This is a genomic window from Pandoraea sp. PE-S2R-1 (assembly GCF_002179865.1).
GTDB lineage: Bacteria > Pseudomonadota > Gammaproteobacteria > Burkholderiales > Burkholderiaceae > Pandoraea.
In genome coordinates this window covers 229,336-278,716 of record NZ_NGUR01000005.1, presented here as the reverse complement: position 1 = coordinate 278,716, position 49,381 = coordinate 229,336, and the positions used below count along the sequence as shown (strand labels likewise).

The window sequence follows — 49,381 nt, the reverse complement described above, 5'->3', positions numbered from 1 at the left end:
CCGCTGGGCGTGCTCGCCGAGCTGATCAATATCGGCACGCTGTCGGCGTTCGCGCTGGTGTCGGTCGCCGTGCTCGTGCTGCGCCGCACCCGTCCTGACCTGCCGCGCGCGTTCCGGGTGCCCGGTGCGCCGGTGGTGCCGCTGATCTCGGCGGGCCTTTGCCTGTTCCTGATGGCCCACCTGCAAGCCGCGACCTGGATCGCGTTTGTCGTGTGGCTCGCCATCGGCATGGTGATCTACTTCACCTACGCGCGCCGCAATGCGCTGCTGCACAAGCACGGCGACGTGCCTGCGCAACCGCCGCAATAATCGGACGTCATCGGCAGTATCAAGCGGTGGTTCCTGTCATCGGGGCCGCCGCTGCCCCCTGCGCATCTACCGACAATTCCGCATCCCGCCCTCTCGCGGGAGCGCGTATAGTCCGGCACAGGCCCTTGCTGCACGCTTGATCGTGCTGCGGGGGCCGCCCGCCTTCATGGCGGTTCTGCAAGTCGCTCGCTCGTGAATTCCGTTGCTTGCCGCTCACAAAGCACCCACAAAAGGAACAAGAACATGCGTCGCTACGTCCTGCTTGCTGCCGTACCTGCCGCCTTCGCCGCCGGTTTTCTTTCGTCCCACCTGATGCCCAGCGCCGTGGCACAGGCCACCGCCCTCACCCCGCAAATCATCGACGTCGGCGCCATGACCGACGAGCAGATCGGCAAGCTCGTGCCCAACGTCGGCACGCTACGCTCGCGCACGCTCGTGGCCACAACCAACGGCACCGTCGCCGTGCAAAGCGGCAACGTGCCGCGCCACACGCATCAGGACGCCGATGAGATTCAGTACGTAATCGCCGGCAGCGGCACGTTCTGGCTGGGCGACCAGCAGCGCGACGTGCACCCGGGTGATCTCATCATCATTCCGCGTGGCACCGTGCACGCCGGGTCGCAAAACACCAGCGGCGAATTCAAGGTGCTGGCGATCAAGCTGCCGCCGCAGGCACCGAACGACATCCAGTTCGTGAAATAACCGTCAGGCCTGCGCCGCCCGACGGCGGCGCAACCCGATGAACGTCAGTTCGGCAAACACCAGCACGGTCACGATCTGCACGGCGATGAACGCCACACCCAGCGCGTTTGGCGCAATCCAGTCCGACGCCAGCAACACGGCACAGTCGAGCGCCCAGATCGCATTGATGGCGATCACCGTCCATACGGCGCTGGCCGGCAGGGTCGTGCGGCGCACCAGCCAGACCAGCGCCGCCCCATAGACAAGCAGTACCAGCCCGGTCACGCGCAGCCCTTCGGCAGGCAGATCCAGCAGTGCGGCCAGCGGTGCAGCCACCAGCACCTGCAACAGCCCCACGGCGCCACTCACGAGTGCGTCGGCGAGCAGCACGCGGACAAGAAATACCGATTGAACCGACGTTTGAACCGAAGACAGAAACGACGTTTGACGGGATGACATCATGGCGACCTCCATCGAAGTTGGACCGATCCGCACCGTGCACCGACGACAACGTCGCGACGGGTGATCAGGACGACGAGACATCGGGTCTCGCTGACTGACATCTTCGTGAGCCCACGACACGCCGTCGATTACCTGCGAGGTAATGGCGGTGCATTACCCAGCCGCTATCATCCGTTTCATGACGACACCTGCTATCGGAACCCTGTTGCGCGACTGGCGTCAGCGCCGGCGCATGAGCCAACTCGATCTCGCGCTGGAAGCAGAGATCTCGACGCGCCATCTGAGCTTTGTCGAGACGGGCCGCGCGCAACCGAGCCGCGAGATGCTGCTGCATCTTGCGCAGGCGCTCGACATCCCGTTGCGCGAGCGCAATGCGATGCTGGTCGCCGCCGGCTTTGCGCCACGCTTCGAAGCCCGCGCGTTCGATGCGCCCGACATGGCCGTCGCCCGCGAAGCCGTGCAGCGCGTGCTCGATGGCCACGAGCCTTACCCGGCACTGGCCGTCGATCGCCACTGGACATTGCTGGCGGCAAACCGCGCCGTCATGCCGCTGCTCGCTGGCGTGGACCCGTCGCTATTGAGCGGCGCGGTCAACGTGCTGCGCCTGTCGCTGCATCCGGACGGGCTGGCACCGCGCATCGCGAATCTGCCCGAATGGCGCGCGCATCTGCTGCATCGTCTGCGTCAGCAGATTCATGCGAGCGGTGACGCCACGCTGGGCGAGTTGTATGAGGAATTGAAGGCGTATCCGGTCGCATCGCGCGAGCCGCCGCCTGCGGTACCGGCATCGGCGAGCATTTTCGTGCCGATGCAGTTGCGCACCGACGATGGCCTGCTGTCGTTCTTCAGCACGACGACGGTGTTCGGCACGCCGGTGGATGTCACGCTCGCCGAACTGGCGCTCGAAGCGTTCTATCCGGCCGATGAGGCAACCGGCCGGGCCATGCGCGCCATGGTGTTGTGACGCCGCAGCGCCGTCAGCCGAAGTTACGGTTGAACCACACCACGCCATAGCCGATGGCGAACATCGTGAGCAGTAGCGGCACGGAGATACGCAGCACCTGAATGACGAGCGGGCGCGGCGGCACGTCCTCGTCTTCGGGCATGCGGTCGGCCTCGCGCAGCGCGCCGGTACACAGCGCTGCCGCGACAGCACTCACGAACACCCAGAAGGTCTGGTTGTAGAGGAGTGCAACCAGCAGCAACGCCAGAGCGACGTTGCGGCCGTGATAGATCATGTTGACGGTATTGCGAAAGGCTTGCGGCGACATGTCGGTGTAGCGCAGGTATCGACCGCCAAGCGGCCCCCGCGCAAAAGTTCTTGTTATGTGACTTCAACCTCCGTCGGCGCCGGGTATCGGACCGGGCGAAACGGACCCATCGAAAGCTCAGTGAAGCATATCCACACTTAACGGCTGCTGCCACCACAGTCTTTAACATCGATGCGATCCGCCGTCATGCGAATGCGGTATTCTCGCTCGCATGACCGAACCCGCTTCCCTCCCAGCCCTCACCACGGCGGCCGACGACACGTCCGGACGCGCCATCTACGTCATCGTGGCGCATCCGCGGTGGCGCGACTCACGCGTGAACCGCCGCCTGCTCGACGCCGCGCGCAGCATCACCGGCGTCGACGTCAACGACCTGTATTCGACCTATCCCGACTTCAGCATCGACGTGGCTGCCGAACAGCAGCGCGTGGCGCGTGCCGACCTGATCGTGCTCGTGCATCCGATCTACTGGTACAGCATGCCGCCGTTGCAAAAACTGTGGTTCGACGAGGTGCTCACGTGGGGCTGGGCGTATGGACACGACGGCCACGCGCTCGCCGGAAAGGATCTCTGGCTGGTGCCGAGCACGGGCGGCCCGCAGGCGAGCTACAGCGAGCAAGGCTACAACCAGCACGACTTTGCCGACTTTCTGCCGGCCTATGAGCAGACGGCACGTCTGTGCGGCATGCGCTTCCTGCCGCCACAGGTGTTTTACGGCGCGCGCCGCAGCGGCGACGCCGCGCTTGACGCGCACGTGAGCGAATTCGCTGGTCGTCTGGCGACCTATCCGCAATGGCCGGAGCTGATCTCGATGGACGCCGCCCCCGAGTGCAGCGACATCCCCGACAGCGACCGTCCGCGCTGTCCGCCGGATGTTTCGCCGCCTGCGCTGAGCGCACCGGCCACCGCTGACGCCGCCCCCGACACTGACACCGACGCACGTTCCGGGAGGGCCCTCTGATGGAACACGTCCCGTCGTGGCTGCTCGCCAGCCTGATCTATCTCGCGGCAGCCGTCATCGTGGTGCCGCTCTCACGGGCGTTAGGGCTCGGCGCGATCATCGGTTATCTCGCTGCCGGCATCGCCATCGGCCCGTGGGGGTTGGGACTCGTCTCGCGTGTGGAAGACGTGCTGCACTTTGCCGAGTTCGGTGTGGTGCTCATGTTGTTTCTCGTCGGCTTGGAACTGGAGCCGCGCCGTCTGTGGAATTTGCGGCGGCCGATCTTCGGCTGGGGCTCCGCGCAGGTCATCGGCTGCGCGGTACTGCTGTTCTGCGCCGGCTTCGCACTCGGTGCGCCGTGGCGCATTGCACTCGTCGCGGCACTCGGACTGGCGCTGTCGTCCACGGCAATTGCCTTGCAGGTGATGGCCGAGCGCAACCTGCTCGGCACCCCCAGCGGACAAGCCGGTTTCTCGATCCTGCTGTTTCAGGACGTCGCGGCCATCCCGATTCTTGCGCTGCTGCCGTTGCTCGCCAACTCGATCGACAGCCACGCGCTGACCGGCACCCAGCGTGCGCTCGAAGCCCTGAAAATCGTCGGCGTGATCGCCGCCATCATTCTCGGTGGCCGGCTGGCGTTGCGGCCGCTGCTGCGCTGGATTGCCAACAGCAAGACCCCGGAAATCTTCACGGCTGCTGCGCTGCTGCTCGTCGTCGCCATTGCCGCGTTGATGCAGTGGGTTGGCTTGTCGATGGCGTTGGGCGCGTTCCTCGCCGGGGTGCTGCTGGCAGAAAGCGAATACCGCCGCGAACTCGAAACCGACATCGAGCCGTTCAAGGGATTGCTGCTCGGGTTGTTCTTCATCGCCGTGGGCATGAGCATCGATTTCGGCGTGTTGTTTGCGCAGCCGCTGCGCATGCTGGCGGTGGTCGTCGGCTTCATGGCGGTGAAGGGGCTCGCGATCTACGGGTTGTCGCGACTGATGAAGCTGCCGTATCAGGAGCGGCCGATCTTCACGCTACTGCTGGCACAGGGTGGTGAATTCGCCTTCGTGGTGTTCCAGTCAGCAGGCCCGCAAGTCTTGCCGCCTGCCGTGTCGTCATTTTTGATTGGTGCCGTCGCGCTCTCGATGCTGATCTCGCCCCTGCTGCTGGTCGCCATCGACAAGTGGCTGCTGCCGCGCTACAGCCTCAAGGGTTCGCCGCGCATGGAAGAGATTGCCGAGCCGCAGACGGCGAGTGTGGTGATCTGCGGGTTTGGCCGCTACGGCCAGATCGTCGGGCGGGCGTTGATACCGCAAGGCGTGTCGGTGACGGTGCTCGATCATGATCCGGACACCATCGAGAGCCTGCGGCAGATCGGTTTTCGCGTGTTCTACGGCGATGCCACGCGGCTCGACCTGCTGCGCATCGCCGGTGTCGCCAATGCGCGTGCGGTAGTGGTCGCTGTCGACGATGTCGATCAGTCGCTGGAGATCGTGGATCTGCTGCGCGAGCATTTTCCAGAGGTCCCGATCATCGCGCGGGCGCGCAACGTGGGGCATCTGTTCCAGTTGCGCGACCGGGGCGTGAAGCACATCGAGCGGGAAGTGTTCGAGTCGTCGCTTCGCAGCGCACGTTCGGTGCTGGAAGAACTCGGCTGGCCGGCCGCCGAAGCGCGCGAAGCGACCATGGCGTTCCGGCGCGGCAACATCAAACTGACCGACGAGATGTATCCGTTCTACCAGGACCGCAACAAGATGATTGCGAAGTCCAAGGAAGGCCGTCGTCAGTTCGAGGAGCAGATGACGCGCGAGCGCGAACAGCGCAAGGCGCAGCGGCAGGTCACATTCGGCTGGGACGGCGACAAAGCGCCGGACATGACACCCACACCATCCACACCGCCCGAAGCGCAAGAGAAAAGCCCCGGGCGATAATCAACACAGCGCGCAGCGTAAGTCTGCGCGCTGTGTCTGCTACCCCACCATTCGTCGCATCAAATCGTTTAATCGAACGGCTTGAAATGCCCGTCGGCCGGCACTTTGGCGTCGGTGCGCAGGCGTTCTTCGGCATCGGTGCCGGCCAACCCGCGATAGTAGAGATGCACGGCAATCGCGGCCGAATAGCGGCGAATTTCCACCAGCGTGAGGAAGGCGTGCGCGACCGACGTGAACATCAGATACGGCGACTCTTCTTCGATCAGGCCGGCGACCTGATGCAAGCCGTGGCGGTGAAGCACTTCGGCGAGTTCGTCGCGGCTGCGGTGCGTGGTGGCATCCGTGGCCGGGTACATCATGCGCAGCAGGACGAGCGGGTGCTCGGCGCACGCCAGCGACAGCGCCTGCACAACGGCGTGACTGTCCAGAGCCGTGGCCACGGCTTCACCTTCGGGACGATGCTGCGGAAAGAGTTGCTCAAGGGTCAACGTCATGATGAGTCCAATGCAAAGAAGCTGAAAAACAGCGACAGCGGGCTCACCAGTCTAGTGAGCCCTTGACTCAGGATAAACGCTGCCGGGCGATAACGCGCGTTGCGTCAAACGAAACAATTACAGCATATTTCAAACGCACTTTTGACGGGTGGGCGTCTCACTTCCGCCGGGATTTCGTCTCGCATTCGCCCGCCGCGAACAGACAATTCTGCACGGCGCGTGCGTCATGCTTGATGGTATGATTTTTGCGAATGCAGACCTGACCGATACCTCATGCGATATCCCGAACAGACGTCCGACGCGCAAGCGATAGCCGTCGCTGAGGCCGAGGCAGACCACGTCATGCGCCATTGGCAATACGATGTCGATGGCCCGGTGGCAATTGGTTCGGACTCCCACAAGCAGATGTTTTGCCGCATGCTGCTGGCGTCTCACAACCCCTACAAGCCCGCCGTCATCGACTGGCCGGCGCTTCCTCCCGACGCCCTCAAACGGCTGACCGCGCTGCCCATCTGGGACATCGCCGTGCAGACCGAGGGCCGCGCGTCCATTCGTGTGGCCACCTACGCGGCGACCATTCAAGATCCGTTATTACGCGAAGCCCTCGTCATGGATGGCGAGGAAGAAGCGCGTCACAAGGTGGTGTTGTCCAAGCTGGTGGAAGCCTACGGCATCGAGTTGGCTCCAGAGCCTCCGTATCCGCCGCCCGACGATCCCGAATGGGCATGGATGAAAACCGGCTTCAGCGAGTGCATCGACAGCTTCGTCGCGTTCGGGCTGTTCCGATCGGCCCAGCGTTCGGGCTATTTCCCCGAGGCTCTCGTGGAAACGTTCGAACCGGTGATTCAGGAGGAGGCACGCCACATCCTGTTCTTCGCGAACTGGGTGGCGTGGCATCGCCGCAACCTGCCGTTCTGGAAACGCCCATGGTTTTACGCGCGTGTCGTCGCCGTGTGGGTCACGTTGATCTGGGACCGCATGGCGATCGCACGCGGCATCGACACCGACGGCGTGGCGCGCGATGCCAACTTCCCCGCGACCAGCACGGCCGAGATCGGTGAATCGCTGAAACCGCGCGACCTGATCGCGCTGTGTCTGGAGGAAGACGCGCGCCGCATGGACGGCTACGACAAGCGCCTGCTGCGCCCGACCTTCGTGCCGAAACTGGCGCGTCTGGCGCTGCGCTTCATGAAAGCCTGAGGCCGTCGGCGCTTCGCCAAGTCCCATGAAAAAAGCCGTCCCCAATGGGACGGCTTTTCACTTGATGCTGCGGGCGATACTGGCAGATCAGCTGCCTTCGCTCACATTCAGTTCGCCGGCAGCGCGGGCGCGGGCGAGTTCTTGCTTGACGTCAGCACGCGAGACGCTCGGGCCTTGCGACACGACGATCGGGTAATCCACGTCGTTTTCTGCCATCAGGCCTTCGGCACGGGCTTGGGCCAGTTCGTTCTTCACTTCAGCGCGGCTCTTGGCCTCACCCGAAGCGACATACACCGGATAGTCGGCGTCGCCTTGGGGGATCAGACCGTTGGCGCGGGCTTGGGCCAGATCGGCCAGCACGGCAGCGCGGGTCAGCGGCGCACCTTGCGAAGCGACGTCAGGGTAGTTGTTACCGTTTTCAACAGCGTAGCTGGAGGCGGCTCCGAACGAAGCGGCGGCGGCGATAAGGGCGATTGCGATGTTCTTGCGGTTCATGTTTGAAAACTCCTGTCAGTTGCGACGGCTTTGTTTTGTTAAAGCGCCGTCGATGGAAGGAAGTCTAGAACTCGCAAATGCAATGAAAAACGCGATATTTGTCCACGAACTATTGCGTGTTTCGATGAGAATCGCATGCCCGACATTGGTGCAAACCCTGAGAAACCGCGCCCCGTAACGATCTCGGGGCGCGAGCGTCTCAGTTGGCCAGCGATGCGCCGAGGGCGTCGAGCAAGAAATGTGTGCCCCGCTCGCGCGAACCGGCGTCGTCGTAGCCGTCGAGAAACGCGCCTTGCTCCGTCATGACGAGTTGTGTGCCGCCGTCATGCGCGCGCAGTTCGATGGTGGCGAGCGACGCCGAGATCTTGCGCGTGTCGAGGTGCATTTCATAGGCGTAGACCAGACGCGTATCGGTCACGACGTCGAAATACTGCGCATCGAACGTCGAGACCATGCCACCGGCCCAGCGCCCTTTCGAGTGCTCACGGCCACCGGGGCGCACATCCATCGAGCGCTCAAGCTGCGTGAAGCCCGCGCCGCCGGTGAACCACCGGTCCTTGGCTTCGCGCTCGGTCAGTGCCCGGAAGACGCGCGCCGGCGTCGCGGCATATTGCCGTTCGATACGGAATGTCGCGTGCACGACCGAACGATGCGAAGGCGCGTCCACATCGAAGCGGGTGACTTCGCGGGCGAGTTTGTCGAGCGTCTGCGCCCAGCCTTGGCTGGCACCGGCGGGCATCCATGCAAACGCCGGATCGACCACCGTATAGCGTTGCTCGACTTCAAGCCGCGTGCCCTCGGAGACATTGGCGAAACCCGCCGTCGTGTGGGCACGGAACAAGACATGCCCGGTGGCATCCGTCACGTCCATCTCGATCACCAGCCGCACCGGCGCGTCGATTTCGGTGAAACGCCCGCGAATCCAGTGCGACTCGCCTTCGGGCGACTGCATCCGTAGTTCGAAAATACCGCCCACGCGCGCATCGACCTGCGCTTCTGGAACGGTATAGCCCGTCGGACAAAACCAGCGTTTGACCGCTTCCGTCGTCGTCCAGGCCCGGAACACGGCATCGCTCGCGGCCGCGTAGGTGCGGCCGATCGTCATCGGTGGCAGGGGCGCCACGCCATCACTTGCTGTCCTCATGAATCTCTCCTTCGGGCGGCAGGCTGGCCAGATACTCGCCCAACCGGTCGAGATGGCCCTCCCACTCATGTCGGCGCTGGTTGATCCATCGCTCTGCAAGACTCAGCGCCTGAGGTTCGATCCGGCACGTACGCACACGGCCGGCCTTTTCCGTTCGCACCAGTCCCGCGCCCTCAAGCACGGCAAGGTGCTGCATGACCGCCTGTAGCGACATCGCCAGCGGCTGCGCCAACGCACTCACCGACGCGGGCCCCTGCGCCAGGCGCACGAGCATGGCGCGGCGGGAAGTGTCGGCCAGCGCCTGAAACGTCAGATCGAGAGTGTTGTCATGGTCAAGCATGTGCTTGAGTATAGTCGCGCAAAATAGTAAAGCAAGCACTTTAGTATCAAAGGCTTGCGAAGGCGGAAAACCGGCTCAGGTGATGCTCAGGTGATGATGTGGTGATCGCCGCGCTCGCGCAGCTTCGCGGTGTGCTGGCGGTGCAGGATCTCGCGCAGCGATTGCTCGGTGGTGTCGGACATCGCGTCGAGCGCGAGGTCGTTGGGTTCGAGCCCGAACGGCTCTTCGATCTCGGCGCTCACCGCTTCGAGGGCGAAGAACGTGTACGAAATGAACGCCACGATAACCGGCGTCATGAGCCCGATCGAGTCGACCAGACCGAACGGCAGCAGCACGCTGTAGAGATACGTCACGCGGTGCAGGATCACGCCGTACGTGAACGGGATCGGTGTCGAGGCAATACGCTCGCAGCCGCCGATGGCTTCACCAAGCCGGTCGAGGTGCATCTCCATGACCTGCGCGAGCGGCGCGTCGATCTGCCCCTTCAGCCGGCGCTCACGCAACCACTCGCCCGCCATCAGCAGAATGGTGATCGGCTTGAATTGCTTGCGCATCAGGCACTTCACGTCTTCCGGGCTCAGCAGGCGCTCGAAGTCCGCCCGCGGGTCCGTGCCGCGCAACTGGTGGCGCATGCCGTGCACGAAGGCGATCAGGTAGGCCACGAAACGCGGCGAATCCGAGGTGTCCGCGACCAGCGTCATCGACTGGCGGGCAAGCGCGCGCGTCTCGTTGAGCACACTGCCCCACAGCACGCGGGCTTCCCAATAGCGGGCATAGCTCGTGGTGTTACGAAAACCGAGAAAGATCGCGAGCGTGATACCGATGAGCGAGAACGGCACGAACGTGAGCGGAATCTTCCACTCGAACACACGGCCGTGCGCCACGGTGACGACAATCGAAATGATCGTGGTGAAGATGAGCTGCGTGGCGATCTTGGGCACGATCGAGCCGCGCACGACGAAAAGCATGCGCAGCCAATGCAGATTGGGACGGACGATCATGGCGGCAAATGGCGCTCGCAAGCGCTCAGGACAGGCTGTGGGGGGAGCCAATTCGCGGGCATCATACGCCCCTGCCCCGCGTCCGGCAACGATTTCCGGCAATTTCTACCCAGCCGGTGGCGACCGTCCGGCGGGCATGTCCGCCGACGCTGCGGCGCCAGAACGGTGCCGCCCCGGCACCTGCGTCACATTGCCGCGGCTGAAATGGTTGCAACCGAATGCAACATCGCTACCCGCCGCGTGCGCCTCTCGCGAGAATGCAACTGCGCCGTCTTGGCGTGTACAAGTGCTCAATAACGATCATGAATCCACATCGCACTCAGGGTAAGTCTCGCGGCCTGGCCGCTCTCGCACTGGTCGCCGGCCTCGCCGGCGTGGTTGGCACGCTCTCTGGCTGCGTCGTCGAGCCCCCTCGCCCCGCGCCTGCCGCGCGCGTCGTGGTCGAGCAAGACCCGCACACCGTGGCCGTGCAACGTCGCGAGCAGATCGACCGGCGCATCGGCAACGAATCGCGCGACATCGACAACCACGTGAACCAAGGCTATTACCCGCCGCCGCGCGGCTACGAGCTGCATCGCCGGCTCGATGCCATCGCGCAGGAAGCGCGCGATATGGCGGCCCAGCACGGCGGTGGCTTGTCGGGTGACGAGCAGCGCGCGCTCAATCAGGAACTCGATCAACTGCATCACATGATTGCCGGCTGATCTGCGGGAAGCGCCCCGCTTTACCGGTCGAACGCTCGTATGACAAAACGCCCGATGGCTGCCAAGCCGTCGGGCGTTTTATCTTGATAACGCACGGCCGTCGTTACTTCACGTCGAGTGCCTGCGCCAGCGTCACCGGGTCTTGAAAGATGCTGGAGAAGTCGAGCGCACCGTGACCATTGGCGCGATGCACTTCAAAGATGCGTCTCGCCAGATCGCCCAGCGGCGTCGCGACATCGCTGCTCGCTGCGGCCCCGTGCGCAAGGCGCAGGTCCTTCGCCATCAGGTCGGTCGCAAACCCGCCGGTGTAGCCACGCGACGACGCCGCGTTCTCCATCACGCCCGGACACGGGTTGTAGACCTCCAACGTCCAGTTACGCCCCGAGCTTTGCTGCATCACCGCCGACAGCACCTTCGGATCGAGTCCGTTGGCAATACCGAGCCGCAACGCTTCACTCGTGCCCGCCATCAGAATGCCGAGCAGCATGTTGTTGCACAGCTTGAGCGTCTGACCGGCACCGAGCGCACCGCCATGATGAATGGCACGGCCCATGTTGGCCAGCAACGGCCGCATGCGTTCGACGAGGGCAGCATCGCCTCCGACCATGAACGTCAACGTGCCTGCTGCCGCCCCCGCCGTACCACCCGACACTGGCGCATCGAGCAAGGCGGTACCGGCACGCGCGAGCTTCGCCAACTGACGCGGAATTTCCGGCGGCACCGTGCTGCTGTCGATCAGCACCGCATCGGCCGGCGCATTGGCCAGCACGCCCTCCGGACCGTCGTAGGCGGCAAGCACGTGCTCGCCCGCCGGCAACATCGTGATCACCACCTGTGCGTCGCGCACGGCGTCGGCAATCGACTTGGCCGCCTGACCGCCTCCGGCAGCGAGCCGGTCGACGGCCGCCCCCGACAGGTCGAAGCCGCGCACCGCGTGACCCGCCTTGACCAGATTCGCGGCCATCGGGCCGCCCATATTGCCCAGCCCGATGAACGCGACGCGCCATGTGGGCTGAGAGGTCGTTTCCGTAGCCATCGTCATGTCTCCCGAAAATTAGCCGTCGGTATTACTTCAACGTGATCGTCGTGTTCACACCGGAGGGGCCGGTGCCGCGCGCTTGCCAGCGAGCCGTCACGGTCTTGGTCTGCGTCCAGAACAGAATCGCCTGCTTGCCGTTCGGTCCCAGATCGCCCAGTTTCGAACCGCGTGAGCCCGTGAAGCTGAACCACGCCACCGGCACCGGAATCGGCAGATTGATACCGACCTGACCGACGTCGATCTCGTTCTGGAACTGACGCGCCGCGCCGCCATCCTGCGTGAACAGTGCCACGCCGTTGCCGTTCGGGTTGGCGTTGACGAAGGCGATCGCCTCGTCGAGCGTATCGACACCGGTCATGCACAGCACCGGCCCGAAGATTTCGTCGCGATAGATCGACATCTCGGCGCTCACGCCGTCGAAGATGGTCGGGCCGACGAAGTTGCCTTCCGGCGCTTCCTTCACAACGTGTCCGCGGCCGTCGAGCAGCAGCTTCGCGCCCTCTTCCACGCCGGCACCGATCAACTTCTCGATACGGGCACGCGCCTGCTTCGACACCACCGGACCGAGATCGGCCTTGCGATCGGTGCCCGGGCCCACTTTAAGAGCGCGCGCACGTTCGACCAACTCGGGCACCCACTCGCGGGCCTCGCCCACGAGTACGGCCACCGACGTGGCCATGCAACGCTGGCCGGCCGCACCGAATGCCGCGCCCAGCAGATGATTGATCGCTTGTTCGCGATCGGCGTCCGGCAGGATCACGCAATGATTCTTCGCGCCCATCATCGCCTGACAACGCTTGCCGGCTTCCGACGCGCGACGGTAGATATGCGTGCCGACATGCGTCGAACCGATGAACGAGACCGCCTTGATGTCCGGGTGATCGCAGATTGCATTGGCCGTGTCCGGGCCGCCATGCACGACGTTCAGCACGCCCGGCGGCAGACCCGCTTCGAGGGCGAGTTCGGCCAGACGCAGCGACGCGCTCGGATCTTGTTCCGACGGCTTGAGCACGAACGTGTTGCCGGTGGCGACCGCCAGCGGGAACATGAAACACGGCAGCATCACGGGGAAGTTGAATGCCGTGATACCGGCGCACACCCCCAGCGGTTCGATCAGCGTGTACACATCCACGCCGCCCGCCGCGTTCTGGGCGTATTCGCCCAGTTGCAGCGACGCAATCGAACACGCGTGCTCGACCACTTCCAGACCACGACCGATTTCGCCTTCGGCATCGGGCAACGTCTTGCCATGCTCACGCGTGATCAGCTCGGCGAGTTCGCCCGTGTGATCGCGCAGCAGTTGTTGAAAGCGCAGCATCACGCGCATGCGCGACGCCTGCGACGTGGCACGCCACGTCTTGTAAGCCGCCTTCGACGACGCGACGGCGGCATTGAGTTCTTCAGGGGTGGCAAACGGGACACGCGCGATCACTTCCTGCGTGGCAGGGTTCACAACGTCGCGCCACTGCGACGTCTTCGACTCAACGCGCTTGCCATCGATGAGCAGCGGAATAGTAGGCAGGGACATGACACGCTCTCCAGATCAAAACGAATGCAAAGTTCAGGAATGGCGGCCTGCGGGGCAATGTTGAGAAACATCCACACCGCACAGCGCCGCCGGTAACTCAAAGATAGGCAATCGGCGCGAGGCCGTTGCCCGGCAGTTGAAGCGTTTATCGCGCTGCGGCGGTCGTCTTCACGAGCGGGCAGGTCGACTTCGACAACGGTTGGAACGCTTCGGTGGCAGGCACCGTCGCGACCGTGGAGTAGTAGTCCCACGGGCCCTTCGACTCGGCGGGCGCCTTCACGCGGAACAGATACATGTCGTGAATTACGCGGCCATCGGGGCGAATCGAGGCGTTATGCATGATCGGATCGCGAATCGGCATTTCACGCATCTTTTGCGCAACTACCTTGGCATCCACGCTCTTCGTTGCGGCCACCGCGCGCAGGTAATGCAGCACGCTCGAATACACGCCGGCCTGCACCATCGTCGGCTTCAGGTCCTTGTACTTTTTCTGGAAGCGAGCCGACCACGTGCGCGAGGCATCGTCGAAATCCCAGTAGAAACCATCCGTGAACATCAGCCCTTGTGCGGTATTCAGACCGAGCGCGTGCACGTCGGAGAGGAACACCAGCAGCGCCGCCAGCTTCTGCCCGCGTTGCACGATGCCGAATTCGCGCGCCTGCTTGAGCGCATTGACGGTGTCCTGCCCGCCGTTGGCGAGCGCGACCACTTCGGCTTTCGAGCTTTGCGCCGACAACAGGAACGAGGCGTAATCCGACGCGTTGAGCGGGTGGCGCGATTGGCCCACCACCGTACCGCCGAGCGCCTTCACGTTATCGGCAGCATCCTTCTCGAGCGAGTGCCCGAACGCGTAATCGACGGTGATGAAGTACCACGTCTTGCCCCCGTTCTTGACCATCGCGCGCGCCGTTGCGGCCGACTGCGAGTAAGTGTCGAACATCCAGTGGAAGCCCGTGGGCGAACAGTCTTCGTTGGTGAGGCGTGTAGTCGCGGGACCGGAGAACAGCGCGATGCGCTGCTTGTCCATGGCGATCTTCTGCACGGCGAGCGCCGCGGCGGAATTGGTCAGGTCGGCCACTGCGTCGACGTTGTCGCGATCGAACCATTCGCGGGCCTTGTTGGCGGCCACGTCCGCCTTGTTCTGGTTGTCGGCCGAGACCAGATCGATTTTCATGCCCTTGCATTCGGCGGCCAGACAATCGTCGATCGCCATTTGCGCGGCCACCACCGAGCCCGCGCCGCCCATTGCCGAATACGTGCCCGACATATCGGTGAGCACCCCCACCTTCACCGGACGGTCCGGCAATTGCGCCATGCTGCCAACCGACGTCATCCCAAAGCCCGCGCCCAGTCCCAGCGCGAGCAGCCACGGCTTGATCTTCATCGCTTTGTCTCCTGGTTTTTATCGTGCGTCGCTGTCGTCTATGCGCAGCGCTCATGAATTGTATTTGTGCGAATTTGCTTTACATAGCACATAGCTGCATCTACTTTGTGCATAAATGCACATAGGAGACGGCGCCCATGGCGACCCGCAAGCACGCATCCCCCGCCCCCGTCACGGGAGCCGAGCCCCGCCCCGACTGGGACGACCTTCGATACTTTCTGGAAGTCGCGCGCACGCAGCGCGTGAGTGCGGCAGCGTTGCGGCTGGGCGTCGATCACACGACGGTCTCGCGCCGCGTCCGGGCGTTGGAGCAATCGCTCGGCACGTTGCTGTTCGACAAGTCGCGCAATGCGGGCTTTGCGCTCACGCACGAGGGCCAGCAGTTGCTCGTGCATGCCGAGCAGATGGAAACCACGTTGCAGTCGGCCTGCGAGCAGGTGGCGGGCTTGGGGCAGACGCTCTCCGGCCACGTGCGCATCGGCTCGACGGAAGCCTTCGGCACGTATTTCGTCACGCCCGTGCTCTCGCACTTTCAGCGCGAGTACCCCGCCATTCAGCTAGACGTATTGCCGGTGCCGCGCTTCGTGAGTCTGTCGAAGCGCGAGGCCGACATCGCCATCACCATCGAGCGGCCACAGCGTGGGCCGTATGTGTGCAGCAAGCTATGCGACTACCGGTTGCAGTTGTACGCGACGCCCGGTTATCTCGCGCAATACGGCGGCGTGGAAACGTTTGCCGACCTGAGCGGCCGCCGTTTCGTCAGCTATGTCGACGAGTTGTCGTTCAGTAACGAGTTGCGCTATCTGGAAGATGTCGTGCCGGGCTGCGACGTCGTGATGCGCAGCACGAGTGTGATCGCGCAATATCAAGCCGCGTTGCAGGGCGAAGCCCTGGCGATTCTGCCCTGCTTCATGGCCGCGCAAGACCCGCGGCTCGTGCCGTTGCTAGTCGATGAAGTCGTCGTCACGCGCAGCTTCTGGATCTATTGCCATGAAGAGTTGCGCACGCTCAAGCGCATCACCACGCTGTGGGACTACCTGCGCGACGCCGCCCAGCGCAACGAAGCGCTATTGCAGGGCAAAGCCGGGAAACTCGTGCAGGCGTGAGGTCACAGATCGCGAATCTTGCGCTGCTCGCTGTCGATCACCGACGGCACCGCCGCGCGCATCGCCTCGACAAAGCGCAACAAGCGCGCCGGGTAATGCTTCGCGTAGGGATAGATGATGTACATCGGCAACGCCGTCGAGCGCCAGTCCGGGATGAGTTGAATCAGGCGTCCCTGCGCGACGTCTTCGGCCATCACCCACGCCGAACTCACGCCGACGCCCAGCCCGCGCAATGTGGCACTGCGCAAGACGTACAGGCTGTCGGTACTCATGCGCGGTTCGAATGTCACTCGCGCGCTTTCTCGGGTGTCCTTGTGCGTGAGCGTGATGTCATTGCGATAGAACGTCGTCAGCGCCAGCCACGGCATCTGCGCCAGTTCGTGCGGATGCGTGGGCAAGCGCCGGTCTTGCAGCAACTCGGGCGAAGCCACCACGATGCGCGGCACGTCGGTCAACGTGATCGCCACGTTTGACGGGTCGCGCAACTCGCCCACGTGAATGGCGCAGTCGATCCCTTCTGCAATGAAATCGGGTTCTCGATCCTGCAAGAACCAGTGCACCTTGATGCCCGCATAGCGCTCGAGAAAACTCACCAGCGGGCCAACCAGCAACTCTTGCCCGAACGCATGCGGCGCCAGCACGCGCAACGTGCCTTCCGGCTCTTCGCCGGTGCCGCGCAAATCGGCTTCGAACGCCTCCCAGCTTTCCACCAGCTCTTTCGCACGGGTGAAGCAACGCTCCCCGTCCTCGGTGAGTTTCATCTGATGGGTGGAGCGTTGCAGCAGCCGCAGCCCCAGCGAGCGCTCCAGCATTTGCAGACGACGGCTGACCGTGGGCTGCGTGGTGCCCAGCAGCGCCGCTGCCGCCGACAGGCTGCCCGCTTCGACAATGCGCACGAAGGTCTGCATCAACTCGACGCGGTCGGCCCCGCTGGCCTTGAGGGCTGGGACGCCCGGGGCAATGATTGGCGGTTTTTCCGTCGGGAGGTTAGGTGAATCAGGCGATTCCGGGGCTTTGGCCATACGTCGCACGTATAAAGGTTCTACGGATTATAGGTCTACCGTTGCACCGCACCAAAGGGGAAACTACGCCCCGTACTGTTTCCTCACTGGAGCAATCGCATGAGTTCCGCCCAGCTTTCCAATGCCAGTCCGTCAGACACCCGGCCTCAGCCGGAACTGTCGGCGCGACTGATTCTGCTACTCGCCGCCGGCGCTGGCCTGACGGTGGCCTCGCTGTATTACGCCCAGCCGATGCTGGGCATCATGACCGACGACATTCACGCGGCCAACACGACCGTCGGCTGGGTGCCTACGCTCACGCAACTCGGCTACGCGCTCGGCATCCTGCTGTTGGTACCGCTCGGCGACCGGTTCGACCGCCGCCGCATCGTACTGATCAAGGGGGCCGCTCTGTCGCTTGCGCTGCTCCTCGCCGCCGTGGCGCCGGGTATCGGCACGCTGCTGTTTGCGAGCCTCGCCATCGGGCTGACGGCCACCATGGCGCAGGACATCGTGCCGGCCGCCGCTGCACTCGCCCCTGAATCGATTCGCGGGCGCGTGGTCGGCACAGTCATGACCGGCTTGCTGCTGGGCATTCTGCTCTCGCGGGTGATTTCGGGATTCGTCGCGCAGAACTTCGGCTGGCGGGCGATGTATGTCGTCGCCGCCATCAGCGTGGCGGGCTTCGGCGTAGTGGCTTGGCGCGGTCTGCCGTCGTTCCATCCGACCACGCAGATGACCTATCGCCAATTGCTCGGCTCGGTCATCGGCCTGTGGCGCAAGCACCCGGCACTGCGCCGTGCGGCGCTCGCGCAGGGGCTGCTCTCGGTCGCTTTCAGCGCCTTCTGGTCGACGCTGGCGGTCATGCTTCACGAAGCCCCCTTCCATCTGGGTGCGGCAGCCGCCGGTGCGTTTGGTCTGGCCGGTGCGGCAGGTGCACTGGGTGCGCCGCTCGCCGGACGCATTGCCGATCGCAAGGGGCCGCAGGTGGTCACGCGTCTCGGTGCTGCGCTGGTGGCCGTGTCGTTTGCGGCGATGCTTTTTGCCCCGTTGCTCAGCGCCCATGCCCAGTTGTGGCTGATCGGGCTGGCCGCCATCGGCTTCGATCTGGGGGTGCAGGTGGCACTGGTCTCGCATCAGACCATCGTGTACGGCATCGAGCCGCCCGCCCGCAGCCGTCTGAACGCCGTGCTGTTCGTGGGCGTGTTCATCGGCATGTCGGTCGGGGCCGCACTCGGTGCGCAAGCGTTGTCGCTGTGGGGCTGGACGGGCGTGGCATCGCTCGCGACGCTCGCTGCCCTCGGGGCACTGGCCGTGCGCATGTGGCCGGGCACTGTCATCGCCAATTAATGACGGATTGATCGCTGCCGCGATCGACGACAAGACAAAGGCCGCGTCCCGTTCAGGAGGCGGCCTTTTCATTTGTGCTGCGGGTCAGTCAGCCTGCGGCAAGCGCCGCACCGGCTTGGGCACGTCGGAACAGATCGTCAAAATCGACATCGGTAGTGTTCAGGCCGAAGCGATCTCGCACCAGTCGTTCGAGTTGTGCCGACGAAGTGATCTCGGTCTCGTTGACCAACTCGCCACGCATGCCACGCTCCGTCATCCGCGTGTTCAACACGGCAATCCGGCCCTGCGGCAGCGCACGGCACAGCATCAGAGTCTTGCGAAACACCGACTCCGGCTCGGTCGACGTGAACCAGTTGCCCAGCTTGTAATCGACCCACTCCGCCGGACGCGTCACGAAGCGATACACCGGCAGCCACTTGTCGCCCGATTGCACGCTCAAGTGGTACTCGCCGTCGTCGGCCACTGCGAATCGATAGGTTTCGAGCGGTGTTGCCTGCGGTTCGGTCGAATGCAGACGCAGCGGCGCAGTGAGCGTGACCGAGCCGAAGCCCACGTCGGCCAGCCACGCTTCGCCGTTCAGATCCACGCGCAGCAGCATATGCGTTTGCGACGCTTCGGCATCGAACGTGCGCCCCCACACCACCCGGCCGATCAGCGGCGTAACGGCAAAGCCGAGGTACTGGAGTGCCTTCGCAAAAATCAGGTTCTGCTCGAAGCAGTAACCGCCACGTCCGCCGTCGATCAGCTTGGCCACGACCGCAGGCAGATCGACGCTGACCGGCCGCTCGCGCAGCGGGTCGAGATTTTCGAACGGAATGGTCAGCGGATGCAGCGCGTGCACGCGACGAAAGACGTCGAGCGTGGCTTCATGCGGACCGGTATAGCCGATGCGCTGAAAATAGCGCGCCGGATCGAAAGCATCGGACATGTCTGGCGTTCCCATGACGAGAGATGCCAGTACGTTACCGCATCGCCCGCACGCGCGGGCAAAGCCCGAGTTTCGAAAGGGCCATTCCTGCCGTGTATGAGCGATGTGAGTGATGCTGGCGCAGCGTCGGCGGCCTGTGACTTTCGGTAGGCTTCACAACACGCCGACTGCCGTATCCTGACGCCTTCGCGCTCACGCGCCTTCGCCAACGTCACGGGGTCGTCCCGGGATTCGTTCGATGACAACAACCACTCACACCCTGTCCGTAACCTGCCAATGCGGAGGCGTCACGATGCAATTGCGCGGCGAGCCTGCCGCTCGCGCCAACTGCCATTGCCATGCCTGCCGCGACTTTTACGGCACACCGGTATTGGCGGCGACGGCGTGGTCGCCGGACCAGTTGAACATGGAGGGTGCAACGCAGGTCTTTGCCCATCCGACCCGCAGCCTCACGCGACGCTTCTGCCCGCAATGCGGCGAGACGTTGCACGGCACCAACCGGCTGGACATGTGCGTCGTCCCCAACGCGCTGCTCGCGCGGGCGCACGACGGCCAACTGCCCGCCGCCCTGCGCCCGACGATGCATCTGTTCTATCGCCACAGGCTATTCGACGTGCGCGACGACCTGCCGAAGTATCTCGACGGCTGGGACGGCCCGGTGCACGACGAATGACGATAGCGACGACGGCGTCGCGTGCCGATCCGGTCAGCCGTTCGACTCGCAGAACCGAATGCGGTTATTGAACGGATCGGTGACCGTCATCTGCCTGCCCCAATCGAGTTCTTCGATGCCGGGGTTCATGTTCGGGTAGCGCTTACCGGACAGTTCTTGCTGATAAGCCGTGACGCCATGCATGAACACGAACGTAGTGGCGCCCGGGCTGGCATCGCCGAAGTGGCCCGACAGATGCAGCGTCATGCCGGCACGCGAGACCTGACAGTAGAGCGGCATGCCGTCGGCAAACCGGTGTTCCCAATCGAGCCGGAAGCCGAGAAAGTCGACGTAGAATTCGCGCGCTTTCGCTTCGTCGAAAATCCGGTGAATCGGGGCGACGGTGTTGAAGACGATGCCGTCGGCGCCGGAAGCCGAGGCGAGTTTCGCGGCGAGCACGTTCCAGTCGGCAAAGCCGAACTGAGCGGCGACGGATTCAAGTGCCTGCGCGTGGGAGATATCGATGCCCTCGCGCGAAAGACGCTCGCGCAGGGATTTGGCCATGATTTTGGCGTCGAGATAGGTTCGCATGTTTGCCATCCTTGATAGCGTTCTACGGCGACGGGGTTGATCAGTGCTCGCGTTGCTGATGCGTGTCGCCAATGGAACGGGACGGACATGCCAGACATTTGACTTGCGATGCTTTCACCGTGCCCGGGTTGCGGGTGCGAGCGGCAGGCAGCAACGGCCTTGCCGGCGATTCTAGCAGCAATCGCGGCAAAGCCGGAAGCACCCCGGCGATGCCGGAATGCGATGACAAGCACGCAAATTCCATATTGGCCGACGGCGCGCCGCGCCGGTATAGTGGCGCTCGTTGACACCGTCCCCGCCGCCCCTGGCGGGCCGGTCGTTGTAATGCGGAGCCTTATTCTCATGATCGACGCCGCGCCCGTAATGCAAGCGCTGGCCGAGCGCCACGTTGTTCCCGATATCCGTCAGCGTGACGCCCTCGCGGCGCTCACTGCCCTTGGCACGCCCGCCAGCCCCTTCGACGGCGTGTATTGCTACGGCCTGCCCGGCCGCGGCAAGAGTCTGGTGGTCGACGCGGCGTTCAGTGTGGCCGCCGGTGAAAAGCGCCGGGTGCACTTCCACGAATTTCTGCGCGACATGCATCGTCAGCTTGTACGCGAACCCAAGTGCGACGACCGGCTTGCCGCTGTCGCCCATCGCTGGCTTACTGGCGTGGCGTTGCTGTGCTTCGATGAATTCCACGTGCATGACATTGCCGACGCGTTTCTGATCGGCCGCTTTCTCGATATCGCGCTCGCCCGTGGCGTGAAGCTCGTGCTGACGTCGAACTACGCGCCGCAGGACTTGCTGCCCGATCCGGAATATCACGCGCGTTTCGAAGCGACCATCGCGGTCATCGTTCAGCGCTTTGCCATCGTGCATTTTGACGGTGCCACCGATTACCGGATGGGAGGCGAGCCCGCGTCGCTCTCGCGCTGGATTGCGCCGCTCGACGTGGCGAACGGCGTGCTGCCGCAGCACTACGCCCAACTCGAAGGCGCACCGCCGGGCGCAGCGGTGGAGGTTTCGCTGGCGGGCCGCGCATTAGCGGCACGTGGTTCGGGAGAGCATGTCTTGTGGGCGAATTTCGACGACTTGTGCGTCGCGCATCGTTCGCATCTGGACTATCTGGCGCTGGCGGAACACTGGCAATCGCTGATCGTCGACGCGTTGCATGTCGAGCGACTGCGACGGCCCGACACCTTGCAGCGATTTCTCTGGCTGGTGGATATCTGCTACGACCGGCAGCGCACGTTGGTCATCGCCTCGGACGCGCCGTTGATTCCCGCGCTCGATGCCATGCGCGACTGGCGCGATCTCTCGCGCACGATCAGCCGACTCGCCGAGATGGGGTCGCTCGATTACGAGCGCCGTACGCTCACTCTCCCTCGCTGAAGATTTGTTCGATCGGCAGGCCGAAGACGCGAATCGAATTACCGACCTGCCGTTTCTACACCGCGTTCGCAATACGCTCCCGCAGCCATTGATGTGCGGGGTCCCGGTGCACGCGCTCGTGCCACAGCATGGATATCTCGAACCCCGGCACCTCAACCGGGGCGGCCACGATTTGCAGCGCGGGGTCGTCGCGCACCAGTCGCTCGGGTGCCATGGCCACAAGATCCGACGTCGCAATCGCAGCGCGCGCAACGAGAAAGTGCGGTACCGATAGCACCACGCGACGCGCATGGCCGAGCCCGGCCAGCACCTCGTCTGTCCCCGCCTGAAAACCACCGCTCTGCGACACCATCACGTGCTCCAGCGCGCAGAACTGCTTGAGCGTCGGACGGCGTCGCAACTTCGGATGATCGCGACGCCCCACCAGCACATAGCGCTCGGTGAATAGCTTGCGACGGCGCAGCCCGTCCGGCGAGCCGTCCGTCGTGTGAAACGCCAGATCGATATCGCCCTGCTCCGCCTGTTTCGCCATCAGCGCCGGCGTCATCTCGATCAGCGCGAGACGCGTGTGCGGCGCCACGGCGCGCAAGTCAGGCAGCATCGGCAAGATCACCGTCGACTCGGTGTAGTCGGTCGCCGCAATGCGCCATGTGTGATCGGCACGCGCCGGATCGAACGGGTCGGCAGGCGCCACGGCCTTCGATAGCGCCGCCAGCGCGTCGCGAAGTGGCTCGCGCAGCGCCTCGGCCCGTACTGTCGGGCGCATGCCGCGCGGGCCGGGCAACAACAACGGATCGCCCAGTAGCTCGCGCAACTTCGCCAGATGCACGCTCACGGCCGGCTGCGAGAAGTGCAGCCGTTGCGCCGCGCGCGTCACGTTCTGCTCGTCCAGCAACACGTCGAGCGTGACGAGCAGATTCAGGTCAATGCTTCTTAAATTAACCATGGTTATACCTGCAATATCAGCAATTCATTTCCAATATACCTATTCCCCACCTAAGCTGCCTTCATTCCCTCAACGCTTTGCTGAGGTTCCCAGTTTGAAATGGAGGTTGGTCATGAATGTCCTGATCGTCTATGCGCACCCGGAGCCGCGCTCTCTGAACGGCGCGCTGCGCGACTTTGCCGTGCAACGGCTCGAAGCGGCCGGACACCACGTACAAGTCTCGGATCTTTACGCCATGCAGTGGAAGGCCACTGTCGATGCGCAAGACTCGCTCGTGCATGCCGCAGACGCACCGTTCAACCCGTCGCTCGACTCGAAGCAGGCCTTTGAAAGCGGCCAGCAGCGTCCAGACATTGCCCGCGAACAGGAAAAGCTGCGCTGGGCCGACACGGTGATTCTGCAATTCCCGCTGTGGTGGTTCTCGATGCCAGCGATCATGAAGGGCTGGATCGATCGCGTGTACGCCTATGGCTTCGCCTATGGCGTCGGTGAGCACTCCGACGCGCGCTGGGGTCTGCGTTACGGCGAAGGGTCGATGGCCGGCAAGCGGGCGATGCTCGTCGTGACGACCGGTGGCTGGGATTCGCACTACAGTCCGCGCGGCATCAATGGCCCGATCGACGACGTGCTGTTCCCGATTCAGCACGGCATGCTGTTCTACCCGGGTTTCGATGTGCTGCCGCCGCACGTGATCTACCGCACGGGCCGCACGGATGCAGCGCGTTTCGACCAGATGACGCGCCAGCTTGGCGAACGTCTCGACACGCTGGCGACGACGCCACCGATCGCGTTCCGTCGTCAGAACCATGGGCAGTACGAGATTCCGGCGCTCACGCTCAAGGACGACATCGCCCCCGGCAAGACCGGCTTCGCGGCCCACGTCGACTGACCGACGTGCTCCCGGTAAGCGCCCCGGCAAGCGGCCCCGCCAGCCGCTTGCCGACGCGCGGGTTATCTGCAAGACTGGCAGCCGATTCCCCCTTTCGGTGCGTCGTCATGCAACTCTCCACGCTTGCGATTTATGCCACCGCCGCGCTCATCGGCGGCCTGATTCCCGGCCCGACCACGTTGCTGGCGCTGGCCAACGGCATCTCCGGTAACTGGCGGGTCGTGCTGGTCGGGATGTGCGGCGCGGCACTCTCCGACATCGCCATCGTGGCGGCGGTCGGTGCCGGGCTGGGCGCGTTGCTGTCTGCCTCGGCCATGCTCTTTGCGACGGTCAAATGGGTTGGCGTGCTCTATCTCGTGTGGCTGGCTGTGCAGTTGTGGCGCAGCCATCCGAAGGATCTGAGTCAGGTGCGCATCAAACCGGACATGAGTGCGCGCCGGGTGTTTCTGCGCAGCTTCGGCGTGACGCTCACCAATCCGAAGATTCTGTTGTTCCTGTCCGCTTTCCTGCCGCAGTTCGTCAACACGTCGATGCCGCAGGTGCCGCAGTACGCCGTGCTTGCCGTGGTGTTCGCGCTGGTCGATATCGTCGTGATGACGTTGTACGCGACCGGTGGCGTACAGGCGGCGCGTCTGATGACGGCTCGCGGCCTGAAACGCCTGAACCGCGTGTGTGCCGTCGTGATGTTTTCCCTCGCAGGCGGGCTGGCGTTGTACCGAAAATCCGGGAATTGAATTCCCCGATACCGCCGAACCCCGCCCGGACGAAGGCCGGTACCGCCCATCGTCCATTTGAAGGATTCCCAACGAATTTCGTTTCCCTTATTTTCTGACGCGCGCCGGTGGCATCGGGTCACCCGTCACGGCGCGTCGTAGATAGCACGTTTTGAATGACAAGTCCCCCTTCGGCCATCACCGGCGCGCAGCGGGGGAAAAATATGACGATGCTGTAACGGCGCCAAGCGCCGCAGGGGAAACGATATGAACCGGTATTCGGCCATCACCGCCGTCAGTGCGGTGGCCATCGCCTTTGTGCCTTCTCTGGGCTGGGCGGCAGATCCAGCCTGTACGTCCGAAGCAGCCCTCCTGAACAAGAGTCTCAGCGTGGAGCAACTTCAGCCGTTGTTTGCTCCCCAAAAGACCCTGCTGGCCACGACCAAGGTCAGCGAGCTCGATATCCAGCCCGAACAGTTGAACGAGCTTGAAACCAGCCTCACGACCTACCAAGTCATCACCGGGGGGACGCTGGAGGCCGTCGTTGGAAAAGCCAAGGCCGACGGCACAGAATTCCTGACGCTCTACACGTTCAAGCAGTACCGGACCGACGATGCCAAGAAGAAAAACGGCATTTCGATCGAGATGAAGATTCATTACTTCTCCAAATCCGGCTCGCTCTCGCTCTCCAACCTTTTCGGCTTCCTCTCGACGTCGGCGAACGCGAGCAAGTTCGACGGCAGCATCAGCTTGTCGGTCCACGGGATCGCCAACGCAAAAATGGCAGCGTTGCTGCCGATGCCGTCCCAACTCGATGAGAGCGCCGCCGCCATGTACTTCTCGTACATGGGCACGCTCAAAAGCCTGATCACCGATAAGGACACGAAAATCATTCCGGTCGAACTCTCGCCATGCACCTGATCGCCAGCCACGAAAGGAAAATCATGACGCTTCGCCGCCTTATGGTCATTGCGTTGCTCGCGTCGCCGTTGACGGCTTACGCGGGCACCGCCCAGCAGTCCGATTTCGATTTTCCGGCGCCCACCGCCAGCGCCACGCCGAAGAAGCTCTGGGCGACGCATTACTACGTCAACACGGTAGCGAGCGTGCCCACCGGTATCCCGTTGCGTGACGCCGCAGGCAATGCGCTGTCGGACAACATCTCGCCACGCGACTGGTGTCTGAGCGCCATTGAAGGGACCGTTCAGGTCTCGCAAGGCAACACACGCCGCACGCTGAACTACGCGGGCACGGGCACCCAGCAGGTGGACTGTGCCGCGACGCTCAAGATCGATGCCCGCAAAAAGCCGTGGATCAAGAGCACGGGAAAGAGCTACTTCGAAGTCGCCAAGGGGCCTTTTGGTGACGGCGTGAACGGCTACCAGTTGGTGCCGTTGCGCACGATCGCGGTGGATAGCAGCGTCATTCCCTACGGCACCGTGGTGTACATCGCTGCGGCGCGTGGCGTCATGGTCGACGTCGATGGCGAGAAGATCCGGCACGACGGCTACTTCTTCGCCGGGGACGCCGGTGGCGGTGTGAAGGGCAATCATGTCGACGTGTTCTGCGGCGCGACGTCGGCAAACTGTCTGCCCGGCGTGGTCGCCAGCGACGACAAGCACACGTTCGACGCAGTCGTGATCACCGACGCCGATATCACTCGCCGCCTGCGCGCGGCGCACGGACGGACGTCTCCCTGAGATGCCCTGCGCGACCGGGGTAGCCCCGCAATTTCGGGGCTATCCCGGCGTAGCGAAATACAGGAAGTACACCGTCGTGATGGCGTTTCGCATCATGTGCACCGCCATGGTCACCAGAAACGGGCGGCCGCCCCGTTGGTCTTCGATGACGAAGGTGGCCGCAAGCACGAGTCCGACGACGAACGTCATCAGCACATAGACGGCGCTGTAGGTATGGGCCAGTGCGAAGAGCGTTGCGGAGATGGCAATCGTAATGCCCGTCGGGCATTTGAACCGGTTGAGCAACCGGATGCACGCCCACTGGAAGACGGCCGTCTCGAGCAGTGGCGCGATCAGGCAGCCCAACAAAATCATCGCACCCGCGCCTCGGTTGCCGAGCCCCGGCCCGGCGAGCGAAAGCTCGGGCATCGCCAGCGTCACGAGAATGACCGGTATCGCTGCCGTATAGGTCAGCAGCAGCGCAACGAACATCAGCGGGACCGACGGCAGCCGGGTGACCCACCTGACACACGCAGTACTCGTAATGTAGCCGGACCAAGAGCGCTGGATCATGCTTCGGGCGTTGTTTTCAGTGAGCGAGGCAGCCGAGATGTTATCCCAATTCGGCAGCCCGACTGCCCCTCACTGTCCCGGCAACACCTCACCCCCGGCCCGCCCCATCGCGACGCGGACGGCGCAACGTGAATCGTTCGAAAGGCGCGATCTGGCCGTCCAGCCCCACCACGTCGAAGTAGGTCACGCGAATCTCCGTCATATCGCCGGGATGGCGCCCCGGATCGACGTCGAACGACGCAAAGCCGTAAGCGCGGGCCGCATTGCGCACGGCTGACCACGGCGCGTCTTCCTTGACGTAGATCGGCGGGCGCTTGCCGGTTTTCTCGTCGCGCTCGCCCACACCGGTAATGACGCGGCAGCACGGCGGGTTGAACAGCAACTGATTGGACGGTGCCGAAGTGCCACCACCGCCGATCACCATGTGAACGGTGCCTTGGGTGGTGTCGATGACTTCGGTCCCGGTAGCGACCGGAATCGGCGTCAGTGTGCCGTTGGCCTGCTGGCCCCGGATCGGGTGCGAGCGCTCGTAGTGGTGTTCATGGCCGCACACGACCAGATCGACACCGTACTTGTCGAACAGCGGCAGCCATTCCTCACGGATCCCCAGATCGGCGCCGTTGAATTTGTCGGCGGTGGAAATGGCCACCTGATGCATGCAGACGATCAGCCAGTCGATCGACCGGTCGGCACGGGCGGCCGTCAGTTCTTTTTCCAGCCATGCCTTTTGCGCGCCGTTGGAATAGCCGCGCACATAAGAGTCGCCAGCGTCCTGATAGCACACGTCGTCGTTGGCGATGGCGATCACGCGCACGGCACCCGCCGTGAAGGCGTACCAAAGACCGCGTGTCACATCCGACTGCCCCTCGGCGGGCGGCACCGAGAAATATGTCTGGTAGGCCTGATAGCCGATCGGTCCGTTGCCGAGTTCATTCTCGTGATTGCCCGGTGACGGCATCCACGGGCGGTTGCGGGCGCTGCGCGTGTTGTTGTTCCAGAAGTCCCACCACGTGCGCACGCGATCCTGCGCGAGATTGGCGTAGCAAAGATCGCCATTGAACAGGTGGAACAGCGGGCGCAAACGCTCGACGCCGAGCACCGTATCGCCTGCCACCGGCGAGCCGAGGTTGTCGTTCACGTACGTCGGCGGCAAGGTGACACCGGCGGGCGGCGTGAAGAGTTTGCCGAGCGTCGGCGTGCCCTGATCGCCGAAACTGGTAAAGCGCAGCGGCTGGCGTCCGCGCGGTGCCGTGCGGAACGTGCCGAACTGCGGTTCTGCGCCGTCGTGCAGCGCGGCATAGAGATACGCGGAGTCGGAAGCCAGAGCGCCAATCTTCGCGTGATAGGCATACACCGTCTGCTTCGACTTGCCGTCGACATAGTGGACCTCATCGGCAGCGACCGTTTTCTCCAGCCGGCCGTCGGGGCGGCCGAGCAATACGCGAGGACGCTTGACCGGCTGGAGGGTGTGCCACGACACCACGATCTCGCGCGAGGCATCGGCACCGAACTGGAGATGCAAGCCTGCGACCGGCGGCGTGACAACGGGATCGGACGAGGCGCCAGCCGGCGCCGGGGCCGTCGTTGCTGCTGCCTTGCCTGCGGCTTCGGCACCAAACGGTGCCATCAGCCCCACGGCACCGATGCCCGCGGCGGCGAGCAAGCGACGGCGTGCGAGATCGGGCGCGACCTCAAGATTCACGTCGCAATTCGCGTCATGAATGGCGTCGCCATCATCGGGTTGGGTGTCGTGAGCAGTCATCGCAGAGGCCCGGCAGCTTGGTAGGGACCTCCACGTTAGACGGCCAATGTGACAGTGTTCCGATGGGGCAACCGGCAAAACGGCTATCGGACAGCCTCCCCGCGTTCAACCCGCATCTGCGAGTGCCGTGCCGATGTCCGAGACTTTCCGATCACTGTCGCAATGACGCCCAGCAATCCCACCAGCGACACTGCCGTGATGAACAGGCCGGGGGCGGCGCGGTCATGGGTGGCGCTGGTCAGTAGCGACGTGACGAGCGGCGTAAATCCGCCCAGCAGCGCCGCCGCCAGGTTGTAGGCAATGGCCAGTCCGCTGAACCGAAGACTCGTCGGAAACAACTCCGATGCGAGCGCACCGAATGTTCCCGCGATGAACGACACCGCGATGGCGGCCAGACCGAAGATCAGAAACGGATGGGCAGCCCCCGCCGCCACGACGACATAGAACGGATAGCTCCCCGCTGCAATCAAGACGGCCCCCAGCAGGTAGATTCGGGCTTTGCCGAAGGTGTCGCTCAGATAGCCGACGATGACAATGCAGACCGACATCGTGGCGATGGCGAACATGACCAGTTCGCTCGCGGTATTCGCGGGATAGCTCGCCACTTGCATGAGGTACGGCACCATCGCCACGCTGAGCAGTGCAATGAGCGCCTGATTCAATCCAACGATACCGATAGCGGCGACGATCTGGCGCCAGTGGTATTGCACCACTTCGACGGCCGGCAGCCGGGCGCGCTTCTGCTGCTTGATCGACAGGAAGAGTTCGGTTTCTCGCAGCCCGCGACGCATCAGCGCCCCCGCCGCCCCCAGTGCGCCGCCGACAAGAAACGCGATGCGCCAGCCGTACGAAAGCATGTCGCCTTCCGTCAGCGTGGCGTGCAACCCGACGCTGACAACCGTGGCGAGCAGGCTCCCTGAATTGACGCAGGCAAACATCACGCCGCACGCGAGGCCGCTGCGTTTCGGGGCGGTCTCCACGACATACGCGATGGCCCCGGGCAACTCGCCGCCAATGCACGCGCCCTGCAAGAACCGCAACGCCACGAACGCGATGCTGGCCGTCACGCCGATGGATTCGTAGGTCGGCATGAGCGCCATCCCTGCGGTCGTCAGCGTCATCACAACGAGCGAGAGCTGGAACGCCACACGACGGCCGAACTTGTCGCCGATATGACTCAGCACTAGTCCGCCAAGCGGTCTGGCGATGTAGCCCACGGCGAAGGCGGCGAACGTCGCGATCAACGGTGTGGTGCCGGTGCCTGTCGGGAAAAATGACCTCGCGACGTAGGTCGCAAAAATGCCGTAGACGATGAAGTCATAGAACTCCAGCCCGCCGCCCACACTCGCCAGATAAATCGTGCGCCAGTCGATGGGCTTTTCCGGTACGTTCACCGACGCGCTCTTCGGCGCGTCTGGTGACGCATGCTCGCCTGTCTCGTTGTTCATGTGCATCGGGTGTCTCCTGTTCGTCATCGTGTCCGCTCAGAAGAACGGATAGCCGCCCGGTTGGGTCCCGGTCCCGCCGATCGCCTGCGACGCCGCCAGCACGGCCTTCAATCGATTGTTTTTGCGTTGCGCACTGGCCAGCGTCAGCCGCTCGACCACGGCCGCCGGTGCGACGTCGGGCGTGCCTGCGCGATACGGCGGCTCGGGGTCGTATTCCAGCAACAACTGAATCCCTTGTGCGGCCTCGACGCCAACGATCTCGCCGACCACCTTCAACGCCATGTCGATCCCAGCGGTCACACCGCCAGACGTGAAAAACCGCCCGTCGATGGTCATGCGCTGACGACTCGGCACCACGCCGAAGTGCGTGAGAAATTCCACCGCTTGCCAATGGCAGCTAGCGCGGCGCCCGGCAAGGCAGCCCGTCGCCGCGAGCAGCAGCGATCCGGTGCAGATGCCGAACACATAGGCGGCGTGGGCCGCCTGATCACGAACAAAGGCGACGAGCGAGCGGTTCAACATCGCCTCGTCCACCCCGGGACCGCCGGGCACCACCAGCAAGTCGTACTGCGGGGCGTGTGAAAAATCGACCGTCGACATGAACGAGAATCCTCGCGCGCAGCGCACCGGCGACAGGGTTTCCCCGATGAGATCGACGGTCCAGCCCGGCACGGCACTCAGGACTTCCAGCGGGCCGGTCATGTCCAGTTGGGTCATCCCCGGGAACATCACTACCCCCACACGAAACGCGGCATTCGTCATACCATCGACCCTCACATCAGAAATGAACGAGCCGATTCTAGGAGGTGAGAAATGGAAAAAAACTCAAATTCCCCACCTTTCCTGCCACCTCCGCCACGCAACATCGTCTTCGTCGTATACGACGGGTATCAGCCGCTGGATCTGGCCGGTCCGATGCAGGTTTTCGCGCTCGCGAATCGTGACCTGCCCGCTCCCCCGTATGTGCTGACTACGGCAACGGTGCGCCCCGGGCGCGTGCTTGCCAGTGCCGGGCCCGACATCGTGGTGGACGCGGGTCTCGACGCCATTGCCGACGCCGACACCGTGCTGATTCCCGGCGGACCGGGCGTCGACGACGCCTGTGCAGACGCTGATATCCGGCATGCGATTGCCGACGGGCACGCGTCGGTCCGTCGGCTTTGTTCGGTTTGCACGGGGGCGTTCCTGCTCGCAGCGGCTGGCGTGCTCGACGGCCGTCGCGCCACAACGCATTGGGGGCGGTGCGATGACTTGCAGGCCGCCTACCCCAAGGTCACCGTGCAGCCATCACCGATCTTTGTGAACGACGGCAATGTGTGGACGTCTGCCGGCGTCACCGCGGGTATCGATCTGGCACTCGCGCTGGTCGAAGCGGACTGCGGCTACCGCGTGGCGGCGTCGATTGCCCGGAAGTTGGTGGTGTATCTACGGCGGCCCGGCGGGCAAGCGCAGTTCAGTGAAACGCTGCTGATGCAGGAGCGCGCGGGGGCAGCGGAGTTCTCATCGCTGATGGCCAAGGTGGCATCAAGTCTTCACAAAACGTGGAGCGTCGACGAACTGGCCGCCGAAATGGGGCAGACCTCACGCACGTTTCAACGGCGCTTCCGGCTCGCGATGGGATGCTCGCCGTTCGCCGCCGTACAGGAAGTACGAATTTCCCGGGCGCGGGTCATGCTGGAGACAACGACCAGTGGCATTGCCCTCGTCGCCGGCCGTTGTGGATTCGCATCGGAAGAGCAGATGCGGCGCGTCTTTCAGCGCAAGTTCGGGCTGCCGCCCACCGCCTTTCGCAGCTTCTTCGGTCAGGACGTCTGAGCAGCCCGCGTCGCCACGAACCCGGCCTGATAGCGCTGCGGCGTCACGCCCAGCACACGACGGAACATGCTGGCAAAAGTGGCCGTATCCGCGTAGCCAAGCGCCGAAGCCACGTCACCGGGCGCGCAGCCCGTCGATAGCTGGCACATCGCCTCGCACACCCGCATATGCTCACGCCACTTGGCGAAAGCGACACCCGTTTCGCGCTGGAACAAGCGCGATACCGTGCGCGAACTGGCCCCGAGCCGGTCGGCCCAGAGTTCGAGCGTGTCGTTGTTGGCGGGCTCGGCGAGCAGGGCTTCACAAATCTTGCGCAGACGGGGGTGTACCGGCAGCGGCAGCCGCCACTGCGCGTCCAACTCGCCCGGCCTCGCGTCGCCCAGCAACCGCTCGATGAGATTGGCCAGCAACCCCGGCACGCTGTCCGGCGCATAGTGCTCGGGGGCTTCGGTCATCGCGACGATGGCTTCGCGCAGCAGGCCGGTCACGGGCATCAGCACCCCCTCCAGATCGTCCTGCGGGGCCTCGAAATGCGTGAGATAGATCGTGCGGAAGGCCACGTCGCCGACCATTTCCAGCTCGTGTTCGACGCGCGGCATCACCAGCAGCCCGATTGTGGGCGTGACCACCCACGATGCGCCGGGTGTGCGCACGCGGATCATCCCCGCCGTCGCATAGATCAGTTGCGCCCGCGAATGCGTGTGCGCGGGCTCCCGCATGCCATGAGGGTAGTCAATCGCATTGGCGATCACCGGGGGTAACGGACGCCGACCGGTGGCGGTGACTGGCGTACGTTTGGTGTCCATCTCGCTTGATAACATCTGCAAATCCGTCCCGTCAGGACAAAATCTGTCGCATTCGCGGCGATTGTTGTCGCCGCACGTTGCCCCAACGGCGATATGATCGGCTCCCGTCAGGCACTCCTTGACTGCCAGCGCCGGCCCGAACCGTCGCGGCACACAACTCAACTCCCCCGCCAAACCCTCCGTACCCCGGCCGACAAAGACGCCGCGGACGACGCTTCACGTAAAAAGTTAATGATACGCATTTTTATTAACATGACAAACACACACGATAACGTCGCGCGGCAGCCGTCGCGCAATCTGAAGTCAGCCAAGCACCGGACGGGCGTTCCGGGATGGCTGCGGCGCCGGGGAAGCGGGTTGATCTGGGCGCCGCTGTTGGCCCCCTTGGGCGCGCCGCTGGCCTTCGCTGCCTTGTCTGGCACGGCGCACGCGCAAGACAGCGGGGTGCCGTCCGCGGTGGCCCTGCCGACCCAGGAAGTGCGGGCCGACCGGGAGGAGTCGCCGACGGGGCGCACCGATGGCGTGGTCGCCAAGCGCAGTGTGTCGGCGACCAAGACCGATACGCCGCTCGTGCGCGTGCCGCAATCGGTGTCGGTCGTCACCCGCGACCAGATGGACACACAGGGCGCGACCACCATCGATCAGGCGCTGCGCTACACGCCGGGCGTGTCGTCGCAGGACGCCACCGACTTCCGCTTCGACCAGTTGCGTGGCCGGGGCTTTTCGTACGACACCTACCTCGACGGGCTGATTCTTCAGCCGAACGCGTTTTACGCAAATCCGCGCATCGATCCGTATTTCCTTGAACGCATTGAAGTGTTGCGCGGCCCGGCGTCGGTGCTTTACGGCGCGGGCAGTCCTGCGGGCATCGTCAATCTGATTACGAAGATGCCGAGCGACGAGCCCGTGCATGAGCTGATGTTGCAGTTCGGTAGCCATAGCCGCTTTGAAGCGGGCTTCGATATGGGCGGCAAGCTGACGGATGACGGCACGATCCTTTATCGCGTGACGGGTCTGGCGCGTGACGCCAATTCGCAGGTCAACGGCATCAAGGACCAGCGTCTGGCGATTGCGCCGAGCGTGACCATCCGGGCGTCGCGCGACACCTCGCTGACGTTGTTCGCCAGCTACCAGCGCGACCCGGCCGGCGGGCTGTTCAACTCGCTGCCGGTCAGCGGTGTCGTGAGCGGCAACCCGAACGGCAAGATCGATCCGAATACCTATGTCGGCAACCCGGATGTCGATTACTTCCGGCGCACGCAGTACTCGTTCGGGGCCAAGTTCGAACATGCGTTCAACGACACCCTCAAATTCCGCTCGAATCTGCGGTACCTGCACGACGACATCGACTATCACCAGTCGTTCTTCCTGAACTACCTGTCGGGCTCAACCTCGACGGTATCGATGAACGCGTTTCTCGACCGCGAGCACCTGAGCCAGTTCGCGTGGGATAACCAGATCGAAGGCAAGCTGTCGACCGGACCGCTTCAGCACACGGTGCTGGTCGGGCTCGACTACCAGCGCCTGCTTAGCGGCACCAGCAGCGGCACGGGGCCCATTGGCACACTCAACGTGTTTGCGCCCAACTACAGCACGCTGGGTCGCATCACCACGACGAACAAGCGGGTGGATACGGCGACCGACCAGTTCGGCATGTACGTGCAGGATCAGGTTCAGTACGGCGGATGGACGGCGCTGCTCGGCCTGCGTCAGGACTGGACGTCGATGAACGTGCAAACGCAGACCACCACGAGTGCGAGCATTCAGAACCAGAGTCCGCATTCGTTCACGTGGCGTGGCGGGCTGTCGTATCTGTTCGATTCCGGCATTGCCCCGTACTTCAGCTATGCCAAGTCGTTCCAGCCCACGGCAGGCGTCGACTACTTCAATCAGGCGCTCAAGCCCACGACGGGCGAGCAGTACGAAATCGGCGTGAAGTACCAACCGAAGTCGTATAACGCGCTGTACACGGTGTCGTTCTACAACCTGACGCAGCAGAACGTGACCACGGCCGATCCGGCGCACAACGGGTCGGTGATCCAGACGGGTGAGGTGCGCTCGCGCGGTATCGAACTCGAAGCGCGGCTGCAATTGACCGACTCGCTGAGCGCGATCGGGTCATATACGTATCTCAACCAGACGGTCATGAAGACCAACACGGCGTCGCAGTTGGGCAAGCGTCCGACGATGATGCCGCGTTACCTGAGCTCGCTCTGGCTCGACTACACGCTGCATGGCGGGGTGCTGCGCGGGCTGGGCTTCGGTGCCGGGGTGCGCGTGATCGGACCGTCGGCGGGCGACGTGCAGAACACGTTCGACGTGCCGGCCGTGGCACTGTTCGATGCCGCCATCCATTACGACACCGGCAATTGGTCTTTTGCCGTCAACGGCAGCAACCTGTTCAATCGCAAGTACGCGGCGTATTGCTCCGGCGGCGCCTGCTACTACGGCTCGACGGCATCGGTGATCGGGACGGCTAAATATCGGTGGTAATACCGTTGGATTGACGTAATGAAACGGGCGCGCCGTAGTTTTGGCGCGCCCGTTTCTGTTTGCGCGACACCTCACAAAATTGAGAGTGTCTTCCGTTAAGAGATTAAATATCTTTGGACGGATGCCGTTATCTCTGCGGTGGACTCGCCGGGGATGGCCTGTCGTTCATGTGAGATTTGTGAGATAGCGGAAAAATGAATTTAAGCATTCGATATTGCGTCGCCACTGCACTCCTCTGCGGCCTGCTGACGGGCTGCGAAGACTCGGAAATCGGCGCGGTGAAAGCGGCCGGTTACCCGGGCGATCAGACCCACACCTACGGTTCGGCGTTGTCGGATCGTGCGGCCTGCAAGAGCACCAGCTGGAAAACGTTCAAGGACGCGAGCAATCGATCGGCCGTGGAGTATCGCTGTGAGCTCAACGACGCCGTCGCCGCGCTGAACAAGGTTCGTGACGCGCAGATTGACGACATCAACGGCTACCTCAAAGCCAGCAACGACAACCTGAGCAAAGCCATCGAGGGCACCGCCGGTGACGTGGATCGCTACGCGAAACTGCTGGAAGAAAAGAAGGCCGTCGTTCAGCAAATCGACGAAAAGAGTCAGGCGCAATTGGCCGGCATGGACGGCCCGTCCGCCCTGAAAGCCAAGCAGGTGTTGGACACCTCCCGCGCTTACGCGGTCTCGGAAGTCGAGCGTTATCAGGCAGAGCTGGATAAGGCAAAGGCCGGCGGCAATGCCGATTCGCTGAAAGCGTCGATGCAAAGCTATCAGGACCGCGCTGCCGCCGACATTGCCAACCTCCACGCGAAGTACGACGGTGTGAAGTCCGTCACGGAAGTCATTCAGTGGGCCGTGAACGACAAGGTCGTCGTGCCCACGTATTTCGGCTTCGAAATCGACTCGTCAAACGGCAAGCAATCCGTCGACAAGGCATCGCAGTTCACGGGATTTCTCCGACAGATTGTCGCGAACCGTGGTCAGGATTATGTGACGCTCGTCGCACCGACCGTACTGGCGGGTGTCGCGAATACGACCGGGAAGTGACTGGCAAATAGCGGACCAATAGCGGGCAATCATCGATCAGCCCCCAAGACCATAAGACATGAACAACAGACCGGCCGAATACTGCTTCCCGAACTTGCTGGAAGCTTTCTTTGTTGTGATCGCGATCTTCTTTGTCGAGATGGTGACGGATGCGATCGTGGTGCAACTGAGCTATATCGTCGGCATTCGCCCGATGGCGGCGTACAGCATTGGCCGCGTGTTGGCTTATGGGCTGGCATTTTGGGCAATGCTTCACTACACCAGGCTCAGCTATCGGGACCTGTTTCATCAGGGGCGGGCTTCAATGCGCGCCACGCTGGGACTTTTCACGGTGCCTATCCTGCTATTGACGCCGGGATTGATGCTGGTCATCACGGTGATCGGCACCGGCGTGGAGAAGATGTTCCCGATAGGAGGATGGCTGCAAGCCTCCAATGACTTTTACCGGCAGACCGGGCTCGGCTCCTTCGTACTCGTGTGTCTGGTCGCACCATTTGTCGAAGAAATGCTGTATCGCGGCATCATCCTGCGCAGCTTTCTACGGCAGTATCCGGCGGGCACGGCCATCGCGCACTCAGCCGCAGTCTTCGGTCTGGCTCACCTGAACGTCTATCAGTTCGTCGTCGCCCTCATCTTCGGACTGGTGGCCGGAAAACTGTACGAACGGACTCGCTCACTGCTCCCCGGCATCCTGCTGCATGTGTTCTACAACACCGCCGTGGTTATAAGCACCATGAACTTGCCGACAGACGAGAAGAATCTGACGGTCTTCGACATGCCGGCCCTGTGGTGGCTGCTGGCGATCGCAAGCGGGGGCGCCGGCGCACTGATGTTGGTCAAACTGCTTGGCGGCGCCCCGGTAGTGCGTGCGAGGGCGAAGTAACGGCCGACTGTGATTTGTCTCAGTTTCGCCAATTTCCCCGGCCCGGTATCGTTGCATCAACTCGCCGACACAGCGAGATCGATGAAACCCAACACTGGAGGTGTGAAATGCCCTGGATGGCTATCTTGGACGGAATGGTTGCAGTGGGTTCGTGGGCAAGCCGGCTCGCTCCGGTCGCAAAGTTCATGTCCGACACCGCAAGCCTCTTCATGTAAGCCCCTGCGGCGGATGTTGCACCCGCCGCAAGACTTCTCTTACCTGTTGCCCCGTTTTACGCTGCGCCGGCGCGTGCCAGTTCGCGGAAGTTCATCCAGTGCGAACTGACCAGCCAGCCAGCGTCCACGGGCAAGCTGACACCGGTGATCGCGCTCGACTGGTCGCACATCAGGAAGCTCACCGCCGCCGCGATCTCATCGGTCCCCACCAGACGCCCCAATGCCGAATGCGCTTCGATGGCCGATGCGCTGCGCTTGCCGGTCGCAAGCTTGTCTTCAAAGATCGGTGTCAGCGTGAAGCCCGGTGCCACCGAGTTCACGCGAATCCCTGACGCGCCAAGTTCTCCCGCTGCCAGTTGCGTGAGCGCCCCCAACGCTACCTTGGTGGGCGAATAGGCGTGCAGCGGTAGCGGACGCAGCTCGTTGATCGACGTAATGTTGACGACGGCGCCTGCTCCGGCCTGCGTCATCAGCGGCGCAAACGCACGCAGGCAATGCTGCGCGCCGAAGTAGTTCACTTCCCAGACACGGCGCTGCATGCCGTCGTCCATCTCGAGCAACGGAATGGCGTCCTGCAACAAGCCCGCCACATTCACGAGTCCAGCCACGCCGCCACGTTCACCCAGCGATGCAGCGAGCGCGTCGACGGCGGCATGGTCGGTCACATCGATGGCGGCCAGTGTCATTCTCGGTTCACCGGCGCGCGCGCCGAATACATCGCGCAGTCGCGAAAGATCGAGGTCGGTAGCCACCACGTGCCAGCCATCGTCGTAAAGACGGTTGGCGACGGCCAGACCGATGCCGCCGCTCGCCCCCGTCACAACGACAGCATGTCCGCTATCGCGCAACGCGTCCAACGAGATGCGCTTCGCGCGGCCAGAAGATGTGTTCATACAGGGCGTCTCCGTCAGGTTGTGTCGTTGTTTTAATTTCTAAACTATTCGTTTAGTTTATTCACAACCCGGTTCGACGCGTCAAGCTTTTTTTGCCGCCGCTTTGGCCGTCGCGCCTCTCGACGGCACCGTCTTTGCACCGCGTGCGGCTTTCGCAGCCAAGGTGGGCACGGTGCCGTTCGGCCCGATCAGACCTTGCATGACGAGGTTCACGTGCTCACGCACGAACGCGCGCGTCAGCGGCTTGTGGCCGACAAGCAGACGGTAGTAGAGCGGCGCGTAGAGGATATCGAGCACGACATCGGGATCGCCCGGCTTGATGAGCCCGCGCGCCACGGCGTCGCGCACAATCTCCACGCCCTGCTGGCGGCGGGCCGAGACGTAACCGTCGCGAAACGCCTGCGCGATCTCCGGGTCCGACTGCCCTTCTGCGATTAGCGCACTGATCATCGTGCCCATCGGCCCGCAAAACTCTTCGGCCATCTTGAGCAAGCGCGCAAAGATGCTGTCGAGCTTGAGCTCTTCCGGGTACGGCAGCGCCTGCCCCGCTTCACGCAGAAACGCCGTCATGATCACCGACGCGCGGTTGGGCCACCACTTGTAGATCGTCGCCTTGCTCACACCGGCAGCCGTCGCGATGGCCTCCATCGTCGTGGCGGCCAGCCCCTGCTCCAGCAACAACCGATAAGCCGCGTCGAGCACAGCGCGCTCCGCTTCGACACTACGTTTGCGACCGCGCCGGCCTGACGTGGAAGATTCGGGATTCAACTGACTTGACATTCGCTCGGTCCAGACAAATACTAAACTGAACGTTTAGTTTATAAATATCGTCGCCGCTTTGCTAGCGGTACGTCGGTTCGGAGAACGGAATGCAGAAGTCTGACACAGTTTTTTCTTCATTTGACCTGCCCGCCGGCGAAGTCCTCGCCGACACCGGCACGACGCCGGGCGAGCAGCGCGTGCGCGAGGATCTCGCGGCGGCGTATCGACTGTGTGCGCTCAACGGCTGGGACGATCTCATCTACACCCATCTGTCGGCGCGCGTGCCCGGGCCGCAGCATCACTTTCTGGTGAATCCGCTGGGCTTGTCGTTCGACGAAATCACGGCGTCGAACCTCGTGAAGATCGACCTTGAAGGCCGCGTCATCGGCCACTCGCTCTATCGCCCGAATGCGGCTGGCTTCGTCATTCACGGGTGCATTCATGCAGCACGCGAGGATGCTGCCTGCGTGATGCATCTGCACACCGAAGCCGGCATGGCGCTCTCCGCGCTGGAAGACGGTCTGCTGCCGATCACCCAGCACGCGATGCGCTTTGTCGGCCGTCTCGGCTATCACGACTACGAAGGCATCGCGCTGACTACCGATGAGCGCGAGCGGTTGCTGGTCGACCTCGGCGAGCACACGGCGCTCATTCTGCGCAATCACGGCACGCTCACCGTCGGCCGTTCGGTCGGACATGCGTTTGTGGAAATGTTCTATCTGGAGAAAGCGGCTCGCGCGCAACTGCTCGCGCAGGCGACGGGCGCTGCACTGCGAATTCCACCGCATGACATTGCCGCCTTGACCGCCGAGCAATGGGTGACGGATCTGCGCGGCTCGGGCGATCGCGAATGGCCGCCGCTGTTGCGCAAGCTGGAACGCCACGGGCATGACTACAAGCAGTGAGGCTGGCGCGAGGGCCACGCCGGTAAAGCTTCAGTGAATCAGCAAATCGTAACGAAGTCGTGCAATACCGCAAGTTCGTATCACTCAGCTGGCAGCGACCAGCATTCATAACAGCACCATGACGGAGACACCCCTTGAACCCGACCCCCGCATCTCAGGCGAGCCCACCGGTCGCGAGCGGCGATAACGCCGCCGCGCTGGACTCGCGTCTCGCGCAGGAGACGATCAGTCAGCTACTGCGCCGCATTCTGCCGTTTCTGATTCTCTGCTACATCGTGGCGTTTCTCGACCGGGTGAACGTCGGCTTCGCCGCGTTACATCTGAATGGCGACCTCGGGTTCACCGCGACCGTCTACGGCTTCGGTGCGGGCATCTTCTCGATTGGCTATTTCGTCTTCGAGGTGCCCAGCAACCTGATCCTTCACCGGGTCGGCGCACGCATCTGGATTGCCCGCATCATGGTCACGTGGGGGATCGTCTCGGCAGGCTTCGCGTTCGTGTCAGGGGAGACGTCGTTCTACGTGATGCGTTTCCTGCTGGGTGTCGCCGAAGCGGGGTTCTTCCCGGGCATCGTGCTCTACCTCAGCCTCTGGTTCCCGGGACGCGCCATGGCGCGCGCGACGGCGATCTTCATTCTGGGTCTGCCGCTCGCGGTATTGATCGGCGCACCGTTGTCCACCGCCATCCTCACGTCGTTCCACGACTTCGCTGGTCTGCGCGGCTGGCAGTGGATGTTCCTGCTCGAAGGCGCGCTCGCGGTCGTGGTCGGCGTCATCGCCTACTTCGTACTCGGCAATTCACCCGACAAGGTGACGTGGCTCACCGGCGCGCAGCGCGACTGGCTCGTGCGCACGCTCGCACAGGAACGGGCGGCGAAGGAAAGTGCGCGTCAGTACAGCGTGATGCAAACGCTGCTCTCCGGGAAGGTGCTGCTGCTGGCCTTCGCCATTTTCTGCAACATCACCGCGCTGTTCGGCATCACCCTGTGGATGCCGCAGATCATCAAGGGCATCGGCGGTCTGGACAACACGCGCGCCGGGCTGCTCAGCGCGTTGCCTTATCTGTGCGCGGGTGTCGCGATGGTGATCAACGCGCGGCACTCCGACAAGACCGGCGAGCGGCGCTGGCACATCCTCGTGCCCGCAGCAATCGGTGCCGTGGGGCTGGTGATCGCGGGGAATGCGACTTCACCGGTCATGGGGATCGTCGGGCTTTGCATCGCCGCGTCGGGAATTCTGGCGTCGAACATCCTGTTCTGGCCGCTGGTGCCCATGTTCCTGACGGGGGCTGCGGCGGCAGCCGGTATCGGCCTCGTGAACTCGGTCGGCAACCTTGGCGGTTTCCTCGGCCCGTATCTGACGGGTTGGGCGAAAGACACCTTCGGTGGATACGGCGCGAGCATGAGCACGCTCGGTGTGATGGTGCTGCTCTACGGGCTGCTGCTCTTCGCGTTTCTGACGGTGGCGACGCAACGCTCGGGGGACGCGAGCCGTCGTGTTGCGCCGGGTGCCGCACGTACGCCTGCGCATTGATTTGACGACGCGCGCGACGGATTTCGCGCGCGGGTTGCTCTGCTCTGTTTTCTTACTTCCTTCTGATCGCGCATCAGCCGCTCACCGGGTGATGCGCGATCGCTTCCTGTCATGAACATTGCCAATACGCTTGCCCGCGCTGCTGCGCGGCACCCTTCGCACATTGCCACCTATCGCGGTGAATCGCCGCAGTATGACTACGCCACGCTGGCGCGACGTTGTGCCGGCATTGCCGACGGCCTGCGCTCGCTCGGTCTCGCGGAAGGTGCGCGCGTCGCGCTGTGGATGCGCAATCGCCCGGAGTATCTCGAATGGCTGTATGCGATCTGGTGGGCGGGTCTGGTCGCCGTGCCGATCAACGCCAAGCTGCATCCGCGCGAGGCGGCGTTCATCGTCAATGATGCGCAAGCCGAGGTGGTGCTGGCGGAAGCGGAAGATCTCGACGCGATTGCCGAGTTTCTGGAAGTGCCAGCGATTCGCATCGCACCGGACGATGCGCAAATCGAGAGTTGGGTGAATGCCGCTGGCGCATTGGCATCGCAAAGCGGTGCAGCCGTCTCCCGGGAGAATGGGGATCTGGCGTGGATCTTCTACACGTCCGGGACAACGGGGCGCCCCAAGGGTGTGATGCTGTCGCATCGCAATCTCTGGTCGCTTGCGGCGTGTTACCTCGCGGATGTGGATGCGATTGGACGCAACGACCGCACGCTCTACGCGGCCCCGATGTCGCACGGCGCCGGACTGTATAGCGTCGTGTTCATGATGCAGGCGGCGGGACACGTCTTCCCCGCCTCGGGTGGCTTTGACGCGGAGGAAATGTTCGCGCTGGCGGCGTCACTCGGTGGCATCTCCTGCTTCGCTGCGCCGACGATGGTCAATCGTTTGGTGCGCCATGCGCAGGCCTCGGGTGCCTCGTCCGAGGGTTTCAAAACGATTGTCTACGGCGGCGGGCCGATGTACACGGCCGATATCGAACAAGCGCTTGCCGTGATGGGTTCACGCTTCGTCCAGATCTACGGTCAGGGCGAGTCGCCGATGACGATCACGGTATTGCCGCGCGATTGCATCGCCGCGAGTGGGCACCCGGCGTGGGCGCAGCGACTGGCGTCGGTCGGCCACGCGCACGCGATGGTGGAAGTCGAAGTGGTGGATGACGATGGCGTTCCCGTGGCCCCGGGCACACCCGGTGAGGTCGTGGTGCGCGGCGATGTTGTGATGCAGGGGTATTGGCAAAATCCAGAAGCGACCGCAAAGACGCTTCGTAACGGCTGGCTGTGGACGGGCGACATCGGTGTGCTCGACGACGACGGCTTTCTCACGCTGAAGGACCGCTCGAAAGACGTCATCATTTCCGGCGGTACGAACATCTATCCGCGCGAAGTCGAGGAAGTGCTGTTACGCGCAGACAACGTGGCGGAGGTGGCCGTCATCGGTGAGCCGGATCCGGAATGGGGCGAGGTGATCGTGGCGTACGTAGTGAGCCGCCCCGGTACGCAATTGGATACTCACGCGCTAGATGCGCATTGCCTCGCGCACATCGCCCGATTTAAGCGGCCGAAGCGGTATGTCACGGTGGATGCATTGCCCAAGAATCACTACGGGAAGGTGCTGAAGACGGCGTTGCGGGCAGGAGAGATGTAAGCGCTTTAAACGTAAAAGGCTCCGGGAGGAGCCTTTTTTGTGTGCCGTCAGATGCTGGAAAGGATCTCGCCTCGGCGCTTCTCGAAATCGCCCTCTGAGATCAGGCCCTTGTCGAGGAGGTCCTTGAGCTTCAGGATGCGGTCTTCCACGCTGGCTTGCGCCGGGACCGGCGCTGCGGCGCTCGCTGCCCCCGGGTGCGTCGCACCTGCACACGCTGCGTTGATGTCGTTCATCAGCGCGACTTCGTCGAACAGCGTATTGCCCTTCTTGTCGCGCGTGAGATTCGAATACTCACGGCCGAGCGCGAGCGTCGTCTGCTTGAGATCGGCGTTGGTCGGATCTTTCTTCAGTGCATCGAGCGACGCTGCATAGCGTCGGCGAGCTTCCTCGCGCTGCCGTTGAAGCTTCTTCTGATAGATGATCGCCCACGCGACGAACGCCACGATGACGATAAAGAAGATAAAGCCCATTGCTTTCCCCTAAATAGATTCTGGTCCTGCCGAGTCAGCAGAAATATTCGTGTTTATATTGATAGGACATTCGGTACCGCACGTTGGTCGACGCGCCGAATGCGCTTGGCAGTTTAAAACGATCGCCCGCATTTGTCTTACGATTCGAGAGCCGCCGCTATCTCGCCAAACACAGCGGCGAGCGCCCCCGCAAAGCCTCCCTTGGAAGGCGCCCAAAGCGCAGCTGTAAAAAATGACAGGGTATCGGCAGCGACTTTATACTGCCCGCAGCGGATGGCACCAGTACCGAAACTTACGAGAGCGTCGCATGAATCATGATGTCAATAGTGTGGAACAACTCGCCGCGATTTACGGCGAGCCAGGTGAGCGTGCGATCTGGAAAGAGCTGACGTACCTCAACGAGGACTATCAGGCGTTCGTCAGAGCGTGTCCGTTCGTGGCGCTGGCATCCGTCGGCGATGAGGGGACTGACTGCTCTCCGAAAGGCGATGCGGCGGGTTTTATTCAGATTCTGGACGAACGGACGTTGGCGATTCCCGATCGGCCGGGTAATAACCGAATCGACAATCTGCGCAATATCATTGCCGACCCACGCGTGTCGCTTCTCTTTTTGATTCCCGGCATTGGTGAGACGTTGCGCGTCAACGGACGCGCCCGCATCTCGGTAGACCCGGATTTGCTCGCGCGCTTTGAAGTCAGCGGCAAGCTGCCGAAAACAGTCATCGTGGTGTCGATCGACCGCGTGTATTTCCATTGCGCCAAGGCAATCGTGCGCTCCCGCTTGTGGGATCAGGAAACACAAATCCCCCGAGACCGCTTGCCGAGTACCGGCGAGATGCATAAACGCCTGAGCGGTGGCCATTTTGATGCGCAGACCTACGACCGGGATTTACAGAAAAATACGGTAGCGGGGTTGTACTGAATTGATGACGTGATTTACGTCGATCGCGCCAATCTTTCACCGCATTTCATCAATTCGTCATGACACCGACGAATACTCTGCGACTTCGAACAAGTTCCAAAGAGGACATCGGGGTTTATGAAACCAATTGCCATTCTGGCAGGCGTCATCGCGCTTTTCGCCGAGCAGCACGCCTTCGCCGCCAACTTCCTCATCAATAACGGACAGACGTCCAACACGGCCCAGACGCTCTCCAGCGGGCAGTCCGGCACGATTGCCAGCGGCGGCGTCTTGTCCGTGGGCGGCAGCACCGTCGGCATTACCGCGACCGGCAACGCCACCATCGTCAACAACGGCTCGATCAACATGACGGGCACCGGCCGGGCAATACGTGACAACACCGGGGGCCTGACCCTGACGGTCACTAACGGGGCCGGGGCCAGCATCACCACGTTCGACGCCGACGTGATCCAGATGAACAAGGCGAACAGCAACGTCGTGTTCAACAACTACGGCACGCTGACCTCGACCAACAACTCCGGCGGCGGCAGTCAGGCGATCGACTTCAACGCGATCACTACCGGCACCAATGTGCTCAACAACTTCGCCGGTGGCGTCATTCAGGCAAACGAAGCCGATGCCGTGCGTCCCGGCGTCAACGGCGTGGTCAACAACGCGGGCATCATCCGTTCGACCAACAACCCCGGCAGCACGAGCAGCAGCGACGGTATCGACGCCCAGTCCAACAGCGGCATCACCGTCGTCAACTCGGGCACCGGTTTGATTCAGGGCGCCCGCCACGGCATCACCGGCGGCGTCGACACGACCACGGACGGGACGTTCAAGCTCTCCGTCACGAACAATGCCGGCGGCACGATTCAGGGCATGAACGGTTCGGGCATCAACATCGACGGGTTCAATGCCAAGGAAGTCGTCACGATCAACAACAGCGGCACGATCATCGGCAATGGCGTGACGGGTGATGGCGATGGCGTGGACGTCGACGGTATCGTCAACATCACCAATTCGGGCACGATTCGCGGCGCACGCGCCTTCAACGACGTGAGTGAAGGCGTCACCGTCGGTGGCGGCACCATCGTCAACAGCGGCACCATCGTCGGCGAGAACACGCCCGGCGGCATCGGCCGCGGCATTACGCTCGCCGGCGTGGACAAGGACCCGGCCACGGGGCTGGCCATCGCGCCGCAGGGCATCTACGTCAATTCGACCATCGTCAACAGCGGCCTCATTCGCGGGCAAAGCGACTCGGCGATTGCCGTGACCGGCAGCCGCAACGCCATGACGGTGACGATCATCAATCAGGCGGGCGGTGTCCTTGAAGGCGGCGGCGCGACGGCAGCTGCCGTCAATACCGGTGCCAACGACGCGACGGTGATCAACTACGGCACGATCACGGCCGATCAGAGCGGCAAGGCCGTGGATCTGGGCAGCGGCAACAGCAGCCTCCAGATTCTGGGCGGCGCGGCGGTAGTGAACGGCGATGTGTCCGGTGGCACGGGCACCAGCACCCTGACCATCACGCCGGGCAGCGGTAACGCGTTCAGCTACAACGGCGCGATTTCGAACTTCTCGGCAGTGGCGCTCGGCGCGGGCACGATCGCTCTCAACGGGGCGAGCACGTACGCTGGCGCGACGACGATTGGCAGCGGTGCCACCGTTATCGTTGGTGACGCCTCGCACCGCAACGCGACGCTGGGCAGCGGCCTGACGACGGTGGCCGCCGGTGCGACGCTGGCCGGTTACGGCGGCACGCTGGGCAGCGTGACGAACGCGGGCATCCTCGCGGTCGGCAGCGCGTCGCCCGGGGCCACTGCGGGCAATCTCGGCACGTTCACGATCGCGGGCGACTACGTCGGCAACAACGCAACCGCGCTGATGGGGGCCACCATCGCCGCCGACGGCACAACGGCTTCCGACAAACTCGTCATCAACGGCAATGCGAGCGGCACGACTCTGCTCAAGTTGAAGGTCTCGGGCACCGGCACGCCGACCTCGGGCAGTGGCATTCAGCTCGTGCAGGTCAACGGGACGGCCTCGGACGGCGCATTCAAGCTTGATGCACCGATTCAGGCGGGCGCATATCAGTACCTGCTTCGCAAGATCGGTCCGGCGGGCGGTGACCCTAGCTGGTTCTTGTCGACGTCATACGCCTCAGGCCAGACCGCTTACCGCGCAGCGACGGTTGCCTACGCCATGACGCCGCAGTTGAACACCGATTTCGGTTTCACCATGCTGGGCCGCTTGCAGGAACGCATGGGCAATGCGCGCACCACCGGCACTGCGGGTGACGATACGTCCAATGGCGTGTGGGGCCGCGTGTATGGCAAGTCGATGGACGCCAACATGTCGGGGCGCTTCGATGCGGATGAGCGCATGTTCGCGGCACAGTTCGGGCGCGAGTGGCGTTTGAATACCGACGCCTCGGGCTGGGGCGGCAGCACGCTGGCGGGGGTGACGGCCACGTTCGGCACGGCCTCGGCGTCGTTCTCCGACAGCGCACGTACGCTCGACCCGACGCTCTCGGCGGCGACTGGCTCGGTCAACATGCAGGCGCAATCGGTGGGCGCCTACTGGACGCGAATTCTGCCGCAGGGCGCTTATGCCGACGTGACGACGCAGATCACACACTATCGCAACAAGTACAGTGATGTGACGGGTATTGGGGCCACGCAAAATGGCTTCGGTGCCGCGCTCTCCGGCGAGATCGGTCACCGGTTCGCCATTCTCGGCACGGGCTTCACCATCGAGCCGCAGGCGCAGTTGGCGTATCAGTATTTGCATCTGAACGGGTTCAGCGACAGCCTGTCGACGGTGTCGGGCAACACGACGAATGCGTTGCGTGGCCGTCTGGGCGTCAAGTTCGCTGCGCCGGATCTGGCGAACGTCGCCGGGGTTGGGTCGGCGTCTCCGTACCTGAGCGCCGACGTCGTGCACGACTTCCTGTCGCCGGGTGCGACCAACGTGGGGGGCGCGAGCTTCGACAGCAGTCTCGCAAAGACGTGGTTTGAAATCGGTGCCGGTCTGGATGCAACCCTCGGGCGCACGTCGTCGCTTTACGCGAGCGTGAAGTACGCCCGCAACATGGGCGGCGATTACCGTCGGAACGTGTACGGGCAGGTGGGGTATCGGTATCGGTGGTGATGGGTTGACCTGACCCAAGGCGCGAAGTGTCACGGCGCGGCGTGATATGGCTCTTCCAATGATGTCATGCCGTCGCCTTGAGTGCCCGAGCGCAAGTGGCGTAGAATCCGCACCCTATGCGCTTCTCCGACTTCGACCAACGCCTCGCCGCCCTCGGCGCTCAGCCCGTCCATCGCGGCCGGGTGGCGCGCGTCTGGCTGAACGGTCAGGCGCTCGACACCGGCACGCGGCGTCGAAGCTCGGAGCACTTTCTTCCGCTGGCGCTGCGTAACGCCCTTCCCGAGATCACGGCAGAACTGGATGCGCTCGCGCGCGTGCGTTCCGAGCATGCCGGCAACGACGGCTCGCGCCTGCTCGTGGAACTCGCCGACGGGCAGATGGTGGAAAGCGTGTTGCTGCCGCGTGACGGGCTCTGCGTCTCCACGCAGGTCGGCTGCGCGGTAGGCTGCCGGTTTTGCATGACCGGCAAGAGCGGTCTGATCCGCCAGATTTCGAGCATGGAAATCTTGGCTCAGGTCGTGCTGGCGCGACGTTTGCGTGCCGTGAAGAAAGTCGTCTTCATGGGCATGGGCGAACCGGCGCATAACCTCGAGAACGTGCTCGAAGCCATCGACCTGCTGGGCACCGAAGGCAACATCGGTCACAAGAACCTTGTGTTCTCCACCGTCGGCGACCCGCGCGTGTTCGAGGCACTGCCACGGCAACGCATCAAGCCTGCGTTAGCGTTGTCGCTGCACACTACCAAGGCGGAACTGCGCGCGCATCTGCTACCGCGCGCGCCGAAGATCGCACCGGACGCGCTGGTCGAACTCGGTGAAAAGTACGCCCGCGACACCGGTTATCCGATCCAATACCAGTGGACGCTGCTCAAAGGCATCAACGACGGCGACGATGAACTCGACGCCGTCGTGCGCCTGCTCAAAGGGAAATATGGCGTGCTCAACGTCATTCCTTTCAACAGCCTCGAAGGCGACGACTACGAGCGCCCCGACCGCGAACGCATTCGCGAGATCGTCCGCTATCTGCACAGCCGTGGCGTGTTGACCAAAGTCAGAGACAGCGCCGGTCAGGACGTCGACGGCGGTTGCGGGCAGTTGCGCGCGCGTGCCGTTGCTGGTGCCGCTAGCGAGGTGCAGGTGGTTGAATTGCATCGCTCGCGTGCGGTAAAGCCGGAAGCGGCGTAGCTCTCGCTCGACTGTTTGCCAAGTACCGGCATCACGCGCTGGTCATCCCCCGCCGTTCGACCATCATCAACTTGGATGATGGAGCTTATGGCTTCCACTGAGTAATCTTCGCTTGCGAAACCCTGCATAAGGGTGTCCACGCTTGCCGCCTCCGTCCTCACGACCCGGTGGATTCGGATCCATACGAGCGTCGGATCGATAGCACTCAGAACGTGGGGAGAAGACCATGAGAAACGCACTGGATTTCACGAAACTCGTATTGCTGGGCAGCCTGAGCACGCTTGCGGCGTGTGCATCGGCGCCGCGCGCGCCAGCCCTTCCATCGACTTGGACAATGACCACGGACGGCTGCCAGACGTGGAACCGGACGCCATCGGCGACGAGCACCGAAACCGTGACTTGGGATGGCGCGTGTGTGGGCGGCTATGTCGACGGCCCGGGGACTTTGACCTGGTTTCAGGACGGCGGCTATTCGCAACGTTTCGTCGGCACCATGCGTGCTGGCAAGCGTCAGGGCATTGGCGAGTATTACTGGGTGAGCGGCGATCGTTATCAAGGGGCGTTCGAAAACGACCTCCGTACCGGCAAAGGCACCTACTCATGGAGCAGCGGCGACACGTATTCCGGTGATTTTGTCGACGGCCAGCGCACCGGGTACGGCATTTACACGTACGCGAACGGCAATCGCTTTGAGGGCGATCAAAGTAATGGCAGTTTCATTAACGGCAACCTGAGCGCCGCCAATGGTGAGGC

General features: G+C 63.3%; 48 protein-coding genes (1 of these 48 cut by a window edge). 26 read left to right on the top strand and 22 right to left on the bottom strand.

The window, feature by feature from the left end:
• Both CDV44_RS02520 and CDV44_RS02515 read left to right on the top strand, forming a co-directional pair.
• On the top strand, positions 1-309 hold a 309-nt coding region (locus CDV44_RS02520; RefSeq protein ID WP_305790809.1), incomplete at its 5' end, for an amino acid permease C-terminal domain-containing protein.
• Between the two features lie 243 nt (positions 310-552).
• Positions 553-1,011, top strand: coding sequence for a cupin domain-containing protein (locus CDV44_RS02515; protein WP_058376001.1), 459 nt, complete (start codon positions 553-555; stop codon positions 1,009-1,011).
• A gap of 3 nt (positions 1,012-1,014) precedes the next feature.
• Here the strand turns inward: CDV44_RS02515 and CDV44_RS02510 are convergent, their stop codons facing one another.
• Positions 1,015-1,452, bottom strand: coding sequence for a DUF2065 family protein (locus CDV44_RS02510; protein WP_212677065.1), 438 nt, complete (start codon positions 1,450-1,452; stop codon positions 1,015-1,017).
• Between the two features lie 178 nt (positions 1,453-1,630).
• On the opposite strand from CDV44_RS02510, the gene CDV44_RS02505 reads away from it, so the two are divergent.
• Entirely contained in the window at positions 1,631-2,416 is a 786-nt protein-coding gene (locus CDV44_RS02505) for a helix-turn-helix domain-containing protein (RefSeq protein ID WP_087686542.1), read from the top strand.
• Positions 2,417-2,429: 13 nt separating this feature from the next.
• Here the strand turns inward: CDV44_RS02505 and CDV44_RS02500 are convergent, their stop codons facing one another.
• Positions 2,430-2,723 (bottom strand): hypothetical protein, encoded by a 294-nt coding sequence (locus CDV44_RS02500; RefSeq protein WP_058376002.1) that lies wholly within the window; start codon positions 2,721-2,723, stop codon positions 2,430-2,432.
• Positions 2,724-2,934: 211 nt separating this feature from the next.
• On the opposite strand from CDV44_RS02500, the gene CDV44_RS02495 reads away from it, so the two are divergent.
• A complete protein-coding gene (locus CDV44_RS02495; protein WP_087686520.1) occupies positions 2,935-3,684 on the top strand; it encodes an NAD(P)H-dependent oxidoreductase in 750 nt (249 codons plus the stop codon).
• Positions 3,684-5,579 (top strand): glutathione-regulated potassium-efflux system protein KefC, encoded by a 1,896-nt coding sequence (gene kefC, locus CDV44_RS02490; protein WP_087686519.1) that lies wholly within the window; start codon positions 3,684-3,686, stop codon positions 5,577-5,579. The genes CDV44_RS02495 and kefC overlap by 1 nt, the downstream gene beginning before the upstream one ends.
• Positions 5,580-5,647: 68 nt before the next feature.
• On the opposite strand, the gene CDV44_RS02485 is transcribed toward kefC, so the two are convergent.
• The gene (locus tag CDV44_RS02485; protein ID WP_058376004.1) at positions 5,648-6,073 is read right to left on the bottom strand and encodes a hypothetical protein; all 426 of its coding nucleotides are present in this window, start codon (positions 6,071-6,073) and stop codon (positions 5,648-5,650) included.
• Between the two features lie 342 nt (positions 6,074-6,415).
• Here CDV44_RS02485 and CDV44_RS02480 point away from each other — a divergent pair, with 342 nt between their 5' ends.
• Positions 6,416-7,273, top strand: a complete 858-nt coding sequence (locus CDV44_RS02480; protein ID WP_170935834.1) for a ferritin-like domain-containing protein — start codon at positions 6,416-6,418, stop codon at positions 7,271-7,273.
• 87 nt (positions 7,274-7,360) lie between these two features.
• Here the strand turns inward: CDV44_RS02480 and CDV44_RS02475 are convergent, their stop codons facing one another.
• From CDV44_RS02475 to CDV44_RS02460, 4 genes are all read right to left on the bottom strand, one after another.
• On the bottom strand, positions 7,361-7,768 hold the full coding sequence (locus CDV44_RS02475; RefSeq protein ID WP_087686517.1) for a DUF4148 domain-containing protein: 408 nt from the start codon (positions 7,766-7,768) through the stop codon (positions 7,361-7,363).
• Positions 7,769-7,967: 199 nt separating this feature from the next.
• The gene (locus tag CDV44_RS02470) at positions 7,968-8,912 is read right to left on the bottom strand and encodes an SRPBCC family protein (protein WP_087686516.1); all 945 of its coding nucleotides are present in this window, start codon (positions 8,910-8,912) and stop codon (positions 7,968-7,970) included.
• Positions 8,896-9,252 carry a helix-turn-helix transcriptional regulator gene (locus tag CDV44_RS02465; protein ID WP_087686515.1) on the bottom strand — a complete coding sequence of 119 codons (357 nt, stop codon included), beginning with the start codon at positions 9,250-9,252 and terminating at the stop codon, positions 8,896-8,898. The genes CDV44_RS02470 and CDV44_RS02465 overlap by 17 nt, the downstream gene beginning before the upstream one ends.
• An 86-nt stretch (positions 9,253-9,338) precedes the next feature.
• Complete coding sequence (locus CDV44_RS02460; RefSeq protein ID WP_087686514.1) at positions 9,339-10,253, bottom strand: bestrophin family protein; 915 nt, start codon at positions 10,251-10,253, stop codon at positions 9,339-9,341.
• Between the two features lie 302 nt (positions 10,254-10,555).
• On the opposite strand from CDV44_RS02460, the gene CDV44_RS02455 reads away from it, so the two are divergent.
• Positions 10,556-10,957: a hypothetical protein gene (locus CDV44_RS02455; RefSeq protein WP_058379893.1), complete on the top strand. Its 402-nt coding sequence runs from the start codon at positions 10,556-10,558 to the stop codon at positions 10,955-10,957.
• A gap of 103 nt (positions 10,958-11,060) precedes the next feature.
• Here CDV44_RS02455 and mmsB read toward each other — a convergent pair whose 3' ends face one another.
• The 3 genes from mmsB to CDV44_RS02440 form a co-directional block, all read right to left on the bottom strand.
• The gene (gene mmsB / locus CDV44_RS02450) at positions 11,061-11,993 is read right to left on the bottom strand and encodes a 3-hydroxyisobutyrate dehydrogenase (RefSeq protein ID WP_087686541.1); all 933 of its coding nucleotides are present in this window, start codon (positions 11,991-11,993) and stop codon (positions 11,061-11,063) included.
• 31 nt (positions 11,994-12,024) lie between these two features.
• Positions 12,025-13,524, bottom strand: a complete 1,500-nt coding sequence (locus CDV44_RS02445) for a CoA-acylating methylmalonate-semialdehyde dehydrogenase (protein ID WP_087686513.1) — start codon at positions 13,522-13,524, stop codon at positions 12,025-12,027.
• Between the two features lie 145 nt (positions 13,525-13,669).
• The gene (locus tag CDV44_RS02440) at positions 13,670-14,857 is read right to left on the bottom strand and encodes an ABC transporter substrate-binding protein (RefSeq protein ID WP_087686540.1); all 1,188 of its coding nucleotides are present in this window, start codon (positions 14,855-14,857) and stop codon (positions 13,670-13,672) included.
• Positions 14,858-15,045: 188 nt separating this feature from the next.
• Here CDV44_RS02440 and CDV44_RS02435 point away from each other — a divergent pair, with 188 nt between their 5' ends.
• The gene (locus tag CDV44_RS02435) at positions 15,046-16,014 is read left to right on the top strand and encodes a LysR family transcriptional regulator (protein WP_087686512.1); all 969 of its coding nucleotides are present in this window, start codon (positions 15,046-15,048) and stop codon (positions 16,012-16,014) included.
• A 2-nt stretch (positions 16,015-16,016) separates the two neighbouring features.
• On the opposite strand, the gene CDV44_RS02430 is transcribed toward CDV44_RS02435, so the two are convergent.
• Positions 16,017-17,036, bottom strand: a complete 1,020-nt coding sequence (locus tag CDV44_RS02430; protein WP_371328719.1) for a LysR family transcriptional regulator — start codon at positions 17,034-17,036, stop codon at positions 16,017-16,019.
• A 99-nt stretch (positions 17,037-17,135) separates the two neighbouring features.
• On the opposite strand from CDV44_RS02430, the gene CDV44_RS02425 reads away from it, so the two are divergent.
• Positions 17,136-18,365, top strand: a complete 1,230-nt coding sequence (locus CDV44_RS02425; protein WP_087686511.1) for an MFS transporter — start codon at positions 17,136-17,138, stop codon at positions 18,363-18,365.
• 88 nt (positions 18,366-18,453) lie between these two features.
• Here the strand turns inward: CDV44_RS02425 and CDV44_RS02420 are convergent, their stop codons facing one another.
• Entirely contained in the window at positions 18,454-19,293 is an 840-nt protein-coding gene (locus CDV44_RS02420) for an arylamine N-acetyltransferase (protein ID WP_087686510.1), read from the bottom strand.
• Between the two features lie 292 nt (positions 19,294-19,585).
• Here CDV44_RS02420 and CDV44_RS02415 point away from each other — a divergent pair, with 292 nt between their 5' ends.
• Complete coding sequence (locus tag CDV44_RS02415; protein ID WP_249277376.1) at positions 19,586-19,966, top strand: GFA family protein; 381 nt, start codon at positions 19,586-19,588, stop codon at positions 19,964-19,966.
• 33 nt (positions 19,967-19,999) lie between these two features.
• Here CDV44_RS02415 and CDV44_RS02410 read toward each other — a convergent pair whose 3' ends face one another.
• Positions 20,000-20,536, bottom strand: a complete 537-nt coding sequence (locus tag CDV44_RS02410; RefSeq protein WP_087686539.1) for a glyoxalase superfamily protein — start codon at positions 20,534-20,536, stop codon at positions 20,000-20,002.
• Between the two features lie 342 nt (positions 20,537-20,878).
• Here CDV44_RS02410 and zapE point away from each other — a divergent pair, with 342 nt between their 5' ends.
• Positions 20,879-21,910 (top strand): cell division protein ZapE, encoded by a 1,032-nt coding sequence (gene zapE, locus CDV44_RS02405; RefSeq protein ID WP_087686508.1) that lies wholly within the window; start codon positions 20,879-20,881, stop codon positions 21,908-21,910.
• A 55-nt stretch (positions 21,911-21,965) separates the two neighbouring features.
• Here the strand turns inward: zapE and CDV44_RS02400 are convergent, their stop codons facing one another.
• Positions 21,966-22,856 (bottom strand): LysR family transcriptional regulator, encoded by an 891-nt coding sequence (locus CDV44_RS02400; RefSeq protein ID WP_087686507.1) that lies wholly within the window; start codon positions 22,854-22,856, stop codon positions 21,966-21,968.
• A 112-nt stretch (positions 22,857-22,968) separates the two neighbouring features.
• Between CDV44_RS02400 and CDV44_RS02395 the strand changes: the two genes are divergently transcribed.
• From CDV44_RS02395 to CDV44_RS02380, 4 genes are all read left to right on the top strand, one after another.
• Complete coding sequence (locus CDV44_RS02395; protein ID WP_087686506.1) at positions 22,969-23,745, top strand: NAD(P)H-dependent oxidoreductase; 777 nt, start codon at positions 22,969-22,971, stop codon at positions 23,743-23,745.
• Between the two features lie 107 nt (positions 23,746-23,852).
• Positions 23,853-24,479: a LysE family translocator gene (locus CDV44_RS02390; RefSeq protein ID WP_087686505.1), complete on the top strand. Its 627-nt coding sequence runs from the start codon at positions 23,853-23,855 to the stop codon at positions 24,477-24,479.
• 246 nt (positions 24,480-24,725) lie between these two features.
• On the top strand, positions 24,726-25,379 hold the full coding sequence (locus CDV44_RS02385) for a hypothetical protein (protein WP_087686504.1): 654 nt from the start codon (positions 24,726-24,728) through the stop codon (positions 25,377-25,379).
• 23 nt (positions 25,380-25,402) lie between these two features.
• Entirely contained in the window at positions 25,403-26,158 is a 756-nt protein-coding gene (locus CDV44_RS02380; protein ID WP_212677063.1) for a 3D domain-containing protein, read from the top strand.
• A 39-nt stretch (positions 26,159-26,197) separates the two neighbouring features.
• On the opposite strand, the gene CDV44_RS02375 is transcribed toward CDV44_RS02380, so the two are convergent.
• From CDV44_RS02375 to CDV44_RS02360, 4 genes are all read right to left on the bottom strand, one after another.
• A complete protein-coding gene (locus CDV44_RS02375) occupies positions 26,198-26,710 on the bottom strand; it encodes a CPBP family intramembrane glutamic endopeptidase (RefSeq protein WP_087686502.1) in 513 nt (170 codons plus the stop codon).
• Positions 26,711-26,798: 88 nt separating this feature from the next.
• A complete protein-coding gene (locus CDV44_RS02370) occupies positions 26,799-28,472 on the bottom strand; it encodes a metallophosphoesterase (protein WP_212677062.1) in 1,674 nt (557 codons plus the stop codon).
• 83 nt (positions 28,473-28,555) lie between these two features.
• The gene (locus CDV44_RS02365; RefSeq protein ID WP_170935830.1) at positions 28,556-29,920 is read right to left on the bottom strand and encodes an MFS transporter; all 1,365 of its coding nucleotides are present in this window, start codon (positions 29,918-29,920) and stop codon (positions 28,556-28,558) included.
• A gap of 36 nt (positions 29,921-29,956) precedes the next feature.
• The gene (locus CDV44_RS02360) at positions 29,957-30,682 is read right to left on the bottom strand and encodes a DJ-1/PfpI family protein (protein ID WP_087686500.1); all 726 of its coding nucleotides are present in this window, start codon (positions 30,680-30,682) and stop codon (positions 29,957-29,959) included.
• Between the two features lie 51 nt (positions 30,683-30,733).
• Here CDV44_RS02360 and CDV44_RS02355 point away from each other — a divergent pair, with 51 nt between their 5' ends.
• On the top strand, positions 30,734-31,735 hold the full coding sequence (locus CDV44_RS02355; protein ID WP_087686499.1) for a GlxA family transcriptional regulator: 1,002 nt from the start codon (positions 30,734-30,736) through the stop codon (positions 31,733-31,735).
• Here the strand turns inward: CDV44_RS02355 and CDV44_RS02350 are convergent.
• Entirely contained in the window at positions 31,723-32,541 is an 819-nt protein-coding gene (locus tag CDV44_RS02350) for a helix-turn-helix domain-containing protein (protein ID WP_170935829.1), read from the bottom strand. The two genes, CDV44_RS02355 and CDV44_RS02350, sit on opposite strands and share 13 nt — an antisense overlap.
• Before the next feature lie 252 nt (positions 32,542-32,793).
• Between CDV44_RS02350 and CDV44_RS02345 the strand changes: the two genes are divergently transcribed.
• The 3 genes from CDV44_RS02345 (at position 32,794) to CDV44_RS02335 (ending at position 36,963) form a co-directional block, all read left to right on the top strand.
• Entirely contained in the window at positions 32,794-35,034 is a 2,241-nt protein-coding gene (locus CDV44_RS02345) for a TonB-dependent siderophore receptor (protein ID WP_087686497.1), read from the top strand.
• Positions 35,035-35,228: 194 nt separating this feature from the next.
• Complete coding sequence (locus CDV44_RS02340; RefSeq protein ID WP_087686496.1) at positions 35,229-36,080, top strand: hypothetical protein; 852 nt, start codon at positions 35,229-35,231, stop codon at positions 36,078-36,080.
• 94 nt (positions 36,081-36,174) lie between these two features.
• Complete coding sequence (locus CDV44_RS02335; protein ID WP_303395612.1) at positions 36,175-36,963, top strand: CPBP family intramembrane glutamic endopeptidase; 789 nt, start codon at positions 36,175-36,177, stop codon at positions 36,961-36,963.
• Positions 36,964-37,234: 271 nt separating this feature from the next.
• Here the strand turns inward: CDV44_RS02335 and CDV44_RS02330 are convergent, their stop codons facing one another.
• Positions 37,235-38,071, bottom strand: coding sequence for an SDR family NAD(P)-dependent oxidoreductase (locus CDV44_RS02330; RefSeq protein ID WP_087686494.1), 837 nt, complete (start codon positions 38,069-38,071; stop codon positions 37,235-37,237).
• Between the two features lie 81 nt (positions 38,072-38,152).
• Complete coding sequence (locus CDV44_RS02325; protein ID WP_087686493.1) at positions 38,153-38,851, bottom strand: TetR/AcrR family transcriptional regulator; 699 nt, start codon at positions 38,849-38,851, stop codon at positions 38,153-38,155.
• Positions 38,852-38,940: 89 nt separating this feature from the next.
• On the opposite strand from CDV44_RS02325, the gene CDV44_RS02320 reads away from it, so the two are divergent.
• The 3 genes from CDV44_RS02320 (at position 38,941) to CDV44_RS02310 (ending at position 42,911) form a co-directional block, all read left to right on the top strand.
• Positions 38,941-39,738 carry a class II aldolase/adducin family protein gene (locus tag CDV44_RS02320; RefSeq protein ID WP_087686492.1) on the top strand — a complete coding sequence of 266 codons (798 nt, stop codon included), beginning with the start codon at positions 38,941-38,943 and terminating at the stop codon, positions 39,736-39,738.
• A 134-nt stretch (positions 39,739-39,872) separates the two neighbouring features.
• Positions 39,873-41,270 carry an MFS transporter gene (locus CDV44_RS02315; RefSeq protein ID WP_212677061.1) on the top strand — a complete coding sequence of 466 codons (1,398 nt, stop codon included), beginning with the start codon at positions 39,873-39,875 and terminating at the stop codon, positions 41,268-41,270.
• A gap of 111 nt (positions 41,271-41,381) precedes the next feature.
• Positions 41,382-42,911: a class I adenylate-forming enzyme family protein gene (locus tag CDV44_RS02310; protein ID WP_087686491.1), complete on the top strand. Its 1,530-nt coding sequence runs from the start codon at positions 41,382-41,384 to the stop codon at positions 42,909-42,911.
• A 47-nt stretch (positions 42,912-42,958) separates the two neighbouring features.
• Here the strand turns inward: CDV44_RS02310 and CDV44_RS02305 are convergent, their stop codons facing one another.
• A complete protein-coding gene (locus CDV44_RS02305; RefSeq protein WP_087686490.1) occupies positions 42,959-43,381 on the bottom strand; it encodes an SHOCT domain-containing protein in 423 nt (140 codons plus the stop codon).
• Between the two features lie 307 nt (positions 43,382-43,688).
• Here CDV44_RS02305 and CDV44_RS02300 point away from each other — a divergent pair, with 307 nt between their 5' ends.
• The 4 genes from CDV44_RS02300 to CDV44_RS02285 form a co-directional block, all read left to right on the top strand.
• Complete coding sequence (locus CDV44_RS02300) at positions 43,689-44,303, top strand: pyridoxamine 5'-phosphate oxidase family protein (protein ID WP_087686489.1); 615 nt, start codon at positions 43,689-43,691, stop codon at positions 44,301-44,303.
• Positions 44,304-44,420: 117 nt separating this feature from the next.
• Complete coding sequence (locus CDV44_RS02295; protein ID WP_087686488.1) at positions 44,421-47,444, top strand: autotransporter outer membrane beta-barrel domain-containing protein; 3,024 nt, start codon at positions 44,421-44,423, stop codon at positions 47,442-47,444.
• A gap of 116 nt (positions 47,445-47,560) precedes the next feature.
• On the top strand, positions 47,561-48,628 hold the full coding sequence (locus CDV44_RS02290; protein WP_087686487.1) for an RNA methyltransferase: 1,068 nt from the start codon (positions 47,561-47,563) through the stop codon (positions 48,626-48,628).
• Positions 48,629-48,854: 226 nt separating this feature from the next.
• Positions 48,855-49,381: the start of an MORN repeat-containing protein gene (locus CDV44_RS02285; protein ID WP_087686486.1), read on the top strand. Its footprint extends 661 nt past the window's final position; only the first 527 of its 1,188 coding nucleotides appear in the window; its start codon is at positions 48,855-48,857; the stop codon falls past the right edge of the window.

Bases quoted from the DNA above. Each gene is read 5' to 3' on its own strand.
- CDV44_RS02510 (WP_212677065.1), bottom strand. From the start codon at position 1,452: ATGATGTCATCCCGTCAAACGTCGTTTCTGTCTTCGGTTCAAACGTCG.
- CDV44_RS02310 (WP_087686491.1), top strand. From the start codon at position 41,382: ATGAACATTGCCAATACGCTTGCCCGCGCTGCTGCGCGGCACCCTTCG.
- zapE (WP_087686508.1), top strand. From the start codon at position 20,879: ATGATCGACGCCGCGCCCGTAATGCAAGCGCTGGCCGAGCGCCACGTT.
- CDV44_RS02505 (WP_087686542.1), top strand. From the start codon at position 1,631: ATGACGACACCTGCTATCGGAACCCTGTTGCGCGACTGGCGTCAGCGC.
- CDV44_RS02370 (WP_212677062.1), bottom strand. From the start codon at position 28,472: ATGACTGCTCACGACACCCAACCCGATGATGGCGACGCCATTCATGAC.
- CDV44_RS02380 (WP_212677063.1), top strand. From the start codon at position 25,403: ATGACGCTTCGCCGCCTTATGGTCATTGCGTTGCTCGCGTCGCCGTTG.
- CDV44_RS02410 (WP_087686539.1), bottom strand. From the start codon at position 20,536: ATGCGAACCTATCTCGACGCCAAAATCATGGCCAAATCCCTGCGCGAG.
- CDV44_RS02485 (WP_058376004.1), bottom strand. From the start codon at position 6,073: ATGACGTTGACCCTTGAGCAACTCTTTCCGCAGCATCGTCCCGAAGGT.
- CDV44_RS02385 (WP_087686504.1), top strand. From the start codon at position 24,726: ATGAACCGGTATTCGGCCATCACCGCCGTCAGTGCGGTGGCCATCGCC.
- CDV44_RS02375 (WP_087686502.1), bottom strand. From the start codon at position 26,710: ATGATCCAGCGCTCTTGGTCCGGCTACATTACGAGTACTGCGTGTGTC.
- CDV44_RS02435 (WP_087686512.1), top strand. From the start codon at position 15,046: ATGGCGACCCGCAAGCACGCATCCCCCGCCCCCGTCACGGGAGCCGAG.
- CDV44_RS02355 (WP_087686499.1), top strand. From the start codon at position 30,734: ATGGAAAAAAACTCAAATTCCCCACCTTTCCTGCCACCTCCGCCACGC.
- CDV44_RS02515 (WP_058376001.1), top strand. From the start codon at position 553: ATGCGTCGCTACGTCCTGCTTGCTGCCGTACCTGCCGCCTTCGCCGCC.
- CDV44_RS02390 (WP_087686505.1), top strand. From the start codon at position 23,853: ATGCAACTCTCCACGCTTGCGATTTATGCCACCGCCGCGCTCATCGGC.
- CDV44_RS02460 (WP_087686514.1), bottom strand. From the start codon at position 10,253: ATGATCGTCCGTCCCAATCTGCATTGGCTGCGCATGCTTTTCGTCGTG.
- CDV44_RS02425 (WP_087686511.1), top strand. From the start codon at position 17,136: ATGAGTTCCGCCCAGCTTTCCAATGCCAGTCCGTCAGACACCCGGCCT.
- CDV44_RS02430 (WP_371328719.1), bottom strand. From the start codon at position 17,036: ATGGCCAAAGCCCCGGAATCGCCTGATTCACCTAACCTCCCGACGGAA.
- CDV44_RS02340 (WP_087686496.1), top strand. From the start codon at position 35,229: ATGAATTTAAGCATTCGATATTGCGTCGCCACTGCACTCCTCTGCGGC.
- CDV44_RS02300 (WP_087686489.1), top strand. From the start codon at position 43,689: ATGAATCATGATGTCAATAGTGTGGAACAACTCGCCGCGATTTACGGC.
- CDV44_RS02295 (WP_087686488.1), top strand. From the start codon at position 44,421: ATGAAACCAATTGCCATTCTGGCAGGCGTCATCGCGCTTTTCGCCGAG.
- kefC (WP_087686519.1), top strand. From the start codon at position 3,684: ATGGAACACGTCCCGTCGTGGCTGCTCGCCAGCCTGATCTATCTCGCG.
- mmsB (WP_087686541.1), bottom strand. From the start codon at position 11,993: ATGGCTACGGAAACGACCTCTCAGCCCACATGGCGCGTCGCGTTCATC.
- CDV44_RS02360 (WP_087686500.1), bottom strand. From the start codon at position 30,682: ATGACGAATGCCGCGTTTCGTGTGGGGGTAGTGATGTTCCCGGGGATG.
- CDV44_RS02415 (WP_249277376.1), top strand. From the start codon at position 19,586: ATGCAATTGCGCGGCGAGCCTGCCGCTCGCGCCAACTGCCATTGCCAT.
- CDV44_RS02320 (WP_087686492.1), top strand. From the start codon at position 38,941: ATGCAGAAGTCTGACACAGTTTTTTCTTCATTTGACCTGCCCGCCGGC.
- CDV44_RS02290 (WP_087686487.1), top strand. From the start codon at position 47,561: ATGCGCTTCTCCGACTTCGACCAACGCCTCGCCGCCCTCGGCGCTCAG.
- CDV44_RS02365 (WP_170935830.1), bottom strand. From the start codon at position 29,920: ATGAACAACGAGACAGGCGAGCATGCGTCACCAGACGCGCCGAAGAGC.
- CDV44_RS02465 (WP_087686515.1), bottom strand. From the start codon at position 9,252: ATGCTTGACCATGACAACACTCTCGATCTGACGTTTCAGGCGCTGGCC.
- CDV44_RS02480 (WP_170935834.1), top strand. From the start codon at position 6,416: ATGCGCCATTGGCAATACGATGTCGATGGCCCGGTGGCAATTGGTTCG.
- CDV44_RS02445 (WP_087686513.1), bottom strand. From the start codon at position 13,524: ATGTCCCTGCCTACTATTCCGCTGCTCATCGATGGCAAGCGCGTTGAG.
- CDV44_RS02395 (WP_087686506.1), top strand. From the start codon at position 22,969: ATGAATGTCCTGATCGTCTATGCGCACCCGGAGCCGCGCTCTCTGAAC.
- CDV44_RS02470 (WP_087686516.1), bottom strand. From the start codon at position 8,912: ATGAGGACAGCAAGTGATGGCGTGGCGCCCCTGCCACCGATGACGATC.
- CDV44_RS02345 (WP_087686497.1), top strand. From the start codon at position 32,794: ATGACAAACACACACGATAACGTCGCGCGGCAGCCGTCGCGCAATCTG.
- CDV44_RS02420 (WP_087686510.1), bottom strand. From the start codon at position 19,293: ATGTCCGATGCTTTCGATCCGGCGCGCTATTTTCAGCGCATCGGCTAT.
- CDV44_RS02330 (WP_087686494.1), bottom strand. From the start codon at position 38,071: ATGAACACATCTTCTGGCCGCGCGAAGCGCATCTCGTTGGACGCGTTG.
- CDV44_RS02495 (WP_087686520.1), top strand. From the start codon at position 2,935: ATGACCGAACCCGCTTCCCTCCCAGCCCTCACCACGGCGGCCGACGAC.
- CDV44_RS02400 (WP_087686507.1), bottom strand. From the start codon at position 22,856: ATGGTTAATTTAAGAAGCATTGACCTGAATCTGCTCGTCACGCTCGAC.
- CDV44_RS02440 (WP_087686540.1), bottom strand. From the start codon at position 14,857: ATGACGTCGGTTGGCAGCATGGCGCAATTGCCGGACCGTCCGGTGAAG.
- CDV44_RS02475 (WP_087686517.1), bottom strand. From the start codon at position 7,768: ATGAACCGCAAGAACATCGCAATCGCCCTTATCGCCGCCGCCGCTTCG.
- CDV44_RS02325 (WP_087686493.1), bottom strand. From the start codon at position 38,851: ATGTCAAGTCAGTTGAATCCCGAATCTTCCACGTCAGGCCGGCGCGGT.
- CDV44_RS02305 (WP_087686490.1), bottom strand. From the start codon at position 43,381: ATGGGCTTTATCTTCTTTATCGTCATCGTGGCGTTCGTCGCGTGGGCG.
- CDV44_RS02455 (WP_058379893.1), top strand. From the start codon at position 10,556: ATGAATCCACATCGCACTCAGGGTAAGTCTCGCGGCCTGGCCGCTCTC.
- CDV44_RS02500 (WP_058376002.1), bottom strand. From the start codon at position 2,723: ATGTCGCCGCAAGCCTTTCGCAATACCGTCAACATGATCTATCACGGC.
- CDV44_RS02350 (WP_170935829.1), bottom strand. From the start codon at position 32,541: ATGGACACCAAACGTACGCCAGTCACCGCCACCGGTCGGCGTCCGTTA.